This is a genomic window from Pseudomonas mosselii (genome assembly GCF_003205295.1).
Taxonomy (GTDB): domain Bacteria; phylum Pseudomonadota; class Gammaproteobacteria; order Pseudomonadales; family Pseudomonadaceae; genus Aquipseudomonas; species Aquipseudomonas mosselii_B.
Genome location: NZ_QJRP01000030.1, coordinates 1 through 55,945, shown reverse-complemented (window position 1 = coordinate 55,945; position 55,945 = coordinate 1). Strand labels below are relative to the sequence as shown.

At 67.4% G+C, this 55,945-nt stretch carries 39 protein-coding genes; 15 read left to right on the top strand and 24 right to left on the bottom strand.

The features are described from left to right. Positions 1 to 282: 282 nt before the first annotated feature. The 7 genes from DMX06_RS21350 to DMX06_RS21320 all read right to left on the bottom strand — a co-directional run bounded on the left by DMX06_RS21350 (position 283) and on the right by DMX06_RS21320 (position 9,073). Complete coding sequence (locus DMX06_RS21350; protein WP_110739231.1) at positions 283 to 1,002, bottom strand: thioesterase II family protein; 720 nt, start codon at positions 1,000 to 1,002, stop codon at positions 283 to 285. 4 nt (positions 1,003 to 1,006) lie between these two features. Then, entirely contained in the window at positions 1,007 to 1,228 is a 222-nt protein-coding gene (locus DMX06_RS21345; protein ID WP_003256222.1) for an MbtH family protein, read from the bottom strand. A 127-nt stretch (positions 1,229 to 1,355) separates the two neighbouring features. Beyond that, complete coding sequence (locus DMX06_RS21340; RefSeq protein ID WP_110739230.1) at positions 1,356 to 2,750, bottom strand: efflux transporter outer membrane subunit; 1,395 nt, start codon at positions 2,748 to 2,750, stop codon at positions 1,356 to 1,358. Further along, positions 2,747 to 5,830, bottom strand: coding sequence for a MexW/MexI family multidrug efflux RND transporter permease subunit (locus DMX06_RS21335; RefSeq protein WP_110739229.1), 3,084 nt, complete (start codon positions 5,828 to 5,830; stop codon positions 2,747 to 2,749). Before DMX06_RS21335 ends, DMX06_RS21340 begins: the two co-directional genes overlap by 4 nt. An 18-nt stretch (positions 5,831 to 5,848) precedes the next feature. Next, a complete protein-coding gene (locus tag DMX06_RS21330) occupies positions 5,849 to 6,943 on the bottom strand; it encodes an efflux RND transporter periplasmic adaptor subunit (RefSeq protein WP_110739228.1) in 1,095 nt (364 codons plus the stop codon). A gap of 14 nt (positions 6,944 to 6,957) precedes the next feature. Beyond that, positions 6,958 to 7,443, bottom strand: coding sequence for a DUF2165 family protein (locus tag DMX06_RS21325; protein ID WP_110739227.1), 486 nt, complete (start codon positions 7,441 to 7,443; stop codon positions 6,958 to 6,960). Between the two features lie 415 nt (positions 7,444 to 7,858). Next, a complete protein-coding gene (locus tag DMX06_RS21320; protein WP_110739226.1) occupies positions 7,859 to 9,073 on the bottom strand; it encodes a sugar transporter in 1,215 nt (404 codons plus the stop codon). Between the two features lie 218 nt (positions 9,074 to 9,291). On the opposite strand from DMX06_RS21320, the gene DMX06_RS21315 reads away from it, so the two are divergent. Together DMX06_RS21315 and DMX06_RS21310 are read left to right on the top strand one after the other, a co-directional pair. Next, positions 9,292 to 10,608 (top strand): hypothetical protein, encoded by a 1,317-nt coding sequence (locus DMX06_RS21315; RefSeq protein ID WP_110739225.1) that lies wholly within the window; start codon positions 9,292 to 9,294, stop codon positions 10,606 to 10,608. A 249-nt stretch (positions 10,609 to 10,857) separates the two neighbouring features. Then, complete coding sequence (locus tag DMX06_RS21310; RefSeq protein ID WP_110739224.1) at positions 10,858 to 11,868, top strand: TerC family protein; 1,011 nt, start codon at positions 10,858 to 10,860, stop codon at positions 11,866 to 11,868. A gap of 60 nt (positions 11,869 to 11,928) precedes the next feature. On the opposite strand, the gene DMX06_RS21305 is transcribed toward DMX06_RS21310, so the two are convergent. The 3 genes from DMX06_RS21305 to mqo all read right to left on the bottom strand — a co-directional run bounded on the left by DMX06_RS21305 (position 11,929) and on the right by mqo (position 27,516). Continuing rightward, positions 11,929 to 24,168 (bottom strand): filamentous haemagglutinin family protein, encoded by a 12,240-nt coding sequence (locus DMX06_RS21305; RefSeq protein WP_375538111.1) that lies wholly within the window; start codon positions 24,166 to 24,168, stop codon positions 11,929 to 11,931. A 277-nt stretch (positions 24,169 to 24,445) separates the two neighbouring features. Continuing rightward, positions 24,446 to 25,591: a substrate-binding domain-containing protein gene (locus tag DMX06_RS21300; protein WP_110739222.1), complete on the bottom strand. Its 1,146-nt coding sequence runs from the start codon at positions 25,589 to 25,591 to the stop codon at positions 24,446 to 24,448. A 350-nt stretch (positions 25,592 to 25,941) separates the two neighbouring features. Next, positions 25,942 to 27,516: a malate dehydrogenase (quinone) gene (gene mqo / locus DMX06_RS21295; RefSeq protein ID WP_110739221.1), complete on the bottom strand. Its 1,575-nt coding sequence runs from the start codon at positions 27,514 to 27,516 to the stop codon at positions 25,942 to 25,944. A gap of 214 nt (positions 27,517 to 27,730) precedes the next feature. Between mqo and aroQ the strand changes: the two genes are divergently transcribed. Then, positions 27,731 to 28,180: a type II 3-dehydroquinate dehydratase gene (gene aroQ, locus DMX06_RS21290; protein ID WP_110739220.1), complete on the top strand. Its 450-nt coding sequence runs from the start codon at positions 27,731 to 27,733 to the stop codon at positions 28,178 to 28,180. Beyond that, positions 28,177 to 29,022 (top strand): shikimate dehydrogenase, encoded by an 846-nt coding sequence (locus tag DMX06_RS21285; RefSeq protein ID WP_110739219.1) that lies wholly within the window; start codon positions 28,177 to 28,179, stop codon positions 29,020 to 29,022. The genes aroQ and DMX06_RS21285 overlap by 4 nt, the downstream gene beginning before the upstream one ends. 52 nt (positions 29,023 to 29,074) lie before the next feature. On the opposite strand, the gene DMX06_RS21280 is transcribed toward DMX06_RS21285, so the two are convergent. From DMX06_RS21280 to DMX06_RS21265, 4 genes are read right to left on the bottom strand one after another with little or no spacing between them, the layout of a single operon-like run. Beyond that, positions 29,075 to 29,809, bottom strand: coding sequence for an amino acid ABC transporter ATP-binding protein (locus tag DMX06_RS21280; RefSeq protein ID WP_050706136.1), 735 nt, complete (start codon positions 29,807 to 29,809; stop codon positions 29,075 to 29,077). After that, on the bottom strand, positions 29,796 to 30,443 hold the full coding sequence (locus DMX06_RS21275) for an amino acid ABC transporter permease (RefSeq protein ID WP_110739218.1): 648 nt from the start codon (positions 30,441 to 30,443) through the stop codon (positions 29,796 to 29,798). The genes DMX06_RS21280 and DMX06_RS21275 overlap by 14 nt, the downstream gene beginning before the upstream one ends. Beyond that, complete coding sequence (locus DMX06_RS21270) at positions 30,444 to 31,109, bottom strand: amino acid ABC transporter permease (RefSeq protein ID WP_110739217.1); 666 nt, start codon at positions 31,107 to 31,109, stop codon at positions 30,444 to 30,446. An 11-nt stretch (positions 31,110 to 31,120) separates the two neighbouring features. Beyond that, positions 31,121 to 31,906, bottom strand: a complete 786-nt coding sequence (locus tag DMX06_RS21265; RefSeq protein WP_110739216.1) for a transporter substrate-binding domain-containing protein — start codon at positions 31,904 to 31,906, stop codon at positions 31,121 to 31,123. Between the two features lie 261 nt (positions 31,907 to 32,167). Between DMX06_RS21265 and DMX06_RS21260 the strand changes: the two genes are divergently transcribed. Next, positions 32,168 to 32,866 carry a FadR/GntR family transcriptional regulator gene (locus tag DMX06_RS21260; RefSeq protein ID WP_110739215.1) on the top strand — a complete coding sequence of 233 codons (699 nt, stop codon included), beginning with the start codon at positions 32,168 to 32,170 and terminating at the stop codon, positions 32,864 to 32,866. Between the two features lie 6 nt (positions 32,867 to 32,872). On the opposite strand, the gene DMX06_RS21255 is transcribed toward DMX06_RS21260, so the two are convergent. Together DMX06_RS21255 and quiC are read right to left on the bottom strand one after the other, a co-directional pair. Then, positions 32,873 to 33,535, bottom strand: coding sequence for a TetR/AcrR family transcriptional regulator (locus DMX06_RS21255; RefSeq protein WP_028688744.1), 663 nt, complete (start codon positions 33,533 to 33,535; stop codon positions 32,873 to 32,875). A 169-nt stretch (positions 33,536 to 33,704) separates the two neighbouring features. Further along, entirely contained in the window at positions 33,705 to 35,597 is a 1,893-nt protein-coding gene (gene quiC / locus DMX06_RS21250) for a 3-dehydroshikimate dehydratase QuiC (RefSeq protein ID WP_110739214.1), read from the bottom strand. Positions 35,598 to 36,051: 454 nt separating this feature from the next. Between quiC and DMX06_RS21245 the strand changes: the two genes are divergently transcribed. Beyond that, positions 36,052 to 37,425, top strand: a complete 1,374-nt coding sequence (locus tag DMX06_RS21245) for an MFS transporter (RefSeq protein ID WP_110739213.1) — start codon at positions 36,052 to 36,054, stop codon at positions 37,423 to 37,425. A 121-nt stretch (positions 37,426 to 37,546) separates the two neighbouring features. Here DMX06_RS21245 and DMX06_RS21240 read toward each other — a convergent pair whose 3' ends face one another. Then, complete coding sequence (locus DMX06_RS21240) at positions 37,547 to 38,890, bottom strand: OprD family porin (RefSeq protein WP_110739212.1); 1,344 nt, start codon at positions 38,888 to 38,890, stop codon at positions 37,547 to 37,549. Between the two features lie 279 nt (positions 38,891 to 39,169). Here DMX06_RS21240 and DMX06_RS21235 point away from each other — a divergent pair, with 279 nt between their 5' ends. Next, positions 39,170 to 39,493, top strand: a complete 324-nt coding sequence (locus DMX06_RS21235) for a DUF2790 domain-containing protein (RefSeq protein WP_110739211.1) — start codon at positions 39,170 to 39,172, stop codon at positions 39,491 to 39,493. Between the two features lies 1 nt (position 39,494). Here the strand turns inward: DMX06_RS21235 and DMX06_RS21230 are convergent, their stop codons facing one another. Continuing rightward, complete coding sequence (locus tag DMX06_RS21230; RefSeq protein WP_110739210.1) at positions 39,495 to 40,649, bottom strand: GGDEF domain-containing protein; 1,155 nt, start codon at positions 40,647 to 40,649, stop codon at positions 39,495 to 39,497. A gap of 120 nt (positions 40,650 to 40,769) precedes the next feature. Further along, positions 40,770 to 41,654, bottom strand: coding sequence for a LysR substrate-binding domain-containing protein (locus DMX06_RS21225; RefSeq protein ID WP_110739209.1), 885 nt, complete (start codon positions 41,652 to 41,654; stop codon positions 40,770 to 40,772). A 104-nt stretch (positions 41,655 to 41,758) separates the two neighbouring features. Between DMX06_RS21225 and DMX06_RS21220 the strand changes: the two genes are divergently transcribed. The 7 genes from DMX06_RS21220 to DMX06_RS21190 all read left to right on the top strand — a co-directional run bounded on the left by DMX06_RS21220 (position 41,759) and on the right by DMX06_RS21190 (position 48,841). Further along, positions 41,759 to 42,715, top strand: coding sequence for a DMT family transporter (locus DMX06_RS21220; protein WP_110739208.1), 957 nt, complete (start codon positions 41,759 to 41,761; stop codon positions 42,713 to 42,715). A gap of 196 nt (positions 42,716 to 42,911) precedes the next feature. After that, positions 42,912 to 43,748 carry a glutathione-dependent disulfide-bond oxidoreductase gene (gene yghU, locus DMX06_RS21215; protein WP_110739207.1) on the top strand — a complete coding sequence of 279 codons (837 nt, stop codon included), beginning with the start codon at positions 42,912 to 42,914 and terminating at the stop codon, positions 43,746 to 43,748. Between the two features lie 202 nt (positions 43,749 to 43,950). After that, positions 43,951 to 45,654, top strand: coding sequence for an amidase (locus DMX06_RS21210; RefSeq protein WP_110739232.1), 1,704 nt, complete (start codon positions 43,951 to 43,953; stop codon positions 45,652 to 45,654). Positions 45,655 to 45,794: 140 nt separating this feature from the next. Next, positions 45,795 to 46,481, top strand: coding sequence for a helix-turn-helix transcriptional regulator (locus DMX06_RS21205; protein WP_110739206.1), 687 nt, complete (start codon positions 45,795 to 45,797; stop codon positions 46,479 to 46,481). A 15-nt stretch (positions 46,482 to 46,496) separates the two neighbouring features. Then, positions 46,497 to 47,411, top strand: coding sequence for a pyridoxal-phosphate dependent enzyme (locus DMX06_RS21200; RefSeq protein WP_110739205.1), 915 nt, complete (start codon positions 46,497 to 46,499; stop codon positions 47,409 to 47,411). 92 nt (positions 47,412 to 47,503) lie between these two features. Further along, positions 47,504 to 48,118, top strand: coding sequence for a TetR family transcriptional regulator C-terminal domain-containing protein (locus DMX06_RS21195; protein WP_110739204.1), 615 nt, complete (start codon positions 47,504 to 47,506; stop codon positions 48,116 to 48,118). Positions 48,119 to 48,175: 57 nt separating this feature from the next. Continuing rightward, positions 48,176 to 48,841, top strand: a complete 666-nt coding sequence (locus DMX06_RS21190; protein WP_110739203.1) for a M24 family metallopeptidase — start codon at positions 48,176 to 48,178, stop codon at positions 48,839 to 48,841. Between the two features lie 7 nt (positions 48,842 to 48,848). On the opposite strand, the gene DMX06_RS21185 is transcribed toward DMX06_RS21190, so the two are convergent. From DMX06_RS21185 to DMX06_RS21165, 5 genes are all read right to left on the bottom strand, one after another. Then, the gene (locus tag DMX06_RS21185; protein ID WP_110739202.1) at positions 48,849 to 50,261 is read right to left on the bottom strand and encodes a DOPA decarboxylase; all 1,413 of its coding nucleotides are present in this window, start codon (positions 50,259 to 50,261) and stop codon (positions 48,849 to 48,851) included. 184 nt (positions 50,262 to 50,445) lie between these two features. Beyond that, positions 50,446 to 51,390: a LysR family transcriptional regulator gene (locus DMX06_RS21180; protein ID WP_110739201.1), complete on the bottom strand. Its 945-nt coding sequence runs from the start codon at positions 51,388 to 51,390 to the stop codon at positions 50,446 to 50,448. An 87-nt stretch (positions 51,391 to 51,477) separates the two neighbouring features. Next, positions 51,478 to 52,188, bottom strand: coding sequence for a YebC/PmpR family DNA-binding transcriptional regulator (locus DMX06_RS21175; RefSeq protein WP_110739200.1), 711 nt, complete (start codon positions 52,186 to 52,188; stop codon positions 51,478 to 51,480). A 105-nt stretch (positions 52,189 to 52,293) separates the two neighbouring features. After that, complete coding sequence (locus DMX06_RS21170) at positions 52,294 to 53,685, bottom strand: FAD-dependent oxidoreductase (protein ID WP_110739199.1); 1,392 nt, start codon at positions 53,683 to 53,685, stop codon at positions 52,294 to 52,296. Positions 53,686 to 53,699: 14 nt separating this feature from the next. Then, the gene (locus DMX06_RS21165) at positions 53,700 to 55,016 is read right to left on the bottom strand and encodes an MFS transporter (protein ID WP_110739198.1); all 1,317 of its coding nucleotides are present in this window, start codon (positions 55,014 to 55,016) and stop codon (positions 53,700 to 53,702) included. Between the two features lie 245 nt (positions 55,017 to 55,261). Here DMX06_RS21165 and DMX06_RS21160 point away from each other — a divergent pair. Beyond that, a partial coding sequence (locus DMX06_RS21160; RefSeq protein ID WP_110739197.1) for a LysR substrate-binding domain-containing protein occupies positions 55,262 to 55,945 on the top strand: 684 nt, incomplete at its 3' end.

The following is a 55,945-nucleotide window of genomic DNA, read 5'->3' as shown; positions in this document are numbered from 1 at the left end:
AACACTGCGGGCAGAAAGGCACTCTTCGATGAGTGCCTGCTTGAGTGCCAGGTTGTATTTCGTCATGGAACACCCTCCGGTTGGGGATCAGGTGTCCAACTTTCGGGGGTCAGTTCACGTAAGGGCGAAAAGGTGAATAAGCGTCGACATCGCAAATGAATGCGCATACAACTATCAAAACCACCCAACAACAACAACAACAACAACAACAACAACAACAACAACAACAACAACAACAACGGATCAAATATCAGCTATTGCAAAACACCCCAACGCCACCAGTCAAGCACAAAGCCTCAAAGGATCCAACGTCCGGCAAAGCACATCAAGCACCCGTTCTTCATGCTCATGAATAAAGAAATGCCCACCCGGAAACTTCGTCAGCGAATACCCCCCGGCTGTCTCCCGCCCCCAGGCCTGCAACTGTTCATCACTGGCCCGGTCACCCTCACCGCCCAGCACATGCAACGGACATTGCAACAGCTGACGCGCCTCATACTCATACCGCCCACAAAGCAGAAAATCCGCCTGCACAATCGGCAAGGTCAGGCTCATCAGCTCCTGGTTGGCCAGCACCTCTTCAGGTGTCCCCCCAAGCTTGCGCAGTTCAGCAATCAGTTCGGCATCCCCCCGAGGCTCGGTCCATTTGCCACCGGCATAGTCCTCCCGCCGGGTCGGCGCCGCCGTCCCACTGGCGAACAACGCCACCGGCGGCGGACACCCCAGCGCCCGCAGCTCGTGGGCCAGCTCGAAGGCGACCAGCGCCCCCAGGCTGTGCCCGAGCAGCGCGTAAGGCGCCTGGGTGGCCCCCCGCTGCTCATGGGCCAGCTGCCGGGCCAGCCCCCGCAGGTCGGTGTGCAGCGGATCGCCCATGCGCGCGCCACGCCCGGGCAACTCCACCGGGCGCACCTGCAGCCAGGCCGGCAGCTTGCGCCGCCAGCGGCTGTAGACCATGGCGCTGGCACCGGAGTACGGCAGGCACAGCAGGTTCAAGCTCGACACCGCCTTACTGCGCCGCGGCTTCGGCCATCTTCTGGCGCAGGCTCAGTGGGCGCATGTCAGTCCAGACCTCATCGATGTAGGCCAGGCAGTCCTTCTTCAGACCGCTCTTGCCCACCGCGCGCCAGCCGTTGGGGATCGCCTTGTAGTCGGGCCAGATGGAATACTGCTCTTCGTGGTTGACCACTACCTGGAACTGGATATCGTCGCGGTCGAAAACGGAAGTCATTGCCTGTCTCCTTGAATGATGAGTGCCGAACGCGCCGGGCGCAGGGCGGCTTCCATGAAAACGAAGACCGCACGGGGAAAATTAGGCCCATCCTGGAAGTCTTGCCAACCGCGCAAGCCAACAAGCGCTAAAGGGCCCCACTGCCCCACCCCAACGCCTTGTACAGCGCAATCGCATCCAGATACGACGCCGTCTCCGCCTCCGCCACCTCGCGCTTGATCGAGAACAGCGCGCGCTGGTTCTCGAGCACCGCCAGGTAGGTCCCCGCCCCACGCCGATAGCGCTTGTTGGCGATGTCGATAGCCTCGCTGCCATGTCCGGCAGAGGCCACCAGGCTCTGCAGCCGCGCCTGGTTGCGCACCAGCTGCGTCACCGCGTTCTCCACCTCTTCGCGGGCCAGCAGCACCGCCTGCTGGTAGCGCGCCTGACTGCCCTCGGACAACGCCTCGCGCACCCGCAGGCGGGCACGGGCGTTGCCCAGGCGCAGCGCCGGCCAGGTCACCACCGGCGCCAGCTCGTAGGCCCGGGCGGCACTGCCCAGGTCGCCGCTGCGCAGGGCGAAGAAACCGATGAAACCGCCCAGGTCCAGGCGCGGGTACAACTCGGCGGTGGCCGCGCCGACATCCTCGGTGCTGGCTGCCAGCTCACGCTCGGCGCTGACCACATCGGGGCGCTGGCCAATCAGCACATCGACATCGCCCAACGGCAACTGGCGCGCCAACGGCGGCAGGAACGGCGCGGCGACCTGCTCCTGACTGCCCGGCACCTGTCCGGTCAGCACGTCGAGGCGGTAGCTGGCCTGCTGGATAGCAGCCTGCAACGGTGGCACCGCCGCCTCGCTGAGCAACAGGTTGGCGTGGGCGTTCTGCTGGTCCTCGTACTGGCCACTGCCGGCGCGCACCTGGGCGCTGGTCAGCTGCAGGGTCTCGCGCCAGGCCTCGACCTGGTCCTCGGCCACGGCCAGGCTGCGCTTGAGCCCGAGTTGGAGGTAGTAGTTGCGGGCCACCTCCGCGGCGATGCTCAGGCGCGCCTGGCGCAGGTCTGCCGCCGCCGCGTCGGCGCGGGCCTCGGCGGCGTCGGTCAGGCGTTGCAGGCGACCGAACAGGTCGATCTCCCACTGCACGTCGAAACCGGCGCGGTACTGCTCGGTGCGCATGCGCCGCGGGTCGCTGCCGTCGGCCGGCTGCTGCTGCTCCAGGCTCTGGTTGTAGCCGGCACGGGCGGTGACCCAGGGATAGCGGTCGAGGCTGCGGTCGTCGAACAGCGCCCGCGACGCCAGCAGGTTGGCGTGGGCCTGGCGGATGTCGTGGTTGTTGGTCAGGGCCTGGTCGACCAGACGCACCAGTTGTGGATCGTCGAAGAATCGCCACCACTGCGCCGGCAACTCGCCACGGGCGGCGAAGGCGGCGCGCTGCGGGCTGTGCACGCCACTGGCCGGTACCTCGGCCTTTTGGTAATCGGGGCCGACGCTGCACGCAGTCAAGGCCAGGGCCATCAGAGAAACGACGAATACAGGCTTCATGGCTGGCCCTCCAGGGTTTCGGCCAACGACCGCGCCCGCGCCGAACGCGCGGTGCTGGCATGGTCGCGGGCCAGCAGGCTGTAGATGGTCGGCAGCACGAACAGGGTGAACAAGGTCCCCACCAGCATGCCGGTGACAATCACCACGCCCAGCCCGAAACGGCTGGCGGCGCCGGCGCCCGAGGCGAACAACAGCGGGATCAGCCCCACCACCATGGCCGCCGTGGTCATCAGGATCGGCCGCAGGCGGATCTGCGCCGCCTTGCCGATCGCCGTGCGCCGGTCCAGGTGCTGCTCGGCCTGCAGGGTGTTGGCGAACTCGACCATCAGGATGCCGTGCTTGCTGATCAACCCGATCAGCGTCACCAGGCCGATCTGCGTATAGATGTTTACCGTCGCCACCCCCAGCGCCAGGGGCAGCAGCGCGCCGCTGATCGACAGCGGCACGGTGATCAGGATGATCAGCGGATCGACCAGGCTCTCGTACTGCGCCGCCAGCACCAGGTAGATCACCACCACGGCGGCGAGGAAGGCCAGCATCAAGGCGTTGCCCTCCTGCTGGTACTGGCGGGCGTCGGACTGCCAGTCGATGCTGAAGCCAACGGGCAATTCAGCCGCGACCTGCTCGAGAAAAGCCACGGTGTCGCCCAGGGTGACACCGGCCGCCGGGATGCCCTGGAAGGTCGCCGCGTTCTGCTGGTTGAACTGGGTCAGCCGGTTCGGCTCGACCTGCTCGCTGACCTGCACCACGGTGGACAGCGGCACCAGCCGGCCCTCCTCGCTGCGCACGTACTGCCGGGTCAGGGCCTGCGGGGTCAGGCGCTGGTCACGCGGGCTCTGGGCGATGACGTCGTAGGAACGACCGTCGAGGCCGAAACGGTTGAGGTAGTTCTCCCCCACCAGCACCGCCAGCGACTCGCCGATGTCCTGCATGCGAATGCCCATGCTGTTGGCCTTGGCCCGGTCGACCCGCACCTGCACCACCGGGTTGTTGTAGTCCAGGTCGCTGTCGACCACGGCGAACAGGCCGCTCTGCCGGGCCTTGACCTTGACCTGCTCCATGGTGTCGAACAGCACCCGGTAGTCCTGGGAGCTGCGCAGCACCATCTGCACCGGCAGGCCGCCCGTTGAGCCCGGCAGCGCCGGCAGCTGGAAGGCGAAGATGCTGGTGCCTTCGACATCGTTCACCGCCGCCTGCAGGTCGAGCTGGATCTGCGAGGCGTTGCGCGCACGTTCGTCCCACGGTTGCAGGTTGATGCCACCGATGCCCGAGGCGATGCCGTCACTGCCGTTGATGATCCAGGTGCTGACGGTCTCCGGCAGGCTACGGTAGACCCCGTCGAGCTTGTCGGCGAAGCGTTCGACATAGGCCAGGTTGGCATGCTGCGGCGCCTTGATCGCGGTAAGCAGCCCGGCCTGGTCCTCGGTCGGCGCCAGCTCGCGCTGTGGCAGGCTGTACAGCAGCGGCAGGCTGACCAGCACCAGCAAGGCGAAGCCGACGCTGATCCAGCGATGCTTCAGCGAGAACCCCAGTACATGGGCATAGCGCTCGGCCAGCCAGTCGAAGAAGCGGTTGGCGGCGTGGGCCATGCGCCCTTCGGACTGGCGCGCATCGAGCAGGAACGAGCTCATCACCGGCGACAGGGTCAGCGCCACCACGCCGGAAACCACCACCGCGCCGGCCAGGGTCAGGGCGAACTCGCGGAACAGCGCGCCGGTCAGCCCGCCCATCATGCCGATCGGCGCGTACACCGCGGCCAGGGTGATGGTCATGGCGATCACCGGCCCGGCCACCTCGCGGGCGCCGATCAACGCCGCCGCCACCGGCGTGCGCCCCTCCGCGATATGGCGGTGCACGTTCTCCACCACGACGATGGCATCGTCCACCACCAGCCCCACCGCCAGCACCATGGCCAGCAAGGTGAGCAGGTTGATGCTGAAACCGAACGCCAGCATCAGCGCCGCCGCGCCGAGCATCGACAGCGGGATGGTCACCACCGGGATCAGCACCGTGCGCAGCGAGCCCAGGCACAGGTAGATGACCACAACCACGATCGCCAGGGCCTCGAGCAGGGTCTTGGTGACCTCGTCGATGGAGGCCTGAATGAAGCGCGCCGTCTCGAAGGCAAGCTCGGCCTTGACGTCCGGCGGCAGGGTCTGGCGAATCTGCGGCAGCAGCTGGCGGATGCCCTCGACAATCACCAGCGGGTTGCCGCCCGGGGTGGCGAACAGGCCCAGGTGCACCGCCGGCACGCCGTCCATGCTGGCGCTGGTCTCGGCCGAGGCGGCGCCGAGCTCGACGGTGCCGATATCGCGGATGCGCACCAGGCCATTGCCGTCGTTGCGGATCACCAGCTCGCGGAAGTCGCCGACCGAGGTCAGGTCGGTGTCGACGCGGATATTGGCGATCACGTACTGGCCCTTCACCTTGCCGGGCGCCGCCTGGTAGTTGTTGCGCCGCACCGCCTCGGCCACATCAGCCGCGGTCAGGCCCCGGGCGGCCAGGCGCGCCGGGTCGATCCACAGGCGCATCGACAAGGTCTGGCCACCGAACACCTGGACCTTGGCCACGCCCTCGATGGTGCTGAGCAACGGCTCGACCACCCGCGTGAGGTAGTCGGTCATGGCCGGGATCGGCAGGCTCGGGCTGGCGAAGCCGATATAGGCCACCGCCGTCGACTCGCCGGCCGAGCGCTCGATCACCGGGTCATAGGCCCGTTCCGGCAGGCGGTAACGCACCTGGTTGACCTTGGCCATCACCTCGGTCAGCGCCTGGGTCGAATCGCGGTTGAGCTCCATGCGCACGGTCACCAGGCTGCGGCCCTGTACCGAGGAGGACGACAGGTAGTCGATACCTTCCACCGACGACACCGCCTGGGCGATCGGTTGGGTGACGAAACCCTGCATCAGCTCGGCCGGGGCGCCGGGGTACTCGGTGGTCACGGTGATGGTCGAGCTTTCCAGCAACGGGTACTGGCGGATCGGCAACTGCAGCAGAGACAGCAGCCCCAGCAGCAGGATCAGGGTGCTGACCACCAGCGCCAGCACAGGCCGGCGCACGAACAGGTCGGTGAATGTCATGGCGTGTTCTCGCTGGGGTCAGGCGCCGCTGGCCGGGGCCTGCAGGGTGTCTTCGGTGGCTTGCACGGCGGTACCGTCGCTCAGGCGCAACTGCCCGGACACCACCACCTGGTCGTCCTCGTTCAGGCCCTGCTCGATCACCACCCGACCGGCCTGGCGCTCGCCGGTGCGTACCGCCACCCGCTGCACCACCAGGGCATCGGCGGCGTCATCGCGGCGGGCGACGAACACCGTGTCGCCATAAGCGGTGTAGGCCACCGCGGTTTCCGGCACGGTCAGCACCTGGCCGTCATCGGGGCTGGCCACCTGCACGCTGGCGTACATGCCGGCCGCCAGGCGTGCATCTGGCTTGGCCAGGGTGGCCTGGACCTGCACCGTGCGCGAACGGCCAATCAGCGGATCGATGGCCGTGATATGGGCGGTGAACGGCGTGTCGGGGAAGGCGTCCAGGCGCACCTCGACCGGCTGGCCGGGGCGCAACTGGGCGCTCAACTGCTCTTCGAGGGAGAAGTTGACGTACAGGCTGCGGGTGTCGATCAGGCTGACCACCGGATCGCCGACATTGAGGTACTGCCCCTGGTTCACCCGGCGGATACCCAGGCGCCCGTCGAACGGCGCGCGCACCGCCTTCTGGGCGATCACCGCCTCGGTGCGGGCCAGCTCGCCCTGGGCCATGTCGCGGGCCGCCAGGGCGTTGTCCAGCTGTTCCTGGGTGGCGGCGTTCTCGCGCAGCAGGTCCTTGACCCGCCGGTGGTTGGTCCGCGCATTGTCCAGCTGGGCCTTCAGGCGCAGGCGCTCGGCCTGTTCGGGGGCATCGTTGAGGGTGACCAGCACATCGCCCTTGCGCACCTGCTGGCCGGATGTGAAGTTGATCGCTGTCACCCGTCCGCCGATTTCGGCCGACACCAGCACCTGGTGCACCGCCTCCAGCTCGCCGACGCCGGCGAAGGCGCGTTTCTGCGGCGCTTTCTGCACCGTGGCCAGGGCCACCTTGACCAGGTGCCGCGCCGGTGTCGCAGTGGCCTGTGCCTGGCCGGTGTGGCGCCAGGCCAGGCCGGCGGCGGTGACCAGCGCCAGTACCAGGGCGCTGCCGAGTATCGCTTTGCTCTTCATCGCGCGTCCTCGCCTCAGGCCCAATTCAGGTTGAACAGGAAGAACGCCAGGATCGCCCACAGCACCAGCACCAGATGGGTAAGCTGCAGGCCTTCCTGGCGAATCCAGTAGCCGAACCACAGGCCACCGAGCAGCATGGCGAAGGTGAAGGCGAGGAAAGCGGCGAGCGCCAGGTTCAACCAGGCGCGGGCCATGACCAGGTCCAGGGTGACGATCAGCCCGTAACAGCCGACCCAGGCCGCCAGGCTGGCGACGATCTGCAGCAGCAGGATCACCAGTAGCGCAGCGCGGGCCAGGCCGGTCGACTGGCAGGCGCGGCGCAACAAGGGGAAGTCGATGGCCGGCGGCTGGCGCAGCGGCGCCATGGCCAGGGTGGCGCCGATGGCGCCGACGGAACTGGCGAAAGCCTGCAGGTTGTTCAGCACCGCGATGCTCAGCCACAACGCCAGGCCCACGGCCTGGATGGCCTGGAACAGCCACAGGGAGGTGTGCAAATCCATATCAACGTCCGTATTGATGGCCTGGCCAGGGAGAACAGGCAATTACACAAGAAAACGCTTGGATATTAGTGGCAGCCTTGCCGATACACAAGCGCCCCTATTACAGGGGCGCGTGTTGTCAGGGGAATTGATACGGATCAGTCGGGAGAGATTCCCAGGGGTGGAGGTGCCGGGAACCGGAGCTTTTTCTGTAGGAGATCGCCCAGCCATTCGGGCTGCGCTCTCGCGCAGGGAACCGTCCCCTGTGGGAGCGGCCTTGCGTCGCGAAAGGGCTGCGCAGCAGCCCCGGCAATCTCGAGGATGGCTCAGAACCTGGGGCCGCTGCGCGCCCCTTTCGCGACGCAAGGCCGCTCCCACAGGGATCGCGCTAGCTTTAGCAGTTGGGCAAGACAGTTGCTCCTACAGAGGTCGCGGTTCAGGCCTGGCCGGGAACTCGCGTCAAGGCTTCGCGAAAGCGCTGGGTGCTGGCCAACGCCAGCACCAGGCCAACGACGGCTACACCGCCACCGACCAGGCCGATATGCGCCACGCCCAGCTGGCTGCTGACGATGCTGCCCAGCAGCGCGCCGCCGCCGATGCCGATGTTGTAGATCCCCGAGAACAGCGCCATGGCCACGTCGGTGGCGTCCGAGGCGAGCTTGAGGGTCTTGGACTGAAGGGCCAGGCTGAAGCTCAGGATCGCCACACCCCAGACCATGCTCAGCCCGGCGAACACCGGGAAGTCGCCCGACAGCGGCAACAGCAGCAGCAGGCAAGCGGCCAGCGCGCCGATGGCACCCACCAGGAAGCCATGGGGGAAACGCTCGCTGTAGCGGCTGAACAGCACCGAACCGATCACGCCGGCGCCGCCGAACAGCAACAGCAGCAGCGTGGTGCGCTCGCCGCCGATCTGCGCCACGTGCAGGGCGAACGGCTCGATGTAGCTATAGGCGGTGAACTGCGCGGTGATCACCAGCGTCACCAGCATGTAGGTGATCACCAGCGCCGGGCGACGGAACAGGATCGGCAGGCTGCGCAGCGAGCCGGAGTTCTGGCTCGGCAGCAGCGGCAGCGACTTCATCAGGCACAGCATGGTCGCCAGCGCCACCCCCGCGATGCACAGGAAGGTGATGCGCCAGCCCAGCGCCTCACCCACCACCCGCCCCAGCGGGATGCCCATGACCATCGCCAGGGTGGTGCCGGTGGCCAAAAGGCCCAGCGCCTTGGCCTGCTGGCCGGGCGGCGCCACGCGCACCGCCAGCGACGCGGTGATGGCCCAGAACACGGCGTGGGCCAGGGCGATGCCGATGCGGCTGACCAGCAGCATGGCGAAGCTCTGCGACAACCACGACAACAGGTGGCTGGCGATGAACACCAGGAACACTATCAGCAGCAGGCGCCGCCGCTCGATGTTGCGGGTCATCAGCATCATCGGCAGCGACGCCAGCGCCACCACCCAGGCATAGATGGTCAGCATCAGGCCGACCTGCGCGGTGCTCATCTCGAAGCTGCGGCCGATATCGCTGAGCAGCGCCACCGGGACGAACTCGGTGGTGTTGAAGATGAACGCCGCCAGCGCCAGGGCGATGACGCTCAGCCAACTGCCGTTGCCGGCTGTGGGGGGCATGGAGGTGGGTACGGGACCATTCATGTGAAGACGTTTTTCTCCGCGGGCAAGGCAACAGGACGCACATCGCCTGCCCAGGTTCCAGGCCGGTGACGCACGTTTGATTATTGGAAGGATGCTTAGCATGGTACGCATCAAGCCCGGACCTCACAACCACGGGCGCGGACGGAGTACCATGCGCGCTCTCATGCACCATTTTGTTGCATCGCCCCACCCTGCGGAACAAGGAGTTCGATCCGCCCATGGACAAGCAGCACCCCCAGCAGCAGTGGCGCGAGGCGGTCATCGCCTACGCCGAGGCCATCAACCGCTATGTCGCGCAAGGCCGTGCGCAAGGCTGGGACGATCTGGAGGAGCCGCAGGCAGCGGCCACCGAACACCTGCTCGACGCCTGGCTGGCGGCGCTACGAGCCATCAACCGGCCCGGCGTCGACCCGGCGCAGCGTCAGCTGTTCCGCGAGGCCTGGCCGCCAGCGCACCTGCCGCTGGTGCCTTTGTTCGAGGAACAGGCCCAGGGCATTGGCAACCTGCTGCTGCTCGACGACGGCAGCCTGCTGGCGCGCATCGGCATGCCGTTCGACCGGGGCCAGGTGCTGCGCCTGGACGACCAGGGCGTCACTCCGGTGATCGGCGTCGAGCACTTCGGCCGCTGCCCGCAGCGGCGCTACTACGCCCTGGCCAATGCCGAGGGCGTGCGCGTGACCGACGGCTGGGGCGGCCCACAGGTGGCCAGGCTGGCCTGGCCCCATGGCCTGGAAGGGTTGCCGGCCGGCTACCCGTTCGATCCCCTCGACCTGCCGCCGATACCTACGGCGCTGCTGCCCTTCCCCGATGGGCAGCGGGTCCTGCTGGTCAGCAGCGACGGCATCTTCGTGCTCGCCGCCAACGGCGCTACGCGCCTGCTGCCACGTCAGGAGGCGATTCTCGAGGACCTGCGCCAAGGCACCGATCCGGACGACATAGCCCTGTGCCTGGCCATGGAGCACGCCGCGCTGTCACCGGATGGCCGACTGATTGCCCTAGGCGAGCAGTGCGGCCGGCACCTGGTGCTCGACGAACAGTTCAAGCGCCTCGCCGAAGTTGGCCCAGCCAGCGAATACCCGCACTTCGCCCTGTTCAACCGGCGTGGCGACCAGCTGATCCTCAACGCCTGCCATTTTTACCGGGGCGGCACCATCGGCGTGCGGGTGGCCGACCTGCCGGGGCTGGACACCGGTTTCTACAGCGAAGACCCGCGCACGCCGCTGTTGCAGGACGGCGCGCGGATCTACGCAGGCGTCACCCGCGAAGGCGAGTACATCGTCGGCGACGCCCATGGCTACCTGCGCGCCTTTGGCGAGGACGGCAGCGAGCACTGGCAGCACTACCTCGGCTCGACCATCAGCGCCATGGACATCAGCGCCGACGGCCGCACCCTGGCGGTGGCCAGCCATGCCGGCTTCATTTCACTGATCGCCCTGGACAGCGGCCGGCCGCAATGGCAGATCGGCACCGGGGCCCATGGCGAGGTGCGGCGCTGGGTGTGCTGGAAGGGATTCGAGCAGCCGCTGGCCTGGTAGGCCGGCGGCGCCCCGGGGATGTGCCCCCTACGGATACGCTGCAAGCCCCGTCAGAACGCATAGCGCGTCGTCAGTTCGCCGCGCCGCTTGACATTGGATCCAGGCAAAGAAATGTAACAGCCTGCCATTCGGCAAGCCCAACGATCGCGACTAGGCTCAAAAACATGTGATGCCGGGCCCCTCTGACGGTTTGCGCCGCCATGTCGGAATCACTGTTGCCATGCAACGTCGACAATCAAGGAGGGGCTCATGACGGCTCTGCAGCATTTCCTCTTCACGCCTTTTCTCGGCACCAGCGCCTGGTTGTGGCTGGTCTTCATCACCATCGTCATCGCCTTGCTGGTCCTCGACCTGGGTGTGCTGCACCGCCAGGACCGCGAGATCGAGATGCGCGAAAGCCTGTTGCTGTATTCGGGCTACTTCAGCGTCGGCGTACTGTTCGGCCTGTGGGTCTGGCATGAGCTGGGCGCACAACCGGCGCTGGAGTTCTACACCGGTTTCCTGGTCGAGCAGTCGCTGTCGATGGACAACGTGTTCGTCATGGCGATGATCTTCAGCTTCTTCGCCATCCCCCGCCGCTACCAGCACCGCGTGCTGTTCTGGGGCATCCTCGGGGTGGTGGTGCTGCGGGCGATCATGATCGGCGTGGGCGCCGCGCTGGTGCAGCACTTCGCCTGGGTGCTGTACCTCTTCGGCGCCTTCCTGCTGTTCACCGGAGTGAAGATGGCGCTGTCGAAGGACGACGCCCACCCGGACCTGGCCAACAACCCGGTGCTGCGCTTCGTGCGCCGGCACATGCGCGTCACCGACCAGTTGCATGGCCGGCACTTCTTCGTCCAGCTCACCCCGCCCGGAGCAACACGGGCGATCCGCTATGCCACGCCGCTGTTCCTGGCCCTGGTATTGATCGAGCTGGCCGACCTGGTGTTTGCCGTCGACAGCGTGCCGGCAATCTTCGCCATCACCCAGGATCCGTTCATCGTCTACACCTCGAACATCTTCGCTATCCTCGGCCTGCGCTCGCTGTACTTCGCCCTGGCAGCGCTGATGCATCGTTTCGTCTACCTCAAGTACGCGCTGGCGCTGGTGCTGATCTTCATCGGCTGCAAGATCTTCTGGCACGGGCTGGTGGGCAAGGTGCCAGCCGGGGTCTCGCTGGGCGTGACCTTCGGCCTGCTGCTCGGTGGCGTGCTGCTGTCGCTGCTACGCACCCGTGACAAGAAAGCGGACCCGACAGAGGTGGATGAAGCCAGGCGATAACGCGCCGACGGCAGCAGCGAAGACCAGTGCCACTGGCTCATCGCCGCTGCCCGCCTCGCCTCATAGCAACAGGTTGCCCCGCTCCTCCTCGGTCAGTTGTGCCTTCGCCCGCTCATCCAACGCCCCGGCCCCGAGCACCTGCACCGGGCTGTGGCGGTTGTACTGGGGGTTGAGGCTCGCCCCGTCCTGCCCGGGCACCAGCCGCTCGCCGCCGAAGCCCAGCACCTGCACGGTGATCACCGACGGCTGGCGCTGCCGGGAGGCGGCCTGCTGCTGGCGGCCTGCCTCTTCGGCGGCCTGGCTCGCCGACGATGCCGCAGCGCTGGCCGAGGCAATCGCCCCGGTATTGACCGAGGCCACCACCGGCATGCCCTTGGCATCGCCCTGGACCTGGATGTTGGCGGCGTTGACCACCTGCAACGCGGCGATGTTGACGTTGCCCGACACGCGGATCCCGGCCTCGCCGGCATCGATGGTGCCCAGCGGCGCGATCAGGTCGATATCCCCCGGCGGCACCTCGGCGATCGGGTTGAGCGTGGCGATGCCGGCACCGGTGCTCGGCACGCTCGGCGCCAACCCGACGTTACCCCACAAGTCGTAGGTGCGCTTGGGCGGGGTGTACACCACGGTGGTCTTCGAACCGCGACCGGCGTTGATGTCGCCCTGGGCCGACCAGCCGAGGATCGAGCCGCCGAAGGTGGTCATGATGCGGCTCTGGCCAAGCAGGATGCTGCCTTGCGAGTACAGCTGGATATCGCCGCTGCCCTGGGTGATCACCCCGGCGGTGGACGGTGGCGCCTCGCCCTCGATGCCGAACACCTGCTGGCCACCCGGCGTCAGCACCTGGATATCGCCGCCGAAGTCGGTGTGGATGCCTGCCCCGCCATAGAACGTAGCGCTGCCGCCGTAGCTGATCGGATTGCCGGCTACGTCCCGTTCCGGGAACAGCGCGGCGATCGCCTGGCGGCCGCGCAGGTAGCTGCCGGTGCGCGGGCCCGCGGCGTCGTTGTATTCGCGGCCACCCTCGCGCAATTCGGCGAAGTACACCTGGCGGGCGAAGATACGCTGCTGCTCAGCGGGCAGCGTGGCGAGGAACGCCCTGCCCGCCTCGGAGTCACCCTCGAAGGCAAAACGCGCGCGCAACCAGGCCAGCAGCTCCTGGTCGTAGACCTTGGCAACCTGGCCCGGCTGTCCGGCCAGCGGGTGAGACGGATCTGCCAGACGCTGCGGATCCAGGTAGCGCGCCAGCAGGCCGGCGTAGTCCGGCCCCTGCTGGCCGGCCCCGACGATAATGGCGATGGACGCCCCGTCGTTACCGGCACCACGGCCACCGACCCGGCCAATGCTGGTGATCGCCGCTTCCTGGTAGGCCGAATCGACTCCCGGGCCGGACTGGTACAGGTTGCGTCCGGCGACTACTTCGAGCTGGCCGGGGCCGGCGACGTTGAAGGTGCTCAGGCGGATGTCGCGACCGGCGCTGACCAGCGAGACATCGCGGCTGTCGCCATGGATGAACAGGTTGCCGCTGGAGTAGGTGGTGGAGTCACCGCCACCGCCCACCATGCCGTCGGCGGCCTGACGCTGGCTGCCCAGCGCGGTGCCGGCGTTGACGATGTCCCGCCCGGCCATGATGCGAACCGCCCCGCTTCCCTGGTAGAGCTTCAGGCCGCGCAAGCTGTAGTCGATGATTTCGCCGCTGTTCAACCCCAGGATGTCACCGTCCAGCGCGTAGAAACGCACGGGCTGCGAGGGTCGTACACTGCCGTCGACATAGGTGTTGAGACCAAAGGTATACAGCGGATACTCCCAGGTGTTGCGCGGCAGGTCACCGTGCAGGTTGGTCGACAGGATCAGGTTCCCCGTGCTGGTGCCCAGGAAGGCAGGACGCAACGGCGTGGGCAGCGCCGATTCGTCGGTACCGCTCTGGCTGACGGCATAGCCGCCGGCATAGATCGAGTTCCCGGCAAGCAACTGCAAGCGGGTACTGCCCGAAGGCGCGGTCATCAGGGAAGTGGCCGAGGCCACATCCGCCGAACTCTGCACCGAGTTGCCGTAATACAGGTTGCCACTGACCGCAGTGGCGCTGAGCGCGGTGGGGTAGAACACTCGACCGCCATGAATAGGCAGGTTGCGGGTCGCGACCCGCAGGTTGTCATGAACGATCGGCGCCAGGTTGCCCCCCAGGCTGACCAGCTCGACCGACGTCCGTGGCGTCCAGAGCGAGAACCAGCTGCTGCCGCGCCCCGTCATTTGCGCACCATTGTCAGCGTTGAACGGCGTGCTGTTGAACAACGGCACCCGCCCCGGATCGCCAACCCCCTGCACCACCAGGTCGCCACGGCTGCGCAGGCGCACGCCGGCATCCCCCGGCATCAGCGTGATCCCGCCCCAGGCCTTGGCCCGGGTGGCGGTGTACGGATCGTAGGCGCGTGACTCACTGTTGTCATGCTCGACCCCGTAGCTGCCGTAGATCGACTGCAGCAGCCCCATGTTGGCCGCCTCCACCTGCATGGCACCCCGCAAGTTGACCAGCGCGCCCTGCAGATCGACCAGCGTGTCCGCGGCGGTCACGGCGGAGACCCCCGCGTTGAGACCGCCACCGACGCGCAGGTCGAGGTCGCCACCGCCGCTCTGCACCAGGCGTCCATCGACGGTCACCCGCCCCGTACTGGCAACCACCAGGTTCAACCCCTGGCTACGCTGTACATCGACCACATCGACACCACTGCTGCGCACCAGGCCCGCCGCGCCTGCGACGCGCACGTCGAGGTTGCCGCCGCCGAGCGTGCCGAAACCGGTGAAACCGACCAGATAAGGCAAGGCCTGGCTGCTGGCCGGGTCCTGGGCGAAGCTGCCGAAGTTGAGCCACCAGGCCGCCGGCGTGCCGGCGTCGGCCTGGCCCTGGCGCCACAGCCAGTTGCCGACGGCCGCCGACGATGCCTGGCGGCGCGTCACCAGGTCGGTGGGCTTGGGCCCGACCAGATTGCCGGTCAGGTCGCCGCCAGCGGCGATCAACAGGTTGCCACCCTGCTGCGGGTACCAGGCCCGGTACTGGCCGGTGGTCGATTCGTAGGCTGCGCCCAGGGCGCCTAGCACGCTGCCATCGGCCTGGCGACCGCGGGCCAGCTGATGCGGATCGATGCCCTGTTCGAGCAGGGCCGGGGCCTGGGTACCGGCGGTGTAGACCCCATACAGCGAGTCCATGCGCCAGTCGCCGGCGCTGAGCAGTTCGAGATCACCCGTACCGGTACGCAAGACGCTGTACAACTGGGTCTGCGGGGTGATCTCGGCCTTGGTGACGCCGCCCGGCGTTTCGACCTTCAGGCACCAGGTTGGCCGCGCGGTACACAGCGCCAGCAGGTTGGAGGGCACCGGTTGGCCAGGTACCCGCCCAACCGCCAGGTTGGTCCAGAAATAGCTGATGATGGGTTTGGAAGTCTCGATCACCCGGCTGGCGATGTAGTGCTGGTCGGCCAGGCGCAGCGCGCCGGCCTCCGGCTCGGGACGGGTGATGCGGCTGTCGGCGGCGCCCAGGTCGGCACCGGCGACCAGGCGCATCGACCAGGATTGCGAGCCCTCCGGCAGCATCTGCCCAAGCGCCCAGTTGCGTCCCTGCTGGCCGGCGATCTCCTGGCGCAGATCCACCCAGAACACGCCCGTGGGCAGCTTGACGTCGGTGCCAGCCGGCAGCAACGCGCCCACTGCCAGGGCCAGGGCGCCACGCTGGGTCAGGCCTCCGGCAGGCAGGGCGGCGCCCTTGCGCCAGACCCCGCCACGCACCGCCACGCTTACCGGCAGGCGGCTGCCGGCATCCAGCCGGGTATCGGCGGCCAGGGTCACCGCCTGCTCGAACAAGGTGCCCGCGGCATGCAGGACATTACCGGAAGCATCGCGCACGGCGGCATCAAGCACGGTACCGGCCGGCAGGGTCACCGCGCTTGCCAGGGTCAGCACGCCAGGCAGCCGGGTGTTCGCCGGCAGCGAGGTGTCGGCGAACGGCAGGTCGAAATTCAACGTGCTGCCAGCCGGGTAGCGCGTGCCGGCGGCCAGTTCGACACCGCTGCGTGGAATCACCAGGTCACTGTCGAACGGCTGCTTGCCGGGAATCAGGATCCAGCCACGGCCATCCATGCGTTCGCTGCCGGTGGCCAGTTCCGGCGGCAGGAAGCCGTCGCTGATGCTGCCATGGACTTCCAGGTTGCCGCCGGCACGCAAGGCCAGGTGGCCGACCTCGCCGGAGCCGCGCAGGAGGGTCTGCGCCGTGGCCGGGTTGAGGCTGGCGTAACGATGACCGGACAGGTCGAGGTCGCCGCGCACCACCAGGTCGGTCTGGCCATCGCGGGTGGCGATCTCCACGCCGGGACGCAGGTGCAGGGCCTTGGCGTAGGCGGCGTTGTTCAGGCCGGCCAGGCGGTTGTCGAGCAGGTCGCGGTTGGCCAGCGCGGCATTGACGAACAGCACGCTGCGCGCATGCTTGCCGTCGAGATAAGCCTGGTCGATGTACTGGTACGGGCGGCCACTGGCCGCCGTGCCGCCATCCGGCGCGTCGGTGTAGCGCTGCTGGCCGACCACGGCGATGGACTGGGCACCCTGGATATCCAGGCGGCCACGGGCATCGATGGCGATATCGCCGGCGACGTCGCTGCCCGCCCGCGGCGCCGTCAATACCAGCGAGCCACGGGCACGGCCGTCGTGCTGCGCGGAGGCCGTGCCATGGCGCAGGTCCAGGCGGGCGCCGGGGCTCAGGGTCAGCACCCCGTCACCGCTGGCAAGCTCGATCAGCGCCCGGTTCGGCGCATCGATGATCGCGCCGCTGCTGTCGACCCGCAGCAGGCTGCCATGGGCATCGAGCACGGCCCCGGCGGCGAGGGTCAGGCCATGCCCGGCCGCCAGGCGGATGCTGCCGACCTGGGCGCCGCTGGCATCGACGGTGCCGGTCACGGTCAACTGGCCGTTGTCCAGCGAGAGGCTGATCTCCCGCGCCTTGAGCTCGCTGCCGATCGCCAGGTCGCCCTGGGTGATCTGGAAGCTGCGGGCGCCGAATACCTGGTCGCGGTTAAGGCGCTGGTTGAGCCCGGCGAAATCGTCCACCTGGCGGGCACGGATCGCCACCGATCCCTCGGCGTACGGTACCCGCGTGCCACCGGCGTCATAATCGCCGCTGGCGCTGCCGAGGAGCTGGCCCAGCAGGCTGACCTGCCCACCCAGGGCGGTGGCGCTCACGCGGCCGGCGCGGTTGTTGGCGGCACTGAGGTCGACCAGGCTGCCGCTGGCCTGGCGGATGTCACCGCCAGCGCTGGCCAGCAGCAGCTCGCCGCCCCAGCTGTACTGGGTCACGTCGTTGAAAGTCAGGCTGCGCCCGGCCAGATCGATGCGCGAGCGCTCACCCAGGACCAGCGCCTGCTGCGCTGAAACGCTCAGCTTGCCGCTGGGCAAGCTGAAAGTACCGTCCAGGAGCACTTGCTGGCCACTGAGCGCGAGCTCCGCGCCCACGCCATCGCGGCCGCTGGCCAGCGCGCCGCCCCCACCGCTCACGCACAACAGGCCGCCGGCGCTGATGCGGTTGATCGAACCGGCGCTGCCGGTCCACAGCGGCGTATCCACCAGCAGGTCGCCGCCGCTGTACTGGAAGCCGCCCTCGCTCTGCCAGGCGCCGCGCTGGTGATAGACCTGCAACGCCCCGCTGTGATTGGCGCTGACCTGGCGGCTGGCGCGGATGTCGACCTGGCTGAAGCCCAGGGTCTGTCGGCTCATGCTGGCGGTGCCGTCGGGCTGGCTGGCCGGCCCGTAGCCGAAGGTCAGGTTTTCCACCCGCAGTTCGAGCACGCCGTCGCCACTGCCCGCACCACCGGCGATGGGCGCGCCGGGCAGCGTGCGGGCGCCGTTCCACACCAGGTTGCCGGTATGGATGGTCGCCCGTTCGCTGGCCTGGCCGAGACCGTAGATGGCCGGCGTGCCAAGGATCAGTTGCTGCACGCGGTTGCGCCCGGTCAACGGATCGTAGGTGTCGAGCACGCTGCTGCCGAAGAAGTTCAGCGAGTCGGCCGCCGTCAACGACAGGGTCTGCAGGGCGGGAATGCCGCCCACGGTGCTGCCCTGGAACAGGCGGTCGAGCACCTGCTGGTTGAGTGTCAGCCCCTGGCCCAGCACCCCGGCATTGGCCGCGGCGGCCAGCGCGGCGGTGGAACCGACATTGATACGCCCCACCGCCAGGCCCAGGTGGCGGGTGCCGAAGCTGACCTGGTCGTCGAGGTTGAAGGTGCGGTCGGTCGCGGCGAACAGCGAGCCGTCCGAGTACAGGCGGGTCATCCCCGCGCAGTTGCCCGAAGGGCAATCGCCAATGAGGATGCTACCGGGCGCAAAGACATCGCCGGCCACCGACGGCAGCACGTCCAGGCGGCCGTTGGACAGCGCCAGCAAGCCGTGGGCGTTGGGGTCGATGAGGAAACCGTCATTGGCATCGAACGGCACCGCACCCTGGCCCAGGGTGATGATACTGGCCCCCTGCTCGACGACGATGGCGCCGCGCGCCCTGTCGGTGGCAAGAAATACCTCGCCGGCGCGCAGTTCGGCGCCACTGCGCACGAGGATGTCAGCGGTCGACTCCTTGAAGCGCATCATGTTGCCGCCCTGGCCGTAGAGCACCTCCGGACGGGCGCCGATGCTCAGCCGCGGCGCCTTGAGCGCGCTCAGGTCGCTGGCGCGCAGCGCGACCCGGTTGGGTTGCAGCCAATCGCTGACCTGGCCGTCCGCGAGGATCTCGATGGCATCCACGCCCAGCACCGCCACGCTGCCGCCGCGTCCGCCGCGAGCCGCGTCGAAACGCGCCTGGCCGGCAAAGCGGAACGTGGTCTCGGGGTCGGCATTGGGCTTCAGGCGCAAGGTCAGCCATTTGCCGTCGGCCTCGAGCGCTGCACGCGGCACCCCCTTGGCCAGGGCGTCGGCCTTGACGAAGGCGGCGTAGGACATCTCGTTGTACTGGCTGTAGCGACGCAGGGTATCGGCGGCGGTGAGGATGACCTGCCCCGACAACGGCTGGCGGATATCGGTGTGGGCCACCGACAGGCTGCCCGAGGTGGTCCAGGAACCATTGCGCATGGCCTGGCTGATGCCCCGCTGGCCGGCCATGGCCAGGCCGTTGAGCTCGACGCGAAAAGCGCCCGGCAATAGCGCGTAGCTGGCCGGCAGCAAGGTGTAGGTACCCGCAGCCAAGCCCGGGATGCCCTGGTCGAGGGTGATGCGCTGGCCGATGGCCGGGTCCGTCACGCCGGCCTCCCCGGCCAGCGGCGCGTAGTCGCCGGCCAGGCCAGGGACGATGGCATAGACCGGGTTACTCGACAGCGACGGCAATACCAGCCGGCCATCGGCATCGAGCTGCATCAGCGGGTGGAATCGGGCGTCGGTGGAGCCACCGCGCCCAGAGACGAAGCCGGCGCCGCTCAGCTCGCCGCCCCCGGCCAGGTCGATCAGCGCCCCGGCCTGCACATCGATACGCTTGCCAGCCAGGACCACGCCGTGGTCGATGTCGCCGGTGCCGCCAATCAGGTTCACCGGCTTGCCGTCGTACCGGTAGCTCAAGCCATCGACCGTACCGCCGTAGGGCATGCGCAACCCCGCCGCACTGACCGAGGTGATGCTGCCGGGCAGCAGGCGCACCTCTTGTCCGATCTCGCCGGTATCCCCCAGCAGCACCTGGCCGAGCGGCGCCCGCACCACCCCGCCCTGCTCCACTTGGCCGGCAACAAGGGCAAGACGCCCGAACACGGACAACGGGGCTTGGGGTGTGGTCGCGCCGACTCGGCCGACACGCAGCGTGGCGTCCTGGGTGGTCCGCACCCGGGCGTAGGCGCCGCTCACCGGATACAGCTGGGCGGCCAGCAGCTCCAGGTCGGCATTGCTGCTCAAGTCGGTCGGCGACGAGGCAATCTCCCGACCGAGGAAGCGGATGTCGCCTTCACTGCGCAGTCGGGTCAGGGCAAAGCCTCGGCGATCAAACTGCAGGTGTTGCCCACTACTGAGGGCAAGGTTGCCGCGAGCACCCAGGCTCAGCTCGTCGCGCACTTCGAGCAGGTTGGCCTCGACCTGCAACAGTGCGTTCGACGCCTGCTGCGACAACCCGCCCTTGACGGTCGGGCGCACGGTCTGGTCGCCGCCCAGGTGGTTGCTGCCTGCCAACCGCACATAGGGTGCACGCAGGCGGATGCTGCTGTCGTCGGCACTGCCGTTGGCGAGCACCAGGGAACCGGCGTAGAGCTGCAGGCCCTGGGCCAGGTCCAGCGCCAGGGAGCCGTCGAAGGCCAGCACGCCGTCGCTGAGCAGGGCCAGGTTGGCGAAACCACCGCGCTCGACGGCGTCCACATCCAGGCGCGCATGGCCATAGCGCAAGCGCTGGTCGGTACCGGCCCCACGGCCGAGTACCAGCTCGCGCGGCACATTCAGGCCATCCTCCAGGCCATCCTTGCGGTACAGACCGGTATCGAGGGCCACGCCGAGGCTGCCGCCCGCCGCGCCGACACCGCCGGACCTGGCGCTGAGCGTGCCGTCGAGGCGCAGGCCATAGCTGGAGGCCAGGCTAATGCTGCCACCGGCGCTGGCCATTGCCAGTGGGCCCTGACCACGGATGTCCAGCACGGCGCTGGCGCCATCGGCGCGCAAGCGGGCGCCACGGACGATGTCGACAAAGAGGTAGGCGCCGTCGCTGGTCCCCTTGGCGTGGTCGATCTGCCCACCAATGACGATGTTGCCGCCGGCGGTGACCCGCCCATAGCGCCGGCCCTGGCTGTCGAGGGCGGTAAGCGCCTGGCCGGAGACATCGATCAACGCCTCGCTGCCCAGGCGGATCGCACGGTTGTGCAGGCTTTCCTGCACCCCGCTCACTACCGTTTCGGGCAATGCCTGCAACAGGCTCACCTTGCCACCGGCGGCCAGCAGCGAACCGTCCAGGTTCAATTGCGCGGTACTGCTCAGGGCGATCGACTGCAACGGGTCGACACCGATACTGGCGCCACGACGCACCTCCAGCAACGCGGCCTCGCGGTCCGCCTGGGCCAGGCGGGTATCGCCGGCGGCGAGGCTCAGGCTGGCGCCGGCACGCAGGCCCAGCTCGCCCTTGATCGCGTTCTCGCGCACCTGCGGCGCCAGCCACAGGGTGGCCTGGTCGCCGACCGGCAGGCTGGCGTCGAGCAGTTCCACGGGCCGGGTGACCTGCACCTGGGCGCCTTCGGCCACGGTCAACTGTCGCGTGCCACGTACGGCGTAATGGGCGAAGCCGCGGTTGAAGAAATCCTCGCCGAGGGACAAGGCGCTGGCGTCGGCCACGCCGCCGATCCGCACGCGCTCGGCCTGCAGGTCGAGGGTGCCGGCGCCGTTGCTGCCATGACCGCGCAGCTCGCCATCGAGGCGCAGGCGTCCGTCACCGCTGGCGTTGAACACGCCGGCCTGCAACGTCAGGTTGCCGCCACTGCCACCGCGCAGCTGGTTGCGCTCGCCACGCACCACCCCGCCGGAAACATCCAGCACGCTGGCCTGCCCCAGCAACACATCGCCGGAGCTGCGCAACGACAGGCTGCCTGCGTTGCGCCAGGCCATGGCCCCTGCGTCTTCGCGGTCGCTGCGCGCACCACCGACATCCAGGCGCACGCCTTCGCCAACCAGCACCTGCGCACGCAATCCGGCCGGCGTGGCCAGGGCGATATCGCGAAGGTCGGCGCCCTCGCGCTGGCGCAGCACATCGCCCAACATCATCTGCCCGCCCTTGGCGTTAAGGTCGGCCGCGACCCGCACCTGTGGCGCGTACAGGGTCAATTGCCCACCGTCGGCCAGGTGCAGCGCCTGGTCGACCTGCACCGACTCGCTGGCGGCAATGCTCAGGCCACCCAGCGCGAAACCGTTGAGCAATTCGCTGTCCAACAGCAGTCGCCCGCGCCGCTGCTCGTCCAACGGCGCCTGCAACTGCACATCGGCACTGGCCCCACGGTTGCCGACACCCAGTGTCACCTGACGCAGCACCGGGGTCAGGCTGAAGGCCAGGTCCTTGCTTTCGGTTAGGTAGCCCGGCAACTGCTGGCCGATGACCAACTGAGCGCCTCGGGCACGAGCACTGTGGACCTGCTTGTAGCCATCCAGCCCCGCCACCGGCGCCTGCACCTGGCGCTCGTCCTGCCAGGTCTCGCCGACCAGCCGGCCATCAAGCAGCGCACCCTGGGTGGCCACCACCAGGCTGCCGGCGTCGCGCCCGACGGTGTAGCCCTGCTCGAAGCGTTGCTGCGGGGCGATCAGCGGGTTGTAGAACACACGGGTCTGGGCCCAGCGCGCCGAATGGTCCTCGAAGCCTTGGTACAGGCCGCTGTAGAGCAAGTCGCCAGGCGCCCGCGACAACTCGTACAGGCGCCCGTCCTCACCACGCAGCCAGCTTTGCCGCACGTAACCGTCCTGCACCGCCAGGGTGCCGCCGGACAGGTTGATCTCGGCGCCAGCACGGGTGACCAGGTCCTGGCCGGTAAAGGTCACGGTACCGCCCTGGGCCATCCATTCACCCACGCCATGGCTGCGCGTGCCCAGGTAGCCGCCCACCTCCAGCAGTCCTCCGGCGGTGTACCAACGGTCGCTGGCATGGCCATTGACGCCGGCCGCGACGTGCACCAGCTCGCGCACGTCGACCCACACATCGCTGTTGATCAACCCGCCCTTGTCGCGGTTGCCGGCGGCGTCGCGCTGCTCGTTGCCCTGGACATTGATCTTGATGACATTGCTTTGCATCGCCACCTTGACCCCGAGGGCGCCGGCCACATCGAGGCGCGCCCCCTCGTCGACCAGGCTGCGCCGGCCGCTGCTGACCGCCACCTGGCCACCGGTGGCCAGGGTCAGCGAACCGTCCTGGAAGTGCACGGTGCCGCCGCTGACCACTTCCACCCGCGACTGCTCGGGGCGGTCGATCACCGTGCTGAGGTTGTCGAAACGCCCCGTGGCCAGGTTACCGTTGCTGCCGTTGACCCCCGCCCGGGAGGCTTCGCGCTGGCTGTCGAGTGCCGCGCTGTCGTCAAGCAGCACGGCGGTGACGCTGCCGCGCTCGAAGCTGACGCTGCCGGTGGCATCGCTGGCGGCGTTGAGCAGGTGGATGCTGCCGCGCCGATCCACCGAGGTGCTGGCCAGGATCACACCCTGCTGGCGCACCTGGTGACCGGTCAGGGTAATGTCGCCGCCGGCGGCCTGGATCAACCCGCTGTTGCTTACCGTGCCGGCGCTGCTGCCGGGCCTGAGGCTGCCCGCCACTTCATTGCCGCGGGTGGTCGAGTAGCGGTTGGCTTCGGTACCCTGGCCGCGACGAATGTAGAAATCGTCCGCCGCCGCCAGGGTCGCCTGGCCCTTGCCGGCGATGATCTGGCCGTCGTTGCCCACCTCGCTGCCCAGCAGCAGCACGTAGCCGCCACCACTGGTGGAGCTGCTCGGCTCCTGGGTACGAATCTGCGCGCCGCGTTCGACAAGCACCTTGCCGGCGGCGTTGGTGAAGGTGGCCTGGCTGGCGCTGCTGTCGAAATAGAGCCCGCGCTGGGTGAACTGCTCGTCACTGACCTGGGCGGCGGCGGCCACCAGGTTGCGCACGTTGACCTGGCTGGTGCCGTTGAACACCACGCCGTTGCGGTTGATCAGCATCACCGTGCCGGGCGCCTCGATCTGGCCATGGATCTGGCTCGGACGGGCGGCGGGATCGTTGACCCGGTTGAGCACGGCCCAGTCTGCCTGCTGCTCGAAGCGCACGGTGGTGTCGCGGCCGACGTTGAAGGTCTCCCAGTTGAGGATGGCCTTGTCGGCGGTCTGCTCGATGCGCACCTGGGTCTTGCCGCCGGCCTGGCTCTGCTGCGGCGCCTTGGCATTGAGCCAGCCCTGGGTCAGCGGGTTCTCGTCGACCTTCAGGCCGCCCTCGCCCAGGCCGTTGGGCACCACCTGCGGCTGCACCTGCGCCAGGGTCCGGCCATTGGCCTGGGCCGCCTGCTGGGCGGCGATGGCCGCCACCGTGTTGTTGAGGTTGTTCACCGAGCGCTGGAACTGCTGGTTCAGGCGCTGCTGCTGGGCCAGGGGCGGTGGCGACCCCGGCAGCACTTGCCCCGCACCGCCGGCACCGGCTGCGCCGCTCGGGGCGCTGGAGGCGCCCTTGGCGGCAAACCAGCCCGAACTGAACGGCTGCGCCGCTTGCGCGCTACCCGCCAGCATCAGCAGGGCGATGGCCTGGGCCAGGGGCTTGAGCCGCGGCGGCTCGCCGCGACGCTGGATGGCGGAGGCTAAAAGGGCTGGCTTGGGCATGCCGCGCGACATCGCAGGGTTCCTTGTGCTGGTTCTCGAGATCAGGGGATGGCGGTCGTGATGCCGCTTTGCCATAAGGCGCTTCGGCCGCAGGGGGACCGAAGCTTTGTCATGCAAAGTTCATGGAGCTGGGGTATGGCGACCGCCTGCACCCGACGCAATGCCGGTGCTCGTGCTGCCTGGTCGACGCAAAATGAAAAAAGCCCCGGCGTCACCCACAGGTGCCGCCAGGGCCCATGCCCACGCCCGAGGACGCGGGCCACCGGGGTTTTGCCTGTTACGAGCGACCGATACCGTTGCACACGTTGGTGTTGGCGATATCCAGGCCTTCGTTGCCTGCGTTGGTCAGGAAGGCTTTCTTGATTTCATCGGCGAAGGCGCCCGGAACCGGCACAAAGGAGTGAATGCCGATGGCCAGGTCGTGGTTGCCGCTGTACAGGTCGTTGAGGAAGCCACGGATAGCGGTGGCGTCGGCGGCGTCCTTGTAGCACTGGCCAACCAGCAGGTTGGTGTAGCCGACGATCGGATAGCCAGTGGTCGGCACCGGCTTGTCGCTGGCGCCACGGCCGAAGGTGACAGCCCAGCTGGCCGGGTTGGCGCGGTTGGCGGTCGGGGCGGTGGCGCTGGCCAGGGCGGCCTGGGCGTTGTCGACGGTCGGCAGCACGGCGGTGCCACTGGCCAGCTTGCTGACACGGGCCACCTGGGCATTGTTGGCGGTATCGACGAAGTCAGGGCTGACGTAGCCGATGGCGCCGTCGGTGGCGTTGACGGCATTGATCACGTCGGCGCTGCCAGCCACGCCCTGCCAGGTGCTCGGCTCGGTACCGACGTTGGCGCTGGTGAAGGTGCTGCTGACCGAGAAGGCGGTCGGGCAGCTGTCGTTGAGGAAGCGCGCCAGCAGCTCGGTGGTGCCGCTGCTGCCGTTGCGGTAGATCACCTTGATCGGGGTGGTGTCGGCGGTGCCGAGCAGTTGGCCCCAGGTGGAGATGCTGCCGGAGAACACGCCGCACAGCTGCGAAGCGTTGACCTGCAGATCGCTGACACCATTGCGGTGGTAAGGGATGGTGACGGTGGTGCCGACGGCCGGGATCTGGATCAGTTTGCCCCAGGTGGCGGCGCGGCTGCTGTCGTAGGTCGACAGTTCGCTGGCGCTCAGTACCGAGTCGGAACCGGCGAAGTCGACGTTGGTGCCGGCCGGCTGGTTGATCGATGCAGGGGCGTTGGTCAGGAAAGCGGTCTTGCCACCGCCGCTGCCCACGCCGGTGTAGCTGAAGCCGCTTGGCAGGATGCCTTCCCAGGTGGCGTTGCCGTTGTACAGCGGCTCAGGCAGGGTGGCGCCGCCACCGACAACAGCAGCCATGGATTGGGCCGAAGCCAGGGTAGCAGCCACCAGGGAGGCGGCGATCACAGTACGCTTAAACATGAAGCAATCTCCTATCGTCGTGTTCGTACGTTGAGTGGGTCGCGCATTGCTGTGGCCACAGGCCGCATCCCCTGATCCAGAGGGGCTGGCGGCCTGTCCACGGAGGCAACATTCGCAGCTTGTGGTGACAGCCAAAGGAAAAAACATCGGGAGTTCGGCGGGGAAAAGCTCGGGTGTCGGAGGGCGGCTTGCGGGCTTGCGGCGGGCTGGTCAGGAGTCAGCGCAGACAGTACGGGAGGGGGCGGTCCGGAGGATGGCGGATCAGGCACTCGGGAGTTTGGCCAGGGAGAGAAAAAAGATTGTGCCAGTGCCGGCCACTTCACAGTGGCCGGTGGGTCATGGCCGGGCCCTCAGGGCGCGGCGACCTCGCTGGGCGTCGCCAGTTGCAGGACCTCGCTGGTGTAGGCCCACTCTTGCTGGACCTTGTCCGGGTGCTCGTTCAGGCGGATGCCATAGGACGGAATGATCTGCTTGATCTTCGCCTGCCACTCGGGCGTCGCCACCTTGTCCTTGAATACCTTGTTCAGCAGGTCGAGCATGATCGGCGGCGCGGTCGAGGCGCCCGGCGAGGCGCCGAGCAACCCGGCGATGCTGCCGTCTTTGGACGTCACCACTTCGGTGCCCAGCTTCAGCACCCCGCCCTGGTTCTCGTCCTTCTTGATGATCTGCACACGCTGGCCGGCCTGCCACAGACGCCAGTCTGCCTTCTTCGCCTCGGGGAAGTAGGTCTGCAGGGCGGCAAAGCGGTCATCGTCGGACTGCATCAGCTGGCCGATCAGGTACTGCACCAGGTCGAACTCGCGAACCCCGACCCGCACCATCGGCCAGGTGTTGTGCAGCGACATGCTGGCGAACAGGTCGAGCAGCGAACCCTCCTTGAGGAACTTGGTGGAGAAGGTCGCGAACGGCCCGAACAGGATCATGCGCTTGCCGTCGAGCACCCGGGTGTCCAGGTGCGGCACCGACATCGGCGGCGCGCCGGTGGCGGCGATGCCGTAGGCCTTGGCCATGTGGCGCTGGGCGATGGCCGGGTTGTCGGTGACCAGGAACGAGCCGCCCACCGGGAAGCCGGCATAGTCCTTGGCCTCGTCGATGCCGGACTTCTGCAGCAACGGCAGCGCGGCGCCGCCGGCACCGATGAACAGGAATTTCGCGTCGGTGGTCGAGGTGCTGCCATCCTTGAGGTTCTTGTATTCGACGTGCCAGCTGCCGTCATCGTTGCGAGTGATGTCCTGCACCTCGCTGGACAGCTTGAGGTCGAAGTTCGGTCGGGTCTGCAGGTAGCCCACGTACTGGCGGGTGATCTCGCCGAAGTTGACGTCGGTGCCGATGGGCGTCCAGGTGACGGCGAGCTTCTGGTTGGGGTCGCGCCCTTCCATCATCAGCGGCACCCACTTGGCGATCTGCGCGTGGTCCTCGGAATACTGCATGGGCTTGAACAGCGGGCTGGCCTGCAGCGCCTCGTAGCGTTTCTTGAGGAAGCGGATGTTGTCGTCGCCCCAGACGAAGCTCATGTGCGGCGTGGTGTTGATGAACGAGCGGGGGTTCTTCAGCACGCCCTGCTTGACCTGCCAGGCCAGGAACTGGCGGGTGACCTGGAACGACTCGTTGATCTCCACCGCCTTGCTGATGTCGATCTTGCCGTCCTTCTCCGGGGTGTAGTTGAGCTCGGCCAGCGCCGAGTGGCCGGTCCCGGCGTTGTTCCAGCCGTTGGAGCTTTCCTCGGCGACCTTGTCCAGGCGCTCGACCATCTCCATCTTCCAGCCCGGTTCCAGCTCGTTGAGCCAGACCGCCAGCGTGGAACTCATGATGCCGCCGCCCACCAGCAGCACATCGACCCGCTTGCTGTCGGCGGCGTGGGCGTGAAGGCCCAGGGCCAGGACCAGTACCGCGACTGCCCACCTGGGCGTTTTGGTGATGTTCATGTGCTCTCCCGTGTTGGACATTGCGTGCGCCTGCGGGATCAAGCTTAGCCGACTGATTTGCTCGGGCATGGTTGCGGTGTTTTTTATTGCCTTTGTCGGTGACTGTCGTGGGCGAGGTCCGATAATCGCCCGTTTTCGACAGTATGGATTTGACCAAACTAACCAGATAGTACAAATATCATCGCATCCAATAACAACAAGGCGATGCCCCGTCATGACACCCCGAATCCTCGTGCTCAACGGCCCCAACCTTAACCTGCTGGGCACCCGCGAACCCGCCCAGTACGGCCATGAAACCCTTGCCGACCTGGCCCGCCTGTGCGCCGCCAGCGCCGCCGAACTGGGCCTGGAACTGGAGTTCCGCCAGACCAACCATGAAGGCGAGCTGCTCGACTGGATACATGCCGCCCGCAGCCGCTGCCACGGCATCCTGATCAACCCCGCCGCCTGGACCCACACCTCGGTGGCCATCCGCGACGCCCTGGTGGCCAGCGAACTGCCGGTGATCGAGGTGCACCTGTCCAACGTGCACAAGCGCGAGCCGTTCCGTCACCTGTCGTTCGTCTCCAGCATCGCCGTGGGGGTGATCTGCGGCCTGGGCAGCCAAGGCTACCGCATGGCCCTGGGCTACTTCAGCGAACACCTGCGCGAGCACGCGGCATGAATGGCCCGGGCATCCTCGCCGGCCTCATCGGCCGCGGCATCCAGGCCTCGCGCACCCCGGCGCTGCACGAGCGTGAAGGCGACGCCCAGGCGCTGCGCTACCTGTACCGGCTGATCGACGCCGACCAGCTGGGCCTGGACGACAGCGCCCTGCCCGCGCTGCTCGATGCCGCCGAGCGCACCGGTTTCACCGGGCTCAACATCACCTTCCCGTTCAAGCAGGCGATCCTGCCGCTGCTCGACGCGCTGTCGGACGAAGCCCGCGGCATCGGCGCGGTGAACACAGTGGTGCTGCGCGATGGCCGGCGGGTGGGCCACAACACCGACTGCCTGGGCTTCGCCGAAGGCTTGCGGCGCGGCCTGCCTGGCGTCGCCCGGCGCCAGGTGGTGCAGCTGGGCGCCGGCGGCGCCGGCGCGGCGGTGGCCCATGCGCTGCTGGCCGAAGGTGTCGAGCGCTTGCAGTTGTTCGAAGTGGACCAGACCCGCGCCCGGGCGCTGGTGGACAATCTCACCCAGCGTTTCGGCGCCGGTCGCGCCGTGCTCGGCGAGGACCTGGCCAGCGCGGTGGCCGACGCAGATGGCCTGGTCAACACCACGCCCGTGGGCATGGCCAAGCTGCCCGGTACCCCCTTGCCGCCCGCGCTGCTGCACCCACGGCTGTGGGTGGCGGAGATCATCTACTTCCCCCTGGAGACCGAGCTGCTGCGCCATGCCCGGGCCCTGGGCTGCCGCACCCTGGACGGTGGCACCATGGCAGTGTTCCAGGCGGTCAAGGCATTCGAGCTGTTCAGCGGGCGCCCGGCCGATGCCGAGCGCATGCAGGCGCACTTCGCCAGCCTCTAGCAAGCCCGCGCTTGCGCAATCTGGGCTGCTGCGCAGCGAAGCGATGCAGCCCTCAGGTCCCCACCACCGCACCGATGAAGTTGGCCAGTTCCGCCGTGCGCGGCGCGGCGAACACTTCGCGTGGGTTGCCGGTCTCGTGCACCTTGCCCTGGTGCATGAACACCAGCTTGTCGCCCACCTCGCGGGCGAAGCGCATCTCGTGGGTGACCATGACCAGGGTCATGCCCTCCTTCGCCAACTGGCGCACCACGCCCAGCACCTCATTGACCAGCTCCGGGTCCAGCGCCGAGGTGATCTCGTCGCACAGCAGCACCTTGGGCGACATGGCCAGCGCCCGGGCGATGGCGACCCGCTGCTGCTGCCCGCCGGAAAGGCGGTCGGGGTAGGCATCAATCTTGTCGCCCAGCCCTACCCGCTCGAGCATCCGCTCGGCCAGTTGGCGTGCCTCGGCCCTGCCAGCCTTCTTCACCACCTGGGGCGCCAGCATCACGTTCTCGCCCACGGTCAGGTGCGGGAACAGGTTGAACTGCTGGAACACCATGCCGACCTTCTGGCGCAGCGCGCGCAGGTCGGCACGGCCGGCGTCGAGGTACTCGCCATCCACCTCGATCACCCCGTCGCTGATCGACTCCAGGCCATTGAGGGTGCGCAGGAAGGTGCTCTTGCCCGAGCCGCTGCGGCCGATGATGGCCACCACCTCGCCCTCCTCGATGCTCAGGTCGACCCCCTTGAGCACGTGGTTGTCGCCGTAGTACTTGTGCAGCGCGGACACTCTAAGCAGGGGCATGCAGCCTCCTTTCCAGGTAACGGGCGCTCAGCGAGAGCGGGTAGCAGAGGATGAAGTAGCCCACGGCCACCAGGCCGTAGATCAGAAATGGCTCGAAGGTGGCGTTGGCCAGCATGCCGCCGGTCTTGGTCAGCTCGGTGAAACCGATGATCGAGGTGACCGCGGTGCCCTTGACCACCTGCACCGAGAAGCCCACGGTCGGGGCGATGGCGATGCGCAGGGCCTGGGGCAGGATCACATGGCGCAACTGCTCCAGGCGGCTCATGGCCAGGCTGCCGGAGGCCTCCCACTGGCCCTGCGGGATCGCCTCCACGCAGCCGCGCCAGATCTCGGCGAGAAAGGCGCTGGTGAACAAGGTCAGGGCGATGGCTGCGGCCATCCACGCCGACACGTCGATGCCGAACAGGGCGATGCCGAAGAACACCATGAACAGCTGCATCAACAGTGGCGTGCCCTGGAACAGCTCGATGAACGCGCGCGCGGCGCCACGCAGCAGTGGCCGGTCACTGACCCGCGCGACCAGCAGCAACAGCCCGGCGACGCTGCCGCAGGCGAACGCCACCAGCGACAGCAGTAAGGTCCACTGCAACCCGATCATGAGGTTGCGCACGATATCCCACAAGGTGAAGTCCATTCAGCGTCTCCCCATCAACAGGCGCTGGCCGATCCAGGCCAGCAGCTGGCGCACGACGATGGCCATCAGCAGGTACAGCAGCGTGGTCAACAGGTAGGTCTCGAAGGCGCGGAAATTGCGCGACTGGATGAAGTTGGCAGCGAACGACAGCTCTTCGGTGGCGATCTGCGAACACACCGCCGAACCGAGCATGACGATCACGATCTGGCTCGACAGCGCTGGCCAAACCTTGGCCAGGGCCGGTTGCAACACCACGTGGCGAAACGCCTCGAAGCGGCTCAACGCCAGCGCGGCCGAGGCTTCGAGCTGGCCCTTGGGGATCGCCTGGATGCCGGCGCGGATGATCTCGGTCGAGTAGGCACCCAGGTTGATCACCATCGCCAGTACCGCCGCCTGCCATTCACTCAGGCGCACACCCAGCGCCGGCAGGCCGAAGAAGATGAAGAACAGCTGGACGATGAACGGCGTGTTGCGGATCAGCTCGACGTACAGCCCGAACAGCGCGTCGAACGGCCGCATGTGCCAGGCCCGGGTCAGCGCGCCGAGCACGCCGATGGCGACCCCGAGCACGGTGCCGACCAGGGTCAGCTCCAGGGTGAACAGCATGCCCCGCAGCAACAGGTCGCCCTGCGCCAGCACCGGGGCGAAGTCGAATTGATAGGCCATCGCTCAAGTGCTCAGAGATCGGCCGGCAGCGGCTGCTTGAGCCACTTCTCGGCGTTGCGGTTCAGGCTGCCGTCAGTCCTGGCGGCGTCGAGGGTGGCGTTGACCTTCTGCAAAAGCGCCGGCTCGTTCTTGGCCAGGCCCACGTAGACCGGCGAGTCCTTGAGCTTGATCTTGAGCACCGGCACCTTGGCCGGATTCTTCGCGGCGATGGCGGCCATCACCACGCTGCCACTGGCGATCAGCTCGACCTGGCCGGACAGGTAGGCGGCGATGGTCGAGTTGTTGTCCTCGAAACGCTTGATGATCGCGCCCTTGGGCGCCACGGCGCTCAGTTCCATATCCTCGATGGCGCCGCGGGTGACGCTGATGGTCTTGCCGGCAAGGGCGTCGATAGCGTCGACCGGTGCCTCGGCCGGGCCGAACACCGCCAGGTAGAACGGCGCATAGGGGCGCGAGAAGTCGATCACCGCGGCGCGCTCGGGGTTCTTGCCCAGGCTCGAGATTACTAGGTCGACCTTGCCGGTGGTAAGGAACGGGATGCGGTTGGTGCTGTTGACCGGGGTCAGGGCCAGCTTGACGCCAAGCTTGTCGGCCAGCAGTTGCGCGGTGTCGATGTCCAGGCCGCGGGGCTTGAGGTCCGGGCCGACCGAGCCGAACGGCGGGAAGTCCTGGGGCACGGCAACCTTGAGCACGCCGCGGGCGGTGATGTCGGCCAGCGCGTCGGCCTGGGCCAGGGGCATTGCCAGAGGGGTGGCGCAGAACAGGGTGGCCAGGAACAGGGAGCGGAACGTCTTCATCGAAAGGCCTCGCAGGAGTCCGGAAAGGGGCTGCGATGCCAGTGCACGGGCCATGCCAGCCTTGGGCAAAACACCTGTGAGCGGCGTGGCGCAAGGCGCCGATCAGGTCTTACTGGTCTGAACAGTTGTGACCTCGAAGCACCCCGTGCCCCGCTTTCGCGCAACGGCCGCAGGGCCTGCGCCAGGACGAGGCAAGGCTTGCCACGCCGTGCCGATTGCCCGTAAAAGGGAGGCCATCGCCCTCAGACCGGTCTGAACAGCATGATCGCCACCGCCACGCGTCCCGTCCCGGAAATCGCCCTGCAGGCCATCCGCCAACTGATCGAGCGGGATGGCTACCAGCCCGGCGACGCCCTGCCTTCACAGCGCGACCTGGCCGAACGCCTTGGCGTGAGCCGGGCGTCGCTGCGCGAGGCATTGTCGTCGCTCAGTGCCCTGGGACTGGTCAGCGTGCAACCGGGCAAGGGCGTGTTCGTCCAGGCTCCGGCCACCGGCCAGCCATCGCCGGGCGGCTTCGCCTGGCCCTATGCCGAACAGGTCTCGGCCGCCGACACCTTCCAGCTGCGCTACGCCCTGGAAGGCTTCGCCGCCGGCCAGGCGGCCTTGGCGTTGACCGCCGATGACCTGGACGCGTTGCAGGCCAACGTCGAGGCAATGGCCGTGGAGTTGCGCGCCGGGCGCTTCGAGGCCGCCGCACGCCTGGACTTCGCCTTCCACCAGCAACTGCTGCAGGCCAGCGGCAACCGCGCGATGCTGCAGGTGATCACTGCCAGCCAGGACATTTTCCTGGAAAGCCAGAAGCTGCCGTTCATCCGCCCCGAGCGGGCCATGGAAACCTGGCAGGAGCACCGCAAGATCCTCCGCGCCCTCGCCCGCCGCTCCCAAGCCGGCGCGCAACGGGCGATGCAGGAACACATCCGCAACGCCGCGGCGCGCACCGGGGTGGTGTTCGCCGGTTGAACGGGATCAGGCCTTGATATAGCGCATCACCGCCTCGCAGATCACCTGCTTTTGACGCTGCTTGACCTGCTCGTCGGCCAGGTCGATCTGGAAGATGTCGCCGAAGGTGTGGCGGTTCGACACCCGGTAGAAGCAGAACGAGCTCATCAGCATGTGCAGGTCGATCACCTCGATCCCCGGGCGGAACACGCCCTGCTCCACGCCACGGGCGAGAATCTTGCCCAGTGCGTCGAGCACCATGCTGCTCATCTCGCGGATCACCGGCGACTGCTTGACGTATTCGCCGTAGTGGATGTTCTCGGTGCAGACGATGCGCACGAAGTCGACGTTGTCGGCATGGTGGTCGAAGGTGAACTCCACCAGGCGCTGGATCGCCTGTTCAGGCGACAGCGAGTCGAGGTCCAGACTGTGCTCGGTCTTGCGGATGTCGCCGTAGAGCTTGACCAGGCATTCGACGTAAAGCTGCTCCTTGCTGCCGAAGTAGTAGTAGATCATGCGCTTGGAGGTGGCGGTGCGCTCGGCGATGGCGTCGACCCGGGCGCCGGCCAGGCCCTGCTGGACAAACTCGGTGATGGCGGCCTGGAGAATGTTCTCGCGGGTCTTTTCCGGGTTGTTCTTGCGCGATCTGCGCAGCCCTTCGACTTCAGGCTTGGCTACCGAATCACTCATACCGACTCACAGGCTCGTTATAGGAATCCGGGCGATTATCCGTGAGCCGGGCGGTGCAGGGAAGCGTGGTGTTGCTCGAGAGGTCAGGTTCCAGGGGCGATGCCAGCCCCGGGCGTTGCGCGGTCCCTGTGCGACAGCGTGGCCCGAAGGGCTGGGCAGTCTCCTACAGCTACAGCACCGACTTGCGCGCCTTGGCCATCGCCGCCAGGCGCACCGCCACGTTGGCCGCGCCATACCCGGCGTAACCGCCCTTGCGCTGCAGGATTTCGAAGAAGAAGCGCCCTTCGAACGGCTCGGTGTACACATGGAACAGCTCGCCGCCCTGGGCATCGCGGTCGTACAGCACGTTGTAGTACGCCAGCTCGCTGAGGAACTCGTCATCGAACTCGAAGCGCGCCGCCAGGTCGTCGTAGTAGTTCAGCGGGATCTCCAGCAGCGGCACGCCGGCCTCCTTGGCCCGGGCCACCTCGCGGAAGATGTCGTCGCAGTCGAAGGCGACATGGTGCACGCCCGAGCCGCGATAGCTGTCCAGGGCATGGGCGATGGCGGTGTTGCGGTTCTCCGAGATGTTCAACGGCAGGCGCAGGCTGCCACACTGGCTGCGCAGGGCACGGCTCTTGACCAGGCCATAGGGATCGGGCAGCACCACCTCGTCGTCGGCGGTGAAATCGAACAGGCTCTTGTAGAACAGCACCCAGCTGTCCAGCGCCTCGGCCGGCAGCGCCAGGGCCATGTGGTCGATGCGCTTGAGCCCGCCGCTGGCCTGGGCGTTCTGGTCCAGGTGGAAGTCGGTGTCGTAGAGGCTCGGGCCGTCGGCGTCCGGTTCCACCAGGTACAGCAGGCTACCGTCGGGCGCGCGCACGGCCGGGATCTCGCGTTCGTTGGGGCCGACCAGGCCACGGAACGGCTGGCCACGGTAGGCGGTGGCGCGCCGCAGCGCGGCCTGACCGTCACTCACCCGCAGCGCCGTGGCGCACAACGACGGACCATGGGCCTCGAAGAAGTTGTGGGCGAACGAGTAAGGCTCGGCGTTGAGCACGATGTTGATATCGCCCTGGCGCAGCAGGCGAACCGCCTTGCTGCGGTGCTCGCCGGCCTCGGCGAAGCCCAGGCGCTTGAGCCACACGCCCAGGCGCGCGCCGACCGCCTCGTCGACGGCGAACTCGAGAAATTCCACGCCGTCGTAGCTGCTCGCGGGCGGTGGCGCGAACAGCACGCCAGGCTCGGCGGCCCGCGCCTCACGCTCCAACTGAAGGCGGGTCTTCTCTTCGAGGTACAGCAGTGAACGCAAGCCATCGGCGGCATTCTGCCGGGGCGGTGCCGCACGGAAGCCATCGTTGAAGATCTCCAGCGACAGCGGACCGCGATAACCGGTGGCCAGGATCGGCGCGAGGAAACCTGCCAGGTCCATCTCGCCCTGCCCCGGGAAACAGCGGAAATGCCGGCTCCACTCCAACACGTCCATGGCCAGGATCGGTGCGTCGGCCATCTGCACGAAGAAGATCTTCTCGCCGGGGATATCGCGAATGCCGCTGGGGTCGCCCTTGATCGACAGGGTGTGGAAGCTGTCCAGGATCACCCCCAGCGCCGGATGATCGGCCTGGCGCACCAGGTTCCACACCTGCTGCCAGGTGTTGACGTGGCGGCCCCAGGCCAAGGCCTCGTAGCCAATGCGCAGGCCCCGGTCGCCGGCATGTTCGGCGAGCAGGCGCAGGTCGTCCACCAGCAACTGCTCATCGCCCAGGGCGTCGGGCTGGACGTTGCTGCACAGCAGCACCAGGTCGGTGCCCAGTTCCTGCATCAGGTCGAACTTGCGCTCGGCGCGGTCGAGGTTCTTGTGCAGCCGATCGCGGCGACAGCCCTCGAAATCGCGAAACGGTTGAAACAGGGTGATCGCCAATCCCAGGTCCGCGCACAACTGGCGGATCTCGCGGGGGCTGCCGGCGTAGTACAGCAGGTCGTTCTCGAAGACCTCGACGCCGTCGAAACCCGCGGCGGCGATGGCTTCGAGTTTTTCCGGCAGGGTGCCGCTCAAGGAAACGGTGGCGATCGAACGGTGCATGGCGGGTGTTCCTTGTTATTGAGGGAGGCCTGGCAGGTCAGGTCCTATCGCGGGGCAAGCCCGCGATGAGGCCGGTACGGACAACACCTGGCACGATCGATTATTCGCAGGTAAAGTCGCCCCGGCAATTAACTTTGTACGAAACAGTTAGTTTTCGTTCGATTACCGAACACAACCCGTTCCGGCGAATTGATTCACCCACCCCCGTGAACAACCATGAACACCAGTCGCAGGCCCCGCCGGCCCTTCTCGCTGCCACGCCGGTCGTTCGGCGGAACCTGCGCTGCAATACCCAACGTCACCACATAATAAGTTCAAGAAAACGGGTACCGACCTATGCACACCTTGCTCGCCCTGCAATCCGCACCGCCGCGTTCGTCTTCTCCCTACAGCCCCGATGCCGTGCCCTGCGCGCGCTGACCATCCGGCCCCTGACAAGAACAACGGAGACAACATGGCCCACTCAAGCTCCCAAGCCAAGAAAGCCACCGCCAGCGGATGGATCGGCTCTGCCCTCGAATACTACGACTTCTTCATCTATGCCCAGGCCGCGGCGCTGATCTTCCCGCAAATCTTCTTCCCCTCCAGCGACCCGAAGATGGCCATCATCGCCTCGCTGGCCACCTATGGCGTGGGTTACCTGGCGCGCCCGATCGGCGCCTGCGTGCTCGGCCACTGGGGCGACACCCGCGGGCGCAAGAACGTGCTGTTGCTGTGCATGTTCCTGATGGGCCTGTCGACCATGGCCGTGGGCCTGCTGCCCACCTACCACGACATCGGCCTGCTGGCCCCGGCGCTGCTGGTGGTGCTGCGCCTGGTCCAGGGCTTCGCCGTGGCCGGCGAGATCTCCGGCGCCAGCTCAATGATCATGGAGCACGCGCCGTTCGGTCGTCGCGGCTACTACGCCAGCTACACCCTGCAAGGCGTGCAGGCCGGCCAGGTGATGGCGGCGGCGGTGTTCCTGCCGCTGGCCTACTTCATGCCCAGCGAGGCCTTCAACGAGTGGGGCTGGCGCATCCCGTTCCTGATGAGCGCGGTGGTGCTGATTGCCGGCTTCATCATCCGCAAGGAGGTGCACGAGACCCCGGCCTTCGTCCAGGAGGAGAAACAGGACAAGGTCGCCAAGTCGCCGATCGGCGAAGCCTTCCGCCACAGCTGGAAGCACATGGTGCTGGTGATGTTCATGGCGCTGATGAACGTGATCCCGGTGGTCGCCACCATCTTCGGCGCGGCCTACGCGGTGCAGCCGGCCTACGGCATCGGCTTCGACAAGAGCGTGTACCTGTGGATCCCGGTGGTGGGCAACATCGTCGCGGTGCTGGTGATTCCCTTCGTCGGCAACCTGTCCGACCGGATCGGCCGTCGCCCGACCATGATCGCCGGCTGCCTGGGCTCGGGCCTGCTGGCCTTCGCCTACCTGTACGCGATCAGCATCCAGAACGTGCCGCTGGCCTTCGCCGCCTCGATCCTCATGTGGGGCATGGTCTACCAGGGCTACAACGCGGTGTTCCCAAGCTTCTACCCGGAGCTGTTCCACACCCGCTACCGCGTCTCGGCCATGGCCATCGCGCAGAACATCGGTACCATGATCACCGCCATGCTGCCGGCGCTGTTCGCCGCCGTGGCGCCACCGGGCTCGGAGCATATCTGGCTGGTGGTCGGCGGGCTGGCGTTCCTGGTCACCTGCCTGTGCGCGTTCGCCGCCTACCTGGCGCCGGAAACCCATCGACTGGCCATGGAAGACCTGGGCAACCCGCAGGCACGGCCGATGGCGCGTGAAGCCTATGAGGCCAGCCGCAAGGGCAACCTGAAAGCGTTCGGCCATTGAGGCCAGCGCCCCAGGACTTTCGGTTCAAGCCCGCGAAAAAAAAGACGCCTCGTTCGAGGCGTCAAGACATTCACCTGTAACCAAAGGAGCACAGGGGCTTCTCAAGGTGAATAGGGGGTGATCAGAGAATCGACAGCGGGTACTCGACGATCACCCGCACCTCGTCCAGGTCCGACTCGAAGGCCGTGGCCCGGGTGGTGGCCTGGCGCACGCGCAGCGACAGGTCCCTGGCCGCGCCGGTCTGCACCACGTACTTGACCTCGATGTCGCGCTCCCAGCGCTTCTGGTCGGTAAGCGGATCGCCGTTGTCGTCACGGCGCATGTAGTAGGCGTTGGCGTGGCTGTAGTCGGCATCGCTGCCACGGCCGTAGCGGGTCATGAACGACAGCCCCGGCACGCCGTAGGCGGCCATGTTCAGGTCGTAGCGCAGCATCCACGAGCGCTCCTTCGGCGAGTTGAAGTCGCTGTACTGGATGGAGTTGTCGAGGAAGATCGAGTCGGACTGGCGCAGGTAGTCGAAGTCGTCGTCGCCGTTGTTGCGCTGGTGGGTGAGCGCGAGGGTGTGAGCGCCGTAGCGCACGCCAAGCTTGGCGCTCCAGATGTCGTTGTCGAACTGCCCCAGGCGCTGACGCCCTTCGTCCTTGGCGTTGTAGAAATTGAACCCGCCGATCAGCGCCAGTTCGTCCGACAACGGCCAGGTCACGCTGGTGCCGGCGTAGTACTGGTTCCACACGTCCTTCAGGCGGCTTCCGAACAGGCTGACGCTGATGTTTTCATTGATCGCGTAGTCGCCACCGCCATAGGCGATCCATGGCGAATCCACCGGGCCGCCGTAGAAGGTCACGAAGCTCTCGCGCAGATCGCTGGACACCGGCTGGCTCATGGCGTGCAGGCGCCCCGCCTGCAGCGTCAGGCCTTGCAGGCTGGTGTTCTCCAGGGTCACCCCGCGAAAGCTTTCCGGCAGCAGCCGTGAGTCACCGGCCGCCACCACCGGGTTGACCGGGAACACATCGCCCACCCGCAGCACGGTGTCGAACAGGCGCACCTTGGCCGCGCCGCCGACCTTGCTGTATTCGTCGCGGGCCTGGCCATCACGGTCCACCGGCAGCACGTCGAACGAGCTGCGCCCGCCGTTGCGCCCGCCACCGGTGTCGAGCTTGAGACCGAGCATGGCGAAGGCATCCACGCCGACGCCCACCGTGCCTTGGGTAAAGCCGGATTCAAAGCGGGTGATGATGGCGTGGGCCCAGGCTTCGGAGTAGCCGTTGTCACTGGCCTTGTCGGGGTTGTAGGTGGGGGCGTAACCGTCGCGATGGTCACGGTTGAAGTAGTAATTGCGGTTGAGCACGCTCAGTCGGCTGCCCTCGATGAACCCTTCCTGCTGCTCTTGCGCGGCCCAGACCGCCGGGCCGAAACCGGCCAGCGCCACCAGGGCGGCCAGGGAAAGTGTTGGATTGCTTGTCATCCGTTGCTCCTTCGATTGCGGCTGTTCTTGTTGTCGGGCCTTGGCGCTGGAGCGTCCCTGGTCTGGCCAGATGCGTGCGCACCCAGCCCCCTTGGCCGAGCCTGATGCTCGCCGCTGGCGGATAACGGGAAGGTGATGGGAGGATTACAATCGTGTCATTCGCAGCCGTGGAATCGGCATCCCCGGTCACCTTTCATATCTGTAACCCAGGCGTCATGCCGCTGTCGGCTGCCCGTCGCTAGCGTGGACTGCGAAACGAACCTTTCGGAGACACGCACCATGCTACGACCGACCCTGATCGCCGCCCTGCTGGCGCTTTCCCTTTCGGCCCAGGCCACGGGCTTTTCCAGGCAAGACAGCGAGCAGCTGCTTGAGGACCACCAGCAGGCCGTGGCGGCCTACGCGGCGCAACGCGCCAAGCCAATGCCGGAAATCGTCGACTATCGCTATGGCATGAAGCTCGACGTCGCCCGCCTCGTGCGCCAGTCGGGCGACCCGCGCACCTGCGAGGTGGTGCCCCGGCTGATGACCTTCGAGGACAGCCAGGGCACCCTGCGCACCGTGCGCTACTCGGTGCAGTCGCAATGCATCAACAACAAGTAGCTCAGCCGCGCAGCCCTTCCACCAGCTGCAGGCTGTTGCGCCCGCCGCGCTTGGAGGCGTACAGCAGCACGTCACCCTGCTCGATCAGGGCCGCCAGGCTGGCCGGTGGCCGGTAGAACAGGTTGGCGCCGATGCTCAGGGTCACCGCCTCGGGGGTGCGAAACGCCTGTTCGGCCGTGGCCTGGAACTGCCGGCGCAAGGTATCGGCCAGCTGCTCGATGGCCTGGCGCGAGGCATCGCCCAGCAGGATGACGAACTCGTCGCCCCCCAGGCGCGCTGCGATCGCCCGCTCCGGGAGCAATGCCCGGATCATCTCGCTCAAGGCCACCAGCAAGCGGTCGCCGGCGGCGTGCCCGTGCAGGTCGTTGACCAGCTTGAAATGGTCGATGTCGATCAGCAGCAAGGCGCCCGGACGTTGCGGCGAGACCTCCTTCAGCAGGTTCGCCGCCCGCACCTCCAGGGCGCGACGGTTGTACAGCGCGGTCAGCGGATCGCGCGCGGCCAGGCGCTCGATGCGTTCCTCGCGGCGGTAGCGCACGGTGCCGGTCATCGACAGGGCGATCAGCATGATCGCCATGGCGCCCTCCACCAGCGACGCCTGGATGATCTGCCCACGGAACGCCGTGAGGTCGATCAGCGTCCCCGGCAGCAGCGCCGGCAAGGTCTTGGCCAGGTAGAACAGGCCGTGCAACAGCAGGATGTAGCGCAACTGCACCGCCCCCACGCTGAGGGACTTGCCGTGCGGACGCAGCAATGCGCTGGCGTACAGGGTGAAGCTGGCGACCAGCAGCGAGTTGAGCACCAGGAAAGTCTTCGACCACAGCGGCCATTGCGGCAGCAGCAGCAAGCCTGCCCAGAGCAGCGGCGCCAGGTAGCAGGCCCGTGACAGGCGCGTCTCGGTGAAGCGCGACACCCCCAGCAAAAACAGCCAGTGCGCGGCGACCAGCATGCCGTTGGCGAACCAGATGCCGACGAACAGATAGCCGCTGCCGCGCAGCAAGGCAAGCGAGGAACCGACGCTGATGGTGGCGAAGCTGGCGCTCCAGCACAGCAAGGAGGACTCGCGCACGCTGATCCACTCCACGGCCAGGTACAAGGCAGCGACCGCGGCCAGGGCGATGGAGAGGGTCAGCAGGGTGGAAGCGTCGAACGCCATGGGTGGGTATGGCCTGTGAATTACCGTTCAGAGCGCTGATTGTATGCGTTCGACGGCATTTGCACAGGCACATTTGATATCCAAATGATGGCATTCTGACGAGCAACCCATTCGCTCGCGCTATTGCCCGGAAAGGAAGCTCACCAGCTGTCGCCCATGGGAGCTGAGCGTCTCCCAACCACGGAAGCAGATGCGCAGTTCCAGGGTCGCCCAGCGCTCCTCCAAAGCCACCCGGCGCACCGCCAGTTCCTGCTCGGCGCGCACCGCGGCGGTCTCGGGCAGCATGGCGATGCCGGCGTGCTGGGCCACCAGTTGGGCGATGGCTTCGAAGCTGGGAGCACGCACCCGCACCTTCAGCGGCATGGCCAGGTTCATCGCCAGTTCCTCGACAAAACGCTGCATGGCGCGCTCGGCCGGCAGGCAGACGAAGGGAAAACCCAGGGCATCCGCGAGACGCAGCTGGCCACGCCCGGCCAACGGGTGATCGACCGGCACCAGCAACACCAGGCGTTCGGTGCGAAACGGCAGCGACACCAGGCCATCGTTGACCAGGTTGCCGTCATACACGCCAATCTCGCACTCCCCGGCCAGCACCACCCGCAGCACATCGATGCTCTTGTGCTCGACCAACTGCAGGTCCACCTCCGGATAGTCGGCCAGGAACGGCCCGAGTACCGCCGGCAGCAAGGTGCTGTTGGTCACCGTGGAGGCCGCCAGGTGCAGGGTGATGCGCCGCTGGCCGGCCAGCTCAATGAGGGTGTCGTGCAGCTTCTGCGCCTCGCCCAGCACGCCGCGCGCCGACTCCAGCACCAGGCGTCCGGCGGGCGTCAGCTGCATACCGTCGGCCTTGCGCAGGAACAGGGTCAAGCCACAGCGCGCCTCGAACAGACGCAACCGGGTGCTGGCGGCCGACACCGCCACCGGAAAGGTCGCCGCCGCCTTGCTCAGGCTTCCGGTCGCGGCGATGGCCGCGAGCAGGCGCAGATCCGCGAGATCAAAGTGCATCGAGGTTTCTCCAAATCAGAACGCCATGTTCGAGAAAAAGCGATTCTAGCCTGCCTGCGTTCTGCGCAGAATAAGCCACACCCCTTTGCCGTCACGGACCTGTCATGACCCGCCTGCCCGCCCCCCTCCGCCGCGCCCTTGCCAACGGCAGCCTGTATGCCGTGCTCGCGGCCTTGGGTTTCAGCTTCAAGGCCATCTTCGTCAAGCTCGCCTATGCCGCAGGCCCGGTAGACGCCATTAGCCTGCTGGCGCTGCGCATGGCCTTGTCGTTGCCGCTGTTCGCCTGGCTGGTGTGGGCCAGCCGCGGCCAAGGCGGCGCGCCGCTGAGCGCCGGCGATGGCCTGCGGGTGGCCCTGCTTGGCCTGTTCGGCTACTACCTGGCCAGCCTGTTCGACTTCTATGGGCTGCAGTACATCAGCGCCGGCCTCGAGCGCCTGATCCTGTTCACCTACCCGACCCTGGTGCTGGTGATCCAGGCCGTCGTCCAACGCGAACGCCCCACCCTGCGCACGCTGGCGGCCATGGGCCTGTGCTACCTGGGGCTGGGCATTGCCTTCGTGCATGACATCGGCAGCGCGGGCGCCGGCAACCAGGTGCTGGTCGGCTCGCTGTGGGTGTTCGCCAGCGCGGTGACCTATGCCCTGTATTACTCCGGCACCGGGATGATGCTCAAGCGCATGAACTCGATGCGCCTGGCCGGCCTGTGCGGCAGCGCCTCGTCGCTGATGGTGCTGGCCCACTACCTGCTGGTGGCGGATGTCGCACCGTTGCTGCAACTGCCGAGCGCGGTGTGGCTCAACGCGGCGCTGATGGCGCTGTTCTCCACGGTGCTGCCGATCTACTGGGTGGCCCTGGCGATCCAGCGCATGGGCCCCACGCACACGGCGGCGGTGGGCAACCTGGGGCCGGTGCTGACCATGCTGGCGTCGTGGCTGATCCTCAGCGAGGCGGTTTCGCTGTACCAGGTGGCCGGGTTGGTCCTGGTGCTGTTCGGGGTGTCGCGGCTCAAGCCTGTGAAAAAGCCCGAGCCCCAGCCCGCAGCCCCTGCACGGACCGTGTAGGAGCGGCCTTGTGCCGCGAAAGGGCTGCATGGCAGCCCCGGCGATTGATGCATCAACGCTGAAACCCCGGGGCCGCTTCGCGCCCCTTTCGCGGCACAAGGCCGCTCCTACACAGAGCATGTCGCGCTTGTGACTATTGGCGAATCCATGGCATAGAAAGCAGTCCACCTGCATAGCGCCATCCTGGAGATTCCCCATGAGCAAGCCCTACGTTCCGCCCAAGGTCTGGACCTTCGAGGCGCCCTCCGGCGGCCAGTTCGCCAGCATCAACCGTCCGGTGGCCGGCCCCACCCACGACAAGCCGCTGCCCACCGGCAAGCACCCGCTGCAGCTGTACTCACTGGCCACGCCCAACGGCGTCAAGGTCACCATCCTCCTGGAAGAACTGCTGGCCCTCGGCCACAGCGATGCCGAATACGACGCCTGGCTGATCCGCATTGGCGAGGGCGACCAGTTCGGCAGCGGCTTCGTGCAGGTCAATCCCAACTCGAAGATCCCCGCCCTGCTCGACCGCAGCGTCGAACCCGCGGTGCGGGTGTTCGAGTCCGGTTCGATCCTGCTGTACCTGGCGGAAAAGTTCGGCGCCTTCCTGCCCAAGGACCTGGCCGCACGCACCGAGACCCTCAACTGGCTCTTCTGGCAGATGGGCTCGGCCCCGTACCTGGGCGGTGGTTTCGGCCACTTCTACGTCTACGCGCCGGAAAAGTTCGAATACGCCATCAACCGCTTCACCATGGAAGCCAAGCGCCAGCTCGACGTGCTCGACCGTCGCCTGGCCGAAAGCGCCTACCTGGGTGGTGACGCGTACAGCATCGCCGACATCGCCGTGTGGCCCTGGTACGGCCAGCTGGTGCGGGGCAACCTGTACGGCGCCGCCGAGTTCCTCGCGGTACACGAGTACACGCATGTGCTGCGCTGGGCCAAGGCCATTGCCCAGCGCCCGGCGGTACAGCGCGGCACCCGCGTCAACCGCACCTGGGGCGAGGAAGCCAGCCAGGTGGCGGAGCGCCATGCGGCCAGCGACCTGGAGTGACCCTGTCACCCCACACATAGCGACGCGCTCACCTCATCCATGTTGTCTATGCCTTGAGGGGCATAGGCAACTGCGCACACCGCCCCGCCGTTCGATTGCCTGGCTGCAACCAACCATTTCCCCGCTGCATGCCTGCGCCCATCGGGACCTTCTTGCTACACTCGCCGCCATGATTTTCCACCTGCACAACTGTGGTGACAGCATGATCGAGGTAACCGAGGTTTCCATTGCCGAGCTGCGCGACGCACTCGAGTCCGGCCGCACGACCGCCGTCGAGCTGGTCAAGGCCTACCTGGCGCGCATCGACGCCTACGATGGCAAGGACACTGCCACCGCACTCAATGCCGTGGTCGTGCGCAACCCTGAAGCGCTCAAGGAGGCCGAAGCCTCCGACGCCCGCCGCGCCCGCGGCCAGACCCTCGGCCCGCTGGACGGCATTCCCTACACCGCCAAGGACAGCTACCTGGTCAAAGGCCTGACCGCCGCCTCCGGTAGCCCGGCGTTCAAGGACCTGGTCGCCCAGCGCGACGCCTTCACCGTCGAGCGCCTGCGCGCCGGCGGCGCCATCTGCCTGGGCAAGACCAACATGCCGCCCATGGCCAACGGCGGCATGCAGCGCGGCGTCTATGGCCGTGCCGAGAGCCCGTACAACGCCGCCTACCTGACCGCGCCCTTCGCCTCCGGCTCGTCCAACGGCGCCGGTACCGCCACCGCCGCCAGCTACAGCGCCTTCGGCCTGGCCGAGGAAACCTGGTCCAGCGGCCGAGGCCCGGCCTCGAACAACGGCCTGTGCGCCTACACGCCGTCGCGCGGGGTGATCTCGGTGCGCGGCAACTGGCCGCTGACACCGACCATGGACGTGGTCGTGCCCTATGCCCGGACCATGGCCGACCTGCTGGAAATCCTCGACGTGGTGGTGGCCGACGACGCCGACAGCCGCGGCGACCTGTGGCGCCTGCAGCCGTGGGTGCCGATCCCGGCTGCCTCGAGCGTGCGTCCATCGTCCTACCTGGACCTGGCCGTGGGAGCCGAGTCGCTCAAGGGCAAGCGCTTCGCCGTGCCACGCATGTACATCAACGCCGACCCCGACGCAGGCACCTCGGAAAAACCCGGCATCGGCGGCCCGACCGGCCAGCGCATCAACACCCGCGCCAGCGTCATCGAGCTGTGGCAGCAGGCCCGCCAGGCGCTGGAAGCGGCCGGCGCCGAAGTGGTCGAGACCGACTTCCCGCTGGTGTCCAACTGCGAGGGCGATCGCCCGGGCGCGCCGACCGTGTTCACCCGCGGCATCGTCAGCAAGGAATTCCTCCATGACGAACTGTGGGAGCTGTCCGGCTGGGCCTTCGACGACTTCCTGCGCGCCAACGACGATCCCAGGCTCAACCGCCTGGCCGATGTCGACGGCCCGCAGATCTTCCCCCACGACCCGGGCACCCTGCCCAACCGTGAGGACGACCTGGCCGCCGGCATGGACGAATACGTCAACATGGCCAAGCGCGGCCTGAAGACCTGGGACCAGATCGCCAGCGTGCCCGATGGCCTGCGTGGCCTGGAAGCCACCCGCAAGCTCGACCTGGAAGACTGGATGGACGCCCAGGGCCTGGACGCGGTGCTGTTTCCCACCGTGGCCGACGTCGGCCCTGCCGACGCCGATGTGAACCCCGCGTCGGCGGACATCGCCTGGAGCAACGGCATCTGGGTGGCCAACGGCAACCTGGCGATCCGTCATCTGGGCGTGCCAACCGTGACCGTGCCGATGGGCGTGATGGCCGATATCGGCATGCCGGTGGGGCTGACCTTCGCCGGCAAAGCGTACAGTGACAACAATCTGTTGAAATTCGCTGCTGCCTTCGAGTCGACCGGCTCGCGCCGCATGATCCCGCCGCGCACGCCAAAGCTGGGCTGATCGATAGACATCGCGGGGCAAGCCCGCTCCCAAACGCACAATTGCGTGGGAGCTGGCTTGCCCCGCGATGTTTTCTATCCAGTAGAATTTTTCAACAAGGCATGTAAAAATCAACTAACTGTTGATAATACGATGCCACCATGATGCCTTCCCAAGAACGCCAGCTCACCCTGACCGTCCTCCAGGCCACCCTGCAGGCCCTGGGCAGTGTCGTCCCACGCAACGTCGAGATCCTCCTGCACGACCTCGAGCACCCGGAGCGCTCGGTGGTGGCAATTGTCAACGGCCATCTCTCTGGCCGCCGGGTCGGCAGCCCGATTCTCGCCGCCCCCGAGCAGGACCAGGGCTTCAAGGCGTTGATGCAGGCCTCGGCCGACCAGCAGGGCTGCGCGCCGGTGGTGCTGCCCGACTACCCCACCACCCTCAAGGGTCGCAGCCTGCGCAGCGCCACGGCGATATTCCGTGATCGCGACGGCCTGCCCTTCGCCAGCCTGTGCGTGAACACCGACGTCACCGGCCTGGAGGCCGCCATGGCCTTTCTCCAGCACTTCCAGCCACTGGGCGCGACACCGGCGCCGGCCGACGAGGCGGCCGACATGACCGCGCTGATGGCCGGGATCATCCAGGATGCACTGCAACGCAGCGGCCAGGGGCGGATGAACAAGCAGGCCAAGGTCCAAGCCGTGCGCACCATGCAGGAGCGCGGCCTGTTCATCGTCAAGGGTGGCGTGGAGAAAGCCGCCGAAGCCCTCGGCGTGACTCGCTACACCGTCTACAACTACCTGGAGCAGCTGCGCGGCGAGTCCGCCACGGCTGCCCGCGACTGAACCCCGGAGCCCATCATGCCGCTGCACATTCCTACCCCGCTGATCGAATCCCGCCCGCTGTCCCTGAGCGCCGGCCGCCCGGTGTGGCTCAAGCTCGAAGCCCTGCAACCATGCGGCTCGTTCAAGCTGCGCGGCGTCGGCCATGCCTGCGAGGTCCACCATGCCCGCGGTGCCCGGCATTTCGTCTCGTCGTCCGGCGGCAACGCCGGCCTGGCGGTGGCCTATGCCGGCCGCAAGCTCGGTGTGCCGGTGACCGTGGTGGTGCCCGAGACCACCACTGAACGGGCCAGGGAACTGCTGCGCCTGGAAGACGCCAGCGTGGTCGTGCGCGGCAGTTCCTGGCAGGAAGCCAATGAGCACGCCCAGACCCTGGTCGGCGCGGACGACGCCTTCATCCACCCGTTCGACGATCCGCTGTTGTGGACCGGCCACGCCAGCATGATCGACGAGGTCGCCGCCGCTGGCTTCAAGCCTGACGCGGTGGTGCTTTCGGTCGGCGGCGGCGGCCTGCTCCGCGGCGTGGTCGAGGGCTTGCAGCGCAACAGCTGGCACGACGTACCGGTGCTGGCGGTGGAGACCGACGGCGCGGCATCGCTGCACGCCGCCATGGCTGCCGGGCATACCGTGGAACTGCCGCGTATCGCTTCGGTGGCCACCTCGCTGGGCGCCAAGCGGGTCGCGGAGCAGGCGCTGGCCTGTACCCACCAGCATTCGGTGCTCAGCCACCTGGTCAGTGACCGCGAAGCCCTCGACGCCTGCGAGCGGCTGCTGCGCGATCATCGCCTGCTGGTGGAGCCGGCCTGCGGCGCCGCGCTGGCGCTGCTCGAACGCACCGAGGCCGTGGCCGCCTACGACAATGTGCTGGTGATCGTCTGCGGCGGCGCCACCGCCACGCTGGAACAGATCCGCGCCTGGCGAGCGGCCTGCTGATTCAGATGGCATAGCTGAATCTGCGCGGCTGTCGGCGAACACGCTATCGCTATATACTTTTGAACATATCGATTCAGAAGTACGTGTTTGCCATGCCCAGTATCCGTGACCGCAACCTGCAACTGATCCTCGCTGCCGCCAGCGAAGAGTTCGCCCACCACGGTTTCGCCGCCGCCCGAGTCGATGACATCGCCGCCCGCGCCGGCCTGCCCCGGGCCAACGTGTTCTATTACTTTCGCAACAAACGCCTGCTCTACGCGGCCGTGCTCGACCTGGTGATGGAGCCGCTGCTGCGCGCCGCGCGCAGCCTGGCGCCGGACGCCCATCCCGAGCAGGCCCTGCCCCGCTACTTCAAGGCCAAGGCCGAGGTGGCGCGGCGCCATCCCGGCGCCGTGCGGGTCTGGCTCAAGGAAATGCTGCACGGCGCCCGGCAACTGCCGGGCGAGCGCGCCGAGCTGTTGCGCCAGAGTGCCCGGCAGACCCTGGCCTGCCTGGCGCAATGGATGGACCGCGGGCTGATCGTGCGGACCGCGCCGGAGCATCTGCTACTGTTCCTCTGGTCCACGTCGCTGGCGACCTTCCGCTTCGGCACGGCACCCGGCAGCTCGGGGCAGACCAGGCCCACCCGCGCCTCCACCCAGGCCCAGGCCGACCTGCTGCTGCGCAGCCTGCGCCCGGCATCGTGGCCACTGGGCAGGACCGCCTGATCGCTATATCACTATAAATACAACGATTAGCCTATCGACAAGACAAGGAGTACCGACATGACCCCGGTCAACGCCGCCAAGGAAGCCGTAGGCGCCCCCTACCAGCTGGAACTGATGAAACACGCCCAGCGCATGACCTGGGAGGCCGTGGAGCGGATTGCCCAAGGCATCCGCCCCGGAATGCGCGAGTCCCAGGCCCGGGAGCTGGGCCAGCAGGTGCTGGTCGAGCTGGGCATGCAACGCATCTGGCACCCCACCCACATCCGCTTCGGCAGCAATACGCTGAAAACCTTCAAGCAGCGCTCCGATGGCGACCCCGTGCTGGACGACAACGACATCTTCTTCATCGACATGGGCGTGGTCTGGCAAGGCCACGAGGGCGATGCCGGCACCACTTTCGTCAGCGGTAACGACCCGCAGATGGCCGCCTGCGCCGCGGCGGCCCGCACCCTGTTCGATGAGGTACAGGCCCAGTGGCGCGGCCAGGGGGTCAGCGGCGTCGAGCTCTATCACTTCGCCGCCGAGCGGGCCTGCCAGCTGGGCTGGAAGCTGAACATGGACATCAAGGGACACCGCGTCAGCGACTTCCCCCACGCCATCTACCGCGCCGGTGACCTGGGGGATTTCGACGGGCAGCCCGGCGCCGGGTTGTGGATCCTCGAGATCCAGATCGCGCATCCCGAACTGGCCTACGGCGCCTTCCACGAAGACCTGCTGGCCTGAGCGGGGCTTACTCCGCCACCACCGCCTGCAGGCGCGCCCACAGCTGCTGCACATGTTCACGCTCGGTCGGCAGCGCCCCCACCGACACCCGCACCATCCAGCGCCCGTCGAGGGTCGCCGGGGTCACGTAGGCATCGCCCGAGGTGTTGAGGCGCTCGGCCCACGCCCGGGTGTGGGCATCCAGCGCCTCGCCCTCGAGGCCCGCCGGGCGATGGCGGATGCACAGGGTCTGCAACTGGACCGGCGCCAGTACCTCCCACTGCGGCGCCGCCTCGACCTGCCCGGCCAGCCACTGCGCGTTCTCAAGGTCGCGGCGCAGGCGTTGCTGCAGGGCCTCGACCCCTTCGCTGCGCAGCATGAACCACAGCTTCAGCGCCCGGAACCGACGCCCCAGCGGGATGCCCCAATCGCGCAGGTTCTTCACCTCGCCATCGACCGCCGACTGCAGGTAGCTGGGGTTGGTGCTCATCACCCGGATCAGGTGTTGTGGATCGCGCACGTAGTAGATCGAGCAGTCGAAGGCCACGCCCAGCCATTTGTGGGCGTTGACCACCACCGAATCGGCCAGCTCGATGCCGTCCCACATCCAGCGGCACTCCGGAAGAATCATCGCCGAGCCGGCCATGGCCGAGTCCACGTGCAGCCACAGCTGGTTGGCCTGGGCGATCTCGCCGATCGGGCGCAGCGGGTCCAGCGCAGTGGTGGTGGTGGTGCCGGTGGTGGCGACCACGGCGCAGGGCTGGTTGCCGGCGGCCAGGTCCTGTTCGATGGCGTCGCGCAGCGCTTCAGGACGCATGGCGTAGCGGGCGTCGGTGGGGATCAGGCGGATGTTGTCGCGGCCGAAACCGGCCAGCAGCGCGGCCTTGTCCACCGAGCTGTGGGCGTGGGCGCTGACATAGACGATCAACGGTTTGGCCTGGGCCTGCAAGCCGCCGTGCACCTGGGCGTGGTCGGTGGCGCGCTCGCGGGCGCTGATCAGCGCCACCAGGGTGCTGGTCGAGGCGGTGTCCTGGATCACCCCACTCCACTGCTCGCTCAGGCCCAGCAGCTGGCGCAGCCAGTCGAGGGTGGTTTCCTCCAGCTCGCTCAGGGCCGGGCTGGACTGCCACGACAGGCCGAGCACGCCCAGGCCGGTGCTGAGGAAGTCGCCGAGCACCGACGACAGCGTGCCATTGGAGGGGAAGTAGCCGTAGAAGTCCGGGTGCTGCCAGTGGGACAGGCCGGGCATCACCAGCTTGTCGACGTCGGCGAGGATGGCTTCGAACGGCTCACCCTGCTGTGGCGCGCCCTGGGGCAATGCAGCCTTGAGATAGCCCGGCTGGACCTGGGCCATGACCGGACGCTCGCCGACGGTCTGGCGGTAGTCGGCGATCAGGTCGATCAGTTGGTGGCCGTACTGGCGAAACTCTTCTGGGGTCATGCGCGTTCTCCTGAGAGGTGTCCGCTGCCAGTGCCGGCCCTTTCACGGGGCAAGCCCGCTCCTACAGGGACCGCGCAATCCTGTAGGAGCGGGCTTGCCCCGCGAAAGGGCCGGCACTGGCAACACAATGCCCGCAGTCTAGGCGCCTGCCGGCCTGCGAATAACCCCGCTTCGCGCATAGCTGCTATGGCGAAGGCGCATGCCCACCTTGCACGCCAAACTGCGACTGGCGCCACACCTCGAACACCCGGTTGCGCAGCCAGCGGTGCTCGGCCGAGGCCTGCAGGCGCTGGTGCCACACCACCCAGTAGCGCTGGGTGTGGTCGATGAAGCCCATCGGCCGCCAGCTCAGGCCGTGCAGCCGTGCCAGTTGCCGAGCGATGTGCTCGGGCACCGTGGCCAGCGCCTGGCCATTGCCAAGCACCTGGACCATGGCGCTGAAGAACGGCACCTCCAAGCTGATGCGCCGCTGCAGCCCCTGGGCGCGCAGGTGACGGTCGATGAAGCTGTCCTTGTCGCCGCCCCCGGACACCCGCACGTGCTTGAAGGCCAGGTAGTCGTCCTGGCTCAGCTCGGCACGGGCGCTCAGCGGATGGTCATGGCGCATCAGGCACACCGCCCGGTCCTCGCCCAGCAGCCGACCGTGCAGGTTGGGCGGCGATTCGTCGAACAGCGTGGTGGCCAAGTCGATCTCGCCGCTGGCGAGCAAGGCGTACTGCCCGGCCTGCCAGGTGCGGTACTCCAGCGACACCCCCGGCGCCTCCTGCTCCAGCGCCTTCACCAGCTGCGGCAGCATGTGCTCAGCCACATAGTCGGAGGCTGCCAGGCAGAAGCGCCGCTCGCAGCGCGCCGGGTCGAACGCCGCAGGCTGGCGCAATGCATTGAGCTCCTCCAGCACCTGGCGCAACGGCTCGACCAGCGCCTCGGCGTGCTCGCTGAGCACATAGCCACGGCCCTGGCGCACCAGCAGCGGGTCGTCGAAGGCCTCGCGCAGGCTGGCCAGTTGGCGGCTCAGGGCCGATTGGCTGCAGCCCAGGCGCTCGGCGGCGTGGCTGAGGTTCTTCAGCTGCAGGAGGCAGTCGAGGGTGCGCAGGTGGGCGAGGCTGAGGGAGGCGAAGGTGGGGTGCATGGCACAGGTCCGGAAATGATCGCGGGGCAAGCCCGCTCCCACAGAACGCGCTGGGAGTGGGGTTGCCCCGCGAGGATGACGCTCGGCTCAGTCGGTCAGGCCGACATAGACGTTCTGCACGTCTTCGTTCTCGTCGATCGCCTCGAGGAAGGCCTCGACCTCGGCCAGGGCTTCGGCGCTCAGGCTGGCGGCGCTCACCGGATTTTTCGGGGTGTAGCCGATCTTCGCCGAAGTAACGGTGAAGCCCTGCTCCGGCAGAGCCTTCTGCACAGCGTCCAGGTCGGTGGTGTCGGTGATGAACAGGGTCGAACCCTCTTCCTCGCCGTCCTCGAAGTCCTGGGCACCGGCTTCGATGGCCGCCATTTCCGGATCGGCGTCGCCTTCCGGGGTGGCCTCGATCAGGCCGACATGGTTGAAGTCCCAGGCCACCGAACCGCTGGCGCCCAGCTGGCCCTTGCGGAACAGCACGCGGATCTGGGCCACGGTACGGTTGATGTTGTCGGTCAGGCACTCGACGATCAGCGGCACCTGGTGCGGGGCGAAGCCTTCGTAGCTGACGGCATGGTACTGCACGGCCTCACCGTCCAGGCCTGCGCCTTTCTTGATAGCGCGCTCCAGGGTCTCTCGGGTCATCGAGGCTTTCTTGGCCTGGACGATGGCCAGGCGCAGGCGCGGGTTCATGTCCGGGTCTGCACCGGACTTGGCAGCGATCTGGATCTCCTTGGCCAGCTTGCCCATGATCTTGCCTTTGGCATTGGCCGCTGTTTCTCTATGTTTGGCTTTCCACTGTGCGCCCATATCGACTCTCTTTGTTTCAGCGGCCGGTTCAGGAAGCGACCGGCCTTAAAGTGGGGAGAGTTTATACGCCCTGCGCACCGGGTTCGACAAGAAATCGCGTCAGCTTCAGCCCTTGTCCGCCTTCCCCGCCGCCGCCGCGAACTTCGCCAGGCGCACGTCCAGCCGGCGCGGATGCACGCCACGGTCCTCGGCGCGCTCCTTGCGGCGGATGGCATTGCGCACCAGCAGCGATCCCAGGTAGCGCACCGGCTCCGGCGGGAACTGCCCCAGCGGCCCCTTCACCAGCGGCGAGCGGGTCCAGGCGTTGTCCAGCCCCAAGGCCAGCGACGACAGGATCTGCCCGCCCATGTGGCACGGCCCCACCCCGCTGCCGGAGTAACCGAAGCCATAAAACACATTGCCCTGCCCATCGAGCCGACCGAAGAACGGCAGCCCGGTCACCGAGCGGTCCGACGGCCCGTTCCAACTGGCCGCCAGCGGCACCTCGGCCAGCGCCGGGAAGAACTCGCCCAGACTCTCGCGCAGCAGCGGCTGGTACGGCGACGGCTGGTCGAACACCGGCAGCATGCGCCCGCCATAAGCAAAGGTATTGCCACCCTTGCCGAGCATCAGCCGGCCATCGGAGGTGTTGTGGTAGTAGTGCACGAAGATCCGCGAGTCGAGCACGCTGACGCCGCTGTCCAGGCCGATCCGGCCCAGCAGCTCGGGGCACGGCTCGGTGATCACCATGTCGCTGGAGACGATCGCCACGCTGCGCTCGAACTGCGGGAAGGCCCGCGCCATCCAGGCATTGAGGCCCAGCACCACGCGGTCGGCGCGAACGGTGCCGGCGCGGGTGCGCACCTGCACCGGCGCGCCGTGCTCCAGGCCGGTCATCGCCGTGCCCTCGTGGATACGCACGCCGCGCTGCAAGGCCACCTGGCGCAGACCGCGCACCAGCCGTCCCGGCTGCACCGTGGCCGCGGCCGGCGAGTACCAGCCCTCCAGGTGCCGTTCGGAACCGGCCAGACGCTGCACCTGCTCCAGCGCCAGACGCTGGAACGAGTTGATGCCCTGCTGCTCCAGCGCGGCGATCACCGCATCGGTGCCACCGAGCTGGGCCTGGTTGGTGGCAGTGTAGAGCGTGCCGTCCATGCGGTAGTCGCAGCGGATGCCGTTGGCCGCGCAGAACTCGCCGATGGCGCCGATGCTGCGCTCGGACTCGCGCACCAGGCGCACCGCCTCGGCCACCCCGAACAATCGCTCGAGGGTGAAATACTTGGCCGACCAGGACAGCGCACAACCCCCGTTGCGCCCGCTGGCCCCGGCGCCGCAGATGTCCGCCTCGATCAGCAGCACCTCCAGCTGCGGCGCCTGTTCCTTGATCATCAGCGCGGTCCACAAGCCGGTGTAGCCACCGCCGACGATGCACACGTCGCAGCGCACGTCGCCGGCAAGCGGCGGGCACGGCGCCTCGTCTTCCTGGTCCAGGGCCTGTTGCAGCCAGAAGGGTCTCATCTACTTGCTTTCCTTTATGTACGCAGTGGCTTGATCGCCATGCTGGTATTGGGGGCCACGTCATTGGCCTGCTCCGCGGTCGCCGGGCGGCTGTTCCAGTGCGGCAAAAGCACCAGGGCGGAGAACAACGCAGTGCCGGCGAAGACGATGAACACCGTGACGCTGTCGAAGTAACCGGGCAGCAGGCCACCGAGCACCGCGCCCACCGAGCCGCAGCCGTTGACGAAGCCGGCCGCGGTGGCGCCGGCCTTGGCCGTGCCGAAGTCGATGGCAGCGGCGCCGCTGATCATCGAGTCCGGGCCGTACAGGGTCAGGCCCATGACGAACAGCAGGGCCACCACCAGCAGCACGCTGCCGCTGTGCATCGCCGCCATGAAGCCGGCCAGGGTCAGGGTCAGCAGCACCAGGCTGATCACGCATGCCGGCATGCGCCGGGCACCGAACAGCTTGTCCGAGGCCAGGCCGATGAGAATCGGCCCGAGCAGCCCGGCCAGTTCGAAGGCGGTGGGGATGATCGCCGCGCCGACCTTGCCCACCGACGGCATCTGCTCGAAGACGATCACCGGCCCCCACAGCAGGATGGCGTAGCGCGCAGGCTTGAGCATGAAGTAGGCCAGGCCCAGGGTCAGCACCGTGCGGTTGCGCAGGATCTCGCGCAGCGGTGCCCACACGCTGCACAGGTTGGCCCCCGGGGCCATGCTCTGCGGCTCGGGCTCCACCGCCGGCAGGCCGACGTCCTCGGGCTTGTTGCGCTGGAAGATGAAGAACAGCGCCGCCACCACGGCCACCACCACGGCGCTGGAGAAGAACGCCGCATGCCAGGTGCCGACCAGGGTGTAGGCCCACCAGCCGGCGAACGGCGAGGCCACCAGGCCGCCGAAGGCGTAGCACGAACTCCACAGCCCCAGTACCCGTCCACGCTGCGAGGCCGGGAAGAAACTGCCGATGTTCTTGCACAGCCCCGCCCAGCCGGTGGACTGCGCCAGCCCCTGGATCAGCATGCAGGTGGCGAAGATCGGGAAAGTCGCGTAGCTGCCCATCACCACCGCGGCCGCCGCCGAGATCAGCAGCCCGCCCAGCACCACCACGCGGGGGCCGAAACGGTCGGCGAGCATGCCCCAGGTGAACTGGCCCACGGCGTAGGCGGCCAGGTAGATCGCGTCGAGGTTGGCCATGGCGGCCTTGTCGAGCATGAAATTCGGATCCTCGCCGATGCCGAGCTTGGCCACCGAGAAGGCCTTGCGGGTGAAGTAGAAGGCGGCGTAGGCCAGCCAGGTGATCGCGAAGATCTGCACGCGCCAACGCTTGATGGCGCCCAGGGATTGATTCATTGACTCTGACCTCTTGCTTGAGTGTGCCGGCAGAATGTGAAGAAACGCCTGTCTTGTTGTTGTGTTGCGCACTGCGTGACGGAGGGACGTCACCTGGTCAGATGGCGGTGGTGCCGCCATGGCCGACATGCCGCCGCTTGTGGCAGCGTGGTCGGGTTGAAACACATGGAAACAGCTGCTGACTGATAAATAAAATCGATTTATTGTATTTCACAAATAAGCCCAGCTTTTAAGTGGAGTGTTCGATGTCGGTCTCCCATGCTCAACTCAAGGCCTTCCATGCGGTCGCCGAACAGGGCAGCTTCACCCGTGCGGCACAGAAGCTGTTTTTGACCCAGCCGGCGGTGTCCGACCAGGTGCGCAAGCTCGAGGAGCGCTTCGGCGTGCTGCTGTTTCAGCGCAACAAGCGCTCGGTGCAGCTCACCGACCTGGGCGAGCGCCTGCTGGGGGTGACCCAGCGCCTGTTCGCCTGCGAGGCCGAAGCGGTGGAGCTGCTGCAGGACTCCCGCGCCCTGCACACCGGCAGCCTGACCCTGGCGGTGGACGCGCCGGTGCACGTGCTGCCGCAGATCGCCCGGTTCTGCCAGCGGTATCCGGGGATCCAGGTGAAGATCGAGACCGGCAACACCGACGAGTCGCTGGCCCGGCTGTTCAGCTACCAGGCGGACCTGGCCCTGCTCGGGCGCGATGTCGATGACGAGCGGTTGTTTTGCGTGCCGATGCGGCGCGACCCGATGGTGGCGTTCGTCTCGCACAACCATCCGTGGGCCAGCCGGGGGCAGATCAGCCTGGCGGACCTGGACGACACGCCGTTGGTGCTGCGTGAGCCGGGGTCGGTGACGCGGCAAACATTGGAGGAGGAGATGCAGCGGGCTGGGCTGCGGATCCGGCCGGCGATCCAGGTCGAGGGGCGGGAGGCGGCGCGGGAG

Coding starts and splice junctions, on each gene's coding strand:
- DMX06_RS21345 (WP_003256222.1), bottom strand. CDS start 1,228: ATGACTTCCGTTTTCGACCGCGACGATATCCAGTTCCAGGTAGTGGTC.
- DMX06_RS21340 (WP_110739230.1), bottom strand. CDS start 2,750: ATGAAGCCTGTATTCGTCGTTTCTCTGATGGCCCTGGCCTTGACTGCG.
- DMX06_RS21335 (WP_110739229.1), bottom strand. CDS start 5,830: ATGACATTCACCGACCTGTTCGTGCGCCGGCCTGTGCTGGCGCTGGTG.
- DMX06_RS21330 (WP_110739228.1), bottom strand. CDS start 6,943: ATGAAGAGCAAAGCGATACTCGGCAGCGCCCTGGTACTGGCGCTGGTC.
- DMX06_RS21325 (WP_110739227.1), bottom strand. CDS start 7,443: ATGGATTTGCACACCTCCCTGTGGCTGTTCCAGGCCATCCAGGCCGTG.
- DMX06_RS21320 (WP_110739226.1), bottom strand. CDS start 9,073: ATGAATGGTCCCGTACCCACCTCCATGCCCCCCACAGCCGGCAACGGC.
- DMX06_RS21315 (WP_110739225.1), top strand. CDS start 9,292: ATGGACAAGCAGCACCCCCAGCAGCAGTGGCGCGAGGCGGTCATCGCC.
- DMX06_RS21310 (WP_110739224.1), top strand. CDS start 10,858: ATGACGGCTCTGCAGCATTTCCTCTTCACGCCTTTTCTCGGCACCAGC.
- DMX06_RS21305 (WP_375538111.1), bottom strand. CDS start 24,168: ATGCCCAAGCCAGCCCTTTTAGCCTCCGCCATCCAGCGTCGCGGCGAG.
- DMX06_RS21300 (WP_110739222.1), bottom strand. CDS start 25,591: ATGTTTAAGCGTACTGTGATCGCCGCCTCCCTGGTGGCTGCTACCCTG.
- mqo (WP_110739221.1), bottom strand. CDS start 27,516: ATGAACATCACCAAAACGCCCAGGTGGGCAGTCGCGGTACTGGTCCTG.
- aroQ (WP_110739220.1), top strand. CDS start 27,731: ATGACACCCCGAATCCTCGTGCTCAACGGCCCCAACCTTAACCTGCTG.
- DMX06_RS21285 (WP_110739219.1), top strand. CDS start 28,177: ATGAATGGCCCGGGCATCCTCGCCGGCCTCATCGGCCGCGGCATCCAG.
- DMX06_RS21280 (WP_050706136.1), bottom strand. CDS start 29,809: ATGCCCCTGCTTAGAGTGTCCGCGCTGCACAAGTACTACGGCGACAAC.
- DMX06_RS21275 (WP_110739218.1), bottom strand. CDS start 30,443: ATGGACTTCACCTTGTGGGATATCGTGCGCAACCTCATGATCGGGTTG.
- DMX06_RS21270 (WP_110739217.1), bottom strand. CDS start 31,109: ATGGCCTATCAATTCGACTTCGCCCCGGTGCTGGCGCAGGGCGACCTG.
- DMX06_RS21265 (WP_110739216.1), bottom strand. CDS start 31,906: ATGAAGACGTTCCGCTCCCTGTTCCTGGCCACCCTGTTCTGCGCCACC.
- DMX06_RS21260 (WP_110739215.1), top strand. CDS start 32,168: ATGATCGCCACCGCCACGCGTCCCGTCCCGGAAATCGCCCTGCAGGCC.
- DMX06_RS21255 (WP_028688744.1), bottom strand. CDS start 33,535: ATGAGTGATTCGGTAGCCAAGCCTGAAGTCGAAGGGCTGCGCAGATCG.
- quiC (WP_110739214.1), bottom strand. CDS start 35,597: ATGCACCGTTCGATCGCCACCGTTTCCTTGAGCGGCACCCTGCCGGAA.
- DMX06_RS21245 (WP_110739213.1), top strand. CDS start 36,052: ATGGCCCACTCAAGCTCCCAAGCCAAGAAAGCCACCGCCAGCGGATGG.
- DMX06_RS21240 (WP_110739212.1), bottom strand. CDS start 38,890: ATGACAAGCAATCCAACACTTTCCCTGGCCGCCCTGGTGGCGCTGGCC.
- DMX06_RS21235 (WP_110739211.1), top strand. CDS start 39,170: ATGCTACGACCGACCCTGATCGCCGCCCTGCTGGCGCTTTCCCTTTCG.
- DMX06_RS21230 (WP_110739210.1), bottom strand. CDS start 40,649: ATGGCGTTCGACGCTTCCACCCTGCTGACCCTCTCCATCGCCCTGGCC.
- DMX06_RS21225 (WP_110739209.1), bottom strand. CDS start 41,654: ATGCACTTTGATCTCGCGGATCTGCGCCTGCTCGCGGCCATCGCCGCG.
- DMX06_RS21220 (WP_110739208.1), top strand. CDS start 41,759: ATGACCCGCCTGCCCGCCCCCCTCCGCCGCGCCCTTGCCAACGGCAGC.
- yghU (WP_110739207.1), top strand. CDS start 42,912: ATGAGCAAGCCCTACGTTCCGCCCAAGGTCTGGACCTTCGAGGCGCCC.
- DMX06_RS21210 (WP_110739232.1), top strand. CDS start 43,951: ATGATCGAGGTAACCGAGGTTTCCATTGCCGAGCTGCGCGACGCACTC.
- DMX06_RS21205 (WP_110739206.1), top strand. CDS start 45,795: ATGATGCCTTCCCAAGAACGCCAGCTCACCCTGACCGTCCTCCAGGCC.
- DMX06_RS21200 (WP_110739205.1), top strand. CDS start 46,497: ATGCCGCTGCACATTCCTACCCCGCTGATCGAATCCCGCCCGCTGTCC.
- DMX06_RS21195 (WP_110739204.1), top strand. CDS start 47,504: ATGCCCAGTATCCGTGACCGCAACCTGCAACTGATCCTCGCTGCCGCC.
- DMX06_RS21190 (WP_110739203.1), top strand. CDS start 48,176: ATGACCCCGGTCAACGCCGCCAAGGAAGCCGTAGGCGCCCCCTACCAG.
- DMX06_RS21185 (WP_110739202.1), bottom strand. CDS start 50,261: ATGACCCCAGAAGAGTTTCGCCAGTACGGCCACCAACTGATCGACCTG.
- DMX06_RS21180 (WP_110739201.1), bottom strand. CDS start 51,390: ATGCACCCCACCTTCGCCTCCCTCAGCCTCGCCCACCTGCGCACCCTC.
- DMX06_RS21175 (WP_110739200.1), bottom strand. CDS start 52,188: ATGGGCGCACAGTGGAAAGCCAAACATAGAGAAACAGCGGCCAATGCC.
- DMX06_RS21170 (WP_110739199.1), bottom strand. CDS start 53,685: ATGAGACCCTTCTGGCTGCAACAGGCCCTGGACCAGGAAGACGAGGCG.
- DMX06_RS21165 (WP_110739198.1), bottom strand. CDS start 55,016: ATGAATCAATCCCTGGGCGCCATCAAGCGTTGGCGCGTGCAGATCTTC.